Origin of the sequence: Burkholderia sp. BCC1985 (assembly GCF_905339915.1) — a bacterium.
Lineage (GTDB): Bacteria > Pseudomonadota > Gammaproteobacteria > Burkholderiales > Burkholderiaceae > Burkholderia.
On record NZ_CAJPGY010000037.1, the window covers coordinates 1 to 54,722 of the forward strand.

Genomic DNA, 54,722 nt, shown 5'->3' on the forward strand with positions numbered 1-54,722 from the left:
AAGGATCAGCTCGCGTCCATCAAGCGCCCACACTTATCGGCTGTTAATTTTTAAAGAGCATGTCTGCGAGGACCCGGAGGTTTTCTCAGCAGCGCTGCGTTTTCAGCAGCAGAGAAGCGAGATTATCAACCGTTTTTTAAAACTCGTCAACAACTTTTTTAACTACTTCGTTGCGACGACTGCGGTTTAATTTCGTATGCACTGGAGTCGATAAAACAGACTTCAACAGCACCGCTTCCCTTCTTCCCCCGCGCCGCGTTTCCGTTAGCGCGAAAGAGGCGTGATTCTAAGCACCTGCCCCGGTCTCCGCAACCCCTTTTGTGAAATATTTTTGACGTGCTAGGCCGGGAGCCGCTGAGCCGCCCTAGTGGTCATATATAAGCGGCACGGCAAGAGCAGCCTCGGTCGCCCGTGAACCGCCCCGCCGCAGCGAACTCAATCTTCTGTCGATTACCGCCCAACCATCGCCCTCACCACGCCGTCCCGTCGAATCAGTCCGTGATACAGCGCCGCCGCGAAGTGCGCGAGGAACGTCAAGAAGAACAGATAGGCCAGCACGCGATGCGCGACCCTGAGCCAGGCGAACGCAACCGGATCAGCCGCAACGATCGCCGGCAACTGCACGCCGCCGCCCAAGGTCACCGGATACCCGCCAGCCGACAGCATCGCCCACCCGATCAGCGGCATCGCCAGCATCAGCGCATACAGCACCAGATGCGACCCATGCGCGGCAATCTTCTGCCACCAAGGCAAATCCTCAGGCAACGCCGGCGGCTTCGACGACAGCCGCACCACGATCCGCACACACACCAGAACCAGCACGGCAATCCCCAGCGGCTTGTGCAACGCCACCAGGAAATCGTGCCGCCCGGAAACCGACGCCACCATTCCTACCCCGATGAACAGCATCGCGAGGATCATCGCGGCCATCACCCAATGCAGCAGCCTCGCCGGCAAGCCAAACGTCGTAGCAGCCTTCATCATCGTCCCTCCGCACTCAATCGCGCCGCGCCAGCCACGCCGGCCTCTTCACTCGTCCTGCGCAGATACGAATCTGCATACGCCGCCGACCGCGCCGCCAGCAACGGATCCCCCGACACCTGAATCCCCTGCGGCAGCACCGTCGGGTCGTAATTCACGTCCCGGCACGGGCCGCTGTCCTGCGGCTCCACGCGATCGAGCACGAGCGTGCCCGCGTCGATCGTCATCCGCTGCGCGGGCCAGGTCTTCGTCGCGTCGTCGACCGGGTCGCCGGGTTCCGCCAGCGTGACCAGCAACTTCCACTTCTGCGCGCCGTCCGCGATGCGCCGCGTCAGGTCCTGCTGCAACACGTTCGGATCCGCGGCCGTCGCGACGTCGCCGGCGCCCGACGTCTGCTCCGGCACGACGCGCCACCGCACCGCCTGGCGCTTGCCGGCCGCGTCGACGAAGTAGAACGCGTTCAGCCCGTAATAGCTTTCGGTGACGTAGCTCGCGCTCGGCTTCGCTCCCTTCACCCAGGCGCGGAACGCAGCCGTCTCCGGATGTGCGCCGAAAAACGCCTTCACCTTCTCCGGATCGGGCTTGCCCGTCGCCGGATCCGGCCGGGTCGCGAGCAGTTGCGCGTAGAACGCCTTCGGCGTCGCCACCGGAAACACCGGCATCGCGTTCATCCCGGTCCGCCATTGCTGGCCGTCCGGTGCGGTGAGCTTCAGCGCGAGGCTGCGGATCGGCACGCTGCTGTCGGGCGCATACGGATTCCCGCCCGGCAGCGCAAAGCGGCCGACCACCGGCGTGCGCACCGCCTTGAAGAACGGCGCGACCGAATACGCGCTCGCGGCGCCGTTGCCTTCGAAATAGCCGGTCACGCACACGCCCTTCGCGTGATTGCGCCGGAAACCCGGATGCTCGCCGCCGGCCGTCTGCAGCGCGTCGACGAGCCGGTGCGGGGTCAGACGCGCCGGCGCGAGCCAGCCGCCGACATACCCGAACGCCACGGCCACGCCGGCCACCGCGCCGCCGATCACGGCCCAGCGCCACCATCCGCGCCCAGGCTCGCGCGGCGGTGAAGAAGAGGATGATTGCTTCATGGATGCACTCCCGATCGTCAGATCATTGTCGAACGCGTGTAGGACGCCACCCGCGCCGCTTTATTCCATGAAGAAATTTTTCGTATGCTGACGGAATAAGCGGCGCCGACCGGCGTCCTACGCGGCATCTCCACGCTTATCGGCTCGCGCCCCCGGCCATGCCCTCAAACGCCCCCGACGACGACGCATTACGCGAACTCATCCCCAGGCTGCGACGCTTCGCGCTCTGGCTGGCACGTGATGTCCATGCGGCCGACGATCTCGTCCAGTCGACGCTCGAGCGTGCGCTGTCGCGCTGGGCGAGCCGCCGCGACGACGCGTCGCTGCGCAGCTGGCTCTTCACGATCCTTTACCGGCAGTTTCTCGACGGCAAACGCAGCGCGAAGCGCTATGCGTGGCTGCTCGGGCGCATTCGCGACGACGACGAAGCGCACTGGCCGTCCGCCGAACGCGAGGTGGCCGCGCGCGCGACGCTCGAAGCGTTCGGCCGTTTGTCCGACGAGCAGCGCAGCCTGCTGCTGCTCGTCGCGGTCGAGGGCTTCACGTATCGGGAAGTCGCCGACCTGCTCGACGTGCCGATCGGCACCGTGATGTCGCGACTCTCCCGCGCCCGCCAGGCGCTGCGCCAGCTCAGCGACGGCGAGCTTCCCGCTCCTTCTCTCCGTTTGATGAAATGAATACGCTCCGTCCCGACGAACACGATCTCCAGGCCTATGTCGACGGCCAGCTCGACGACGATGCGCGCGCCGCGGTCGAGCGATATCTCGCGCTGCATCCGGAGAGTGCGGAACAGGTGAAGCAATGGCAGCAGGATGCGCAGCGGTTGCGGGCCTCGCTCGAAGGCGTGCGGATGCCTGGCGAGAATCCTGCGCTGGATCCGGCGGCAATTCGTGCGAAGCGTGCGGAGCGCTCGCGGGTGCGGTTCGCGATGGCGGCTTCGTTCGTGTTCTGTATCGGGCTCGGGACGTTCGGTGGGTGGCAAGCGCGCGGGTGGAACGCGGCGCCGCCGATTGCGCCGATGAGCGATGCGGTCGAGGCTTACCGGATGATGGTGGTCGATCAAACCGCGAAGGTGGATTTCCGGCCGAACGGTGCGGGCGATTTGCAGGGGTGGCTCACCCGCCGCGTCGGGGCATCGGCGAGGCTGCCGGATTTGAGTGCGGCGGGGTTCAGGCCGGTCGGCGGACGGTTGTTTACGACGGACAGTGGGGCCACGGCCGCGATGGTGCTCTATGAGGACGACGCCGGGCGGACACTGAGCTTCTATCTCCGGCCCGCGGAATCGAAACATCGGCTGCTGCCGGCCGGGCAACGCGTGGATGGGTCGTTGCTGGCGCGGTATGGGTCGGTGAATGGGCTCAACTTCGCGGTGGTCGGGCCTGTGGATAGTCTTGGTGAGCACGCGGTCGTGAGGGCGCTCGATCAGCAGATTTGAGCTGGACGATATGCTGTCCGTTGGTGGCCGTTGTGCGCTGACTGCGGTCCGTCCGATGCGGTTCGACAAGCCTGAAAGCACTCACGTTCACCGTTCGGGGCCACAGCGTTTAAATTCGCTTTCGTGGTGGTTGTCCACACCGCGAACCTCGTCGCGGTGCAATCCCGGATGGGTAGACCCTCTTCGATTCCGACGTCACAGGGTTTGGCATCTTCTGGACGCAGGATATCCACATCGGCCGCAGCGGCTCCGCATGCCGTCTCTGGTTGAATCACTCACCTTCGGACCGCACAGCATTTCGAGTGTCTTTGGGTCGCGATATCCACATCGCCCTCGCCGAGCTGGTACACAGGATTTCGATTCGGCCGCTCACGGGTTGTTCGCATGCGCGTGAGCGCTTCGAATCAATGTGTTCCCGAGGGGGGCACACAGCGTTCCTGATTGTTTTGCGTGCCGGTTGTCCACACGCGACAATCGGGCGCCACGGCCGCACGGACATCACTTGGGCGAGTAAGCCCCGAGAATCTCGCCGGTTTCCGGGGAGATCACGTACTTGATCGACGTCCCGAGCGGGCTTGCATTGCCGAGTCCACGCATGCCGGGAGGCATCTGCGCCACGAAGGTCATGCTGATTACGTGGTCCTCAGGCCCAGGATCCATTCTGGCCGCACTTTCGTCCGTGATGCAGATCCTGACGTTTTTCAGATCCTGCCCGGTCTTTGCAAACTCCTCATAGGCAGCCCTCAGACCGAGCAGCGCCGCGGTATCGAGATCGATGGAACACCGGCCGATGGTCCCGAAATTCAGCTTGGCCATCCGTCCTCCTGAGACATCCCGTTCACCTCACCCTTCTTTCTGCACGGCCATCAATTCCCTTAGGCAATCAGCACACGTTGCCGTCAGTAGTCCGATGGCTGCTTCCATCGACTCGTCGTCGTCAAAGCGGTAGACACCCCCTCCTTCACGCGTACCGCCCAGCTCACGCACTTTCGCCTCTTCGGATTCCAGCATGTAGCCGGGATACTCGATTTCGTGCCGCACGAGCAGCAGCGGGACGATCCGACGGCCGCCCTTCCAGTTGCTGCGGTCGTTGATGAGGTCGGATACGGTCCGCGTCACGAGCTCGCCGCCTACATGTCCGTGGGACGGGCAATTCATCAGCGGCATCGCGTCACCTGTTTCCCCGAATGAAATTGAGACGCACGCGTCAGTTGGTGAAGTGCATCGACCTTGGGCGGGTAAGGAGCTGCTTGGCCTGCGCACCATACGAAGCGCCGCCTCTTCCCGAGTTCGGCTACGCCCGTGTCGTAGTCGCTCAAGATTTCGAAAATCGTCCTGAGGTGGTCAGCTTCCATTACTTCCGGATCGTTAGCCGGCCATGTCTTGATAGCGACTTGGTACGCGTCCGCGAATATCTTGAAGGCATCGCATTTGGCTTTCCAGAGCGCAAGACTGGTCAGCCGTCGAAGCAGCCAGAACATCCTGCGCCGCGTCGTGTCGTCCGTCATGTCGTACGACGATGGCGTGTTCGTCATAAGGGATCCTCGTACAACCGCGCCACATCGGTCATGAGCGCTCGCAACGCGGCCAGCGATATTCGTTACCAGCGTCTCATCGACGGGTACCCTCATCGATCGGATCGAACCTGATGTTGAATCGTCGGCCTTTGAACCGACAACGATCCTGAACCCCGGCGATTCTACAGATACGAGCGTTCGAACTGGTCACCGGCTTCGACGTCGCTTGATCCATCCACCGCACGCAGTGCATATCCTGCCCGGATCACAGTCGACGGACTGTGCTTATCCAAAGGTGTTAACAGAGTTCGTATACATACGTAGTGATAGTTAACAAGCTCGGTGCCTCACAGTGGATAACCTCCGTAACGCCATGAATTTCCAAGACGAATCGGAACGCATAACCACAGGCGATGCACACGCAAAACTCTGTGAAGCACAGAACAACTTTTCGTCGATTCACAGCCGCGCCGACATATCCTCAATCGTTCCACTGTGAATCCAGAGGCTTGTCGGACGGTTATCCAGAGGGGAATGTGGATAACACCACAGCGCATCGACACGTTTTGCTGTGAGGCAAAGTGGTGAAGCCGACGTATCCCGCATCGCCAGGCACCATCGATCGTCGTCGTCCGCACGCCCCGATTCAAAAAATTTTCAAGAAGGGGCTTGCGCACCTCCAAAACCCTCTCTATAATTCGCGGCTTCTTAGGCTCGTAGCTCAGTTGGTTAGAGCACCACCTTGACATGGTGGGGGTCGTTGGTTCGAATCCAATCGAGCCTACCAACGAACAAAATGAAGGGGTCTGGCAGCTCGCATTGCCTACAGGCAATCCGGCTCGCCAACATACAAACGCCACGCGGCAACATCGCGTGGCGTTTTTCTTTTTGCGGTCGAAACTGCGCAGGCATGTGCAGATGCATCGTGTGCGATCCATGCACGACAGGCAGCCGGCAGTGGGTAAAAGCAGGGCGCAGAGCACGAAAAGCGGTCGCAAAGCCCCCGCTCGTTACGCATCAATGCAGATGCTTCAACTTGTCAGGATTCCGCACGACATAGATCGCGACGACCTTCCCGCCCTCGATCTCGAGAGCCGTCGTCTGCAGCTCGCCATCCGCTTCCAGTGTGACGAACCCCGGCAGCCCGTTGATGAACCCCGCGCGCACGAGCTTCGACGCATGCGTGGCGAACAGCTCGGCGAGGTACGCGTGCACCTTCATCACGCGCTCGAAGCCGAACACCGGCTTGCCCGCGGCCGTGCGCTTGCCGCCGCCGTCCGAGTGCAGGCTCACGTCCTCGGCGAGCATCGCGCCGAGCGCGCGCATGTCGCCGCTGCGTGACGCCGCGAAAAACGCCTCGGCCAGTGCGATCCCGCGCTGCTTCTCGACATGAAACCTCGGCCGCGCCTCGCGCACATGCGTGCGCGCCCGCGCGGCGAGCTGCCGGCAGGCGGCCGGGTCACGCTGGATCGTCGTCGCGATCTCGTCGAACCCGAGGCCGAACACGTCGTGCAGCAGGAACGCCGCACGTTCGAGCGGCGACAACCGTTCGAGCGCGAGCATCAGCGGCAGCGTGACGTCCTCCTGTTCATCTTCCTCGACGACCGGCTCGGGCAGCCACGGGCCGATGTAGGTCTCGCGCTGGTGCCGCGCGGACTTCAGCTGGTCGAGGCACATGCGCATCACCATGCGGCGCAGGAACGCCTCGGGCACGCGCACCTCGGTGCGATCGACGTCCATCCAGCGGATGAACGCCTCCTGCACGATGTCCTCGGCGTCCGCGACGGAACCGAGCATCCGGTACGCGACGCGCATCAGCGTCCGACGCAGCGGGTCGAAGCTCGACGCTGCGTCGGCCCGGTCTGCGGCGCTGCCGGCGGCCGGATCGAGGTGGGGCATCACGCCACCATCTTCGCGGCAGCGGCCTTCGCCTCGGCCGGATCGATCCACAGCCCGAAGCCGACGGCCAGCCGGTTCCAGCCGTTGATCACGTTGATCATCACCGTGAGTTTCACCTGTTCCTCCTGGCTGAAGTGGTCGTTCAGCGCCGCATACGCGGCCTCGTGCGCGCCATGGCCTTCTGAAAGCCGCGTGAGCGCGTCGGTCCAGCCGAGCGCCGCGCGTTCGCGGTCGGTGTAGCAGGGCGCTTCACGCCATGCGGCCAGCAGGTTGATGCGTTGCTCGGTCTCGCCTTGCTCGTGCGCCTCGACGGTGTGCATGTTAAGGCAGTTCGCGCACGCGTTGATTTGCGACGCGCGGATCTTGACCAACTCGATCAGTGTCGGCTCGAGGCTCCCGGCAGCGGCGACCGAGACGGCCATCCAGTTCTTCATCAATGCGGGCGCGGCGGCAAACGGATTGAGTTTCGCAGTCATGGTTCCTTCTCCTTTCGTGTGGGTTCCGGCGATATGACGAGCGAGCCCTGCGCCCCTGTGACATCGACGCAAAAAAATTTTCAAAAACGGGGAAGCGCGCGGAGGGCAGAGCGGTTGAACGGCGGTGTCGTGGTCCGCGACACCGACGCGCGGACCCGTGCCGATTTCAATTCCATGGCGCCGCTCCCATGGCGAACCCGTGTCATCCGATCTTTCATGACGCCGGCGTGGATGTCATGAGGCGTCGGCATGGAGAACCCGCGGGCATACACATTGCGTTCACCCTCCGAGCCGCCGTCATGACGGGCATCGACGGTTCGTCACGCCGCCGCCCCGCGCATGATCGATGCTTTCATTTTTCTTTCGCGCTCGTTTCACCCGAAATCCGATTCGCGACCTTCACATTTCTGGCCCATACTGTTCTGCACGGGCAGATGAAGTCACGCCGTACCAGCGGCCCGGCGCGCGCGCCGGCTGCCCGACGACGCAGCAATGAAGGTCGCACGTCAGCCGCGCGCATCCGAGCGCAAGGCTTTCCTTTTTCCGGCAACGCAACGCAGCGAATCGCGACGTGAACGGTAAACCGATGAGCCTCCTTGCATCCCAGCTTCAGCGCCGTTACCAGGACGTGCGCGCCCATAGCATCGCGTTGACCGCGACGCTGTCCGCCGAAGACCAAGCCGTGCAGTCGATGCCCGACGCGAGTCCGGTGAAATGGCATCTCGCGCATACGACCTGGTTTTTCGAAACCGTCGTACTGATGCGTCGCGTGCGCGGCTACGCGCCGTTCGACGACGCGTTCCAGTTCCTCTTCAATTCCTATTACGAAGCACTCGGCCCGCGCCATCCGCGGCCGCAGCGCGGGCTGCTCATGCGTCCGTCGCTCGATGAGGTGCACGCGTACCGGCAGTACGTCGACGATGCGATGCTGCGCGCGCTCGACGGTGCCGATCCGGCGTTGCTCGCCACGATCGCGCCCGAGATCGAGCTCGGCCTGCATCACGAACAGCAGCATCAGGAACTGATCGTCACGGACATGCTGCATGCGTTCTCGTGCAACCCGCTGAAGCCCGCGTTCCGGCCGCGCAGCGGCGCCGATGTGCACGCCGGGCACGCCGCCCTGTCCGCGGGCGACGCCGGCCCGTTGCGCTGGCTGCATCAGCCGGGCGGGCTCGTCGAGATCGGCCACGATGGCGCCGCGTTCTCGTTCGACAACGAACGGCCGCGCCATACCGCGCTCGTGCGTCCGTGCGAGATCGCGAACCGTCTCGTGACGAATGCTGAATTCGCGGCCTTCATCGCGGACGGCGGCTATGCACGCCCCGAATACTGGCTGTCCGACGGCTGGGCGACGGTGCAGCGGGAAGGGTGGCAAGGGCCCGCGTACTGGATTCCCGGCGACGACGGTGATCCGGCAGCCGCACACGCCTGGCGCGCGTTCGGCCTGCACGGCGTCGAGCCACTCGCGCCCGATGCGCCCGTGTGTCACGTGAGCTTCTACGAGGCGGCGGCGTATGCAGAATGGGCCGGCGCACGCCTGCCGACCGAATTCGAATGGGAGGCCGCGTTCGGCGCGGATGGCATCGCGCAGATGCTCGGGCACGTATGGCAGTGGACGCGTTCGTCCTACGAGCCGTATCCGGGCTTTCGGCCGCTCGCGGGCGTCGCTGCGGAATACAACGGCAAGTTCATGGTCGGCCAGCAAGTCCTGCGCGGCAGCAGCATCGCGACCCCGCCGGGGCACGAACGGCCGACGTACCGCAATTTCTTTCCGCCGGCCGCGCGCTGGCAATTCACGGGAGTGCGACTTGCGCGAGACGTCTGATCTGACGGCCACGAGCGGTGGCCTGCAACCCGCCCGCGATGCGCGGCCGAGCGCGTTCGAGCGCGACCTGATCGACGGGCTGTCGCGCACGCCGCGCAGCATTCCGCCGAAATACTTCTACGATGCGGCCGGCTCCGCGCTGTTCGATCGCATCTGCGAACTGCCGGAGTATTACCCGACGCGGACCGAACTCGGGATCCTGCGCGATCGCGCGGCCGAGATCGTGCGGCGCGTCGGCCCGCATGCGGACATCGTCGAATTCGGCGCGGGCTCGCTCGAGAAGATCCGCGTGCTGCTCGACGCGTGCGCGGACAACTATGCGAACGCGCCGGCGCGCTACGTGCCGATCGACATCTCGGCCGACTACCTGCACGGCGCGGCCGCGCGACTGCGTGCCGCGTATCCGTGGCTCGACGTCGCGCCGCTCGCGGCCGACTACACGAAGGCCGAGCAGCTCGCCGAGCTGACCGGCACGCCACGCCGGCGCATCGGCTTCTTTCCCGGCTCGACGATCGGCAACTTCTCGCCGGAGGAAGCCGATACGTTCCTGCGCGACGCCGCGCGGCTGTTGCGCGGCGGCGGCCTGCTGGTCGGTGCGGATCTCGTGAAGGACGAACGCACGCTGCATCACGCGTACAACGACGCGCAGGGCGTGACCGCCCAGTTCAACCTGAACCTGCTCGCCCGCGCGAACGCGGAGCTCGGCGCGGATTTCGATCTCGACGCGTTCTCGCATTGCGCGTTCTACGACCGTGAGCGGCAGCGCATCGAGATGCATCTCGTCAGCGATATCGCGCAGACGGTGCACGTGCGCGGCCACGCGTTCCGCTTCGAGGCCGGCGAACGCATCCACACGGAAAACTCGCACAAGTTCACGATAGACGGCTTCCAGGCGATCGCGCGGCGGGCGGGCTTCGAGCCCGACACCGTGTGGACCGACGCGGACCACCTGTTCAGCGTGCACTGGTTGCGCAGCGTCGACGATATCCGCGCGTAACGTCGTCGCGAGTCGTCGCGATCCGCTCACGCGGCGTGCGCGCGGGACGCGTGCGATTTGCGTCGCCGGCCCGCGCGCCGGCAAGATTTCCCGACTTTCCCGATTCGATGCGTCGTTGCAACGGCGTGTCGAATCGCTCGTCACCCTTGTCCCGCAAGGCTTCGCGCCCCTCCGTAAACGTCCGTTACCGGTCTCGCACACCGGTTTCACCTGTGTCCGCCCGTGGTGCCTAGACTCCGAACCGTAGTCACATGACGCACGACACGTGCAGGGAGTCGCGAAATGAGCAAGAAACTTATCCTCGGTGCAGTTCTCGGCGTAGCGGCGCTGGCAGCTTCGGGCGTCGCATCGGCCCACGTCGACCTGTCGGTCGGCATCGGTGTGCCGGGCGTCTATGCGGCGCCGGCGCCGGTCTACGTCGCGCCGCCGCCGGTGACGTACGCGCCGGTTGGCTACTATCGCGATGACGACTGGCGTGAGCGTCAATGGCGCGAACACGAATGGCGCCGTCGCGAATGGCGCGAGCACGAGTGGCGCGAGCGCGGCTGGCGTGACGGCGACGGCTGGCGCGGCCGCTGGAACTGAACCGGGCAACCGTTTCACGAGGACACTGAGCACGACGACGAGAGGAGCGTGATCGCATGATGCGCATTCGACACATCAGGTATAGCGCGGCGGCTGCCGTCGTCGCGCTTGCAACGATCGGCAGCGCGCACGCGGCGGGCTGCATGAAGGGCGCGGTGGTGGGCGGCGTCGCCGGCCACTACGCGGGACATCACGCCGTGGTCGGCGCGGTCGGCGGCTGTATCGTGGGCCGCCACATGGCGAAGAAACACGAGCAGGAACTGGCCGCGCAGCGCAAGGCCGCAGCGCAGGGCGTGCAGCCGGCGCAGTAAGCGTAGCCGCCGGCGGAACGGTGCGATCGCGCCGTCTCCGCCTTTCATTTTCCTTGTTGGGTGGCGGCCGGCCGGCCGGTTCATCAAGCGTGCCGAACGGCGGCGAACGAATCTGACGAAAACGCGCCGCGCGCGCCGTTACGATCATTTACAACGCCGCGCCGCACGAAGCGCGCGCGTACCTAGAATGCAGTCACTCGAACGCGCTCCAGGGAGCAAACAATGAAAACGCAACGATATCTGTCCGTGCTCGCAGCTGCGCTGCTCGCACTCGGCGCCGTTTCCGCGCAGGCGGCGGGCGGCGGCAATGGGGGTGGTGGCGGTGGTGGCAACGGCGGCGGCCATGGTGCCGGCGGGATGGGCGGCATGGGTGCCAATGCGGGCGGCATGTCCGCCGGCCACATGAGCGGTGAAGCGCTGAGCAACTCGAACGGCATGCACGCGGGCGACCGCGACAAGGGCCTGTCGCGCGCAGCCGATCGCTCCGATTCGATCGCCGATCGTGCCGGCGCGCAGCCGGGCAGCGGTCACGGGCGCTCGCACGGGCACACCGCGCATGCATCGAAGTCCACGCGCCACGCGCATCGGAACGCATTCGGCCACACGCTGTAAGCGCGGCGCACGCATGCGGAACAAGGGCGTTTCGGCGCCCTTTTTCATTGCCAGCGGACCAAGGGGCGCCGCGGTGTGTCGCGTTGCTCGTCGCGCATCGACCCCGATTTGCAACCAGCCGTAACCGCACGCACGAACGCGCCAGAATACGAACCGCTTTCACGCGAATGACAGGTGGATTCGCTCTCCCATACGCGAGCATCGCAGCAGCGCCGCGGCCCGCGCCATGAAAAAAGGGCGGCTCGTCGCCGCCCTTCGTTTCAGCGTCCCGCGCTCGCCAGCGGCGCGACGGCTGCAACAGGCCCGAACAACGCGTCGGCCTGCCTGACGCGCACGAACCGCGCGGCCGCTCCGCCGTCCACCAGCGCCCGGAAATGTGCTTCGCCGCACGCGAGCTTCGCGCGCTCGTGCTCGCTCGTCACGTCGCCGTCGGCATTCGGCGTATCGACGACGAAGTACAGCCGCTCGCCGCCATCCTGCTCCGCGAGCACCGCCCAGTCGGGGTGATAGCTGCCGAGCGGCGTCGGCACGCGGAACCATGCGGGCAGCTTCGCGTACAGCTTCACGCCGTCGTGCGCTTCCAGCGCATCGGCGAACGCGCGCTCGGCGTCGGTCTCGCACACGACGGCCTCGTGGATCGACTTCCGCGCATCCGGCCGCAGGTTGCGCAGATAACCAGTCAGCGCCTCGCTCTCGAACGACTCGAGCGCATGCACGTGGCGCTCGCCGAGCTTCCGGTACGCGATGCCGGCAACCAGCGCGAGCCGCTTGCAGCGGTTGATCGCATCGGCGGCCAGCGCGATGAACTGCTGCGGATTCACGCGGAAATCGTCGAGCCGGCCGCTGTCGGCCAGGATCGTCGCGAGCGAGCGGCGCGTGAGCTGCGTGCGGTCCTGCAGTTCGGTGAGCAGGTCGGGTAGCGGCAGCTCGCCTTCGTCGATCAGCACCGTGCCGGCGCCGGCCACCTCGATCGCCTCGATGCCGGCCTTGCCGATGTCGATCTCGGCCTTGCGCCACTGCAGCCGCGCGCGCGCGATGTCCGGCGCGTCGCGCAGCGCAGCCGTGCAGTCGCGCACGAGCTTCGCGTTGTCGAACTCGACGCTGTACACGGTGCGATGGCGGATACGGTCCCACAACGCGCGGAAGTCGTCGCCGAACACGACGGCCTTGCCCGACGCGTCGCGCCGCAACGCGATCGCGCGCCGCTCGTCCGCGTTGCGCACCGCGAAGCGGCCCGACAGCTTGCGCAGCGTCGCGACGATCGGCGCGCGCAGCGTCTCGAACGCCGCGGGCAGCACGAGCGCGCTCTGTCGCAGCGCGTCCTTCAGCCGGTCGAGCACCTTGCCCTGCGCGTCGACGTAGCCCTGCTCGTGCAGATGGGTCCACAGCACGCGCGACAGCTCGATGCCGAGCGCATGCGCGGGCCCGTCGCCTTCCTGCACCGGCAGCGCCGCGAACTGGTGTTCCTCGACGATCCCGAAACGGATGCCCGTATCGGCCTCGATTTCCTTCTGCAGGTTCTCCGCGAACGACTCGTAGCGCTCGGTCGCGATCACGGTGAGCGTGTTCACGCCCGGATCGCGCACGCGTTCGCCGTCCTGGTCGACGGCGAGGCGCAGCCCGCGGCCGAGCGTCTGGCGACGCTCGCGTTCGGTCTGGATGTCGCGCAGCGTGCAGATCTGGAACACGTTCGGGTTGTCCCAGCCTTCCTTCAGCGCCGAGTGCGAGAAGATGAACTTCAGCGGCGTGTCGAACGACAGCAGCGCTTCCTTCTCGCGCATGATGAGGCCGTACGCGCGCTCCGCGTTCTCGCGGGCCGCGGCGCTGCTTTCGCTCGTGTCGGTCCAGCCGCCCTTGCGGTCGATCGAGAAGTAGCCGTTGTGCGCGCGCTCGACTTCGAGCGCGACGTCGACGCCGTCGAACAGCGCACGGTAGGCCGGCACGCGCGCCGCGCGCGCATATTCCTCTTCGAAGATCAGCGCGTAGTCGCCCTTCACCGGCATCCCGTGCTCGTCGTAGCGGCGATAGCGTTCGACCGAATCGACGAAGAACAGCGACAGCACCTTCACGCCGCGCTCGGCCAGGCGCAATTCCTTGTCGAGATGCTCGCGGATCGTGCGGCGGATCATCTCGCGCTGCACGGCGAGCGTGTCGATGTCGCCGAACGCCTCGCCGAGCGACAGGAACGCCTCGCCTTCCGGATGGCGCAGCTCGACGTACTCGGCGCCCTTCACCGCATGCACTTCGCCGATCCGCAGCCCCGCGTACAGCGCGCGCCTGGTCAGGCGTTCGAGGTCGTCGCCGTCGGTCGCCGTCACGATCTGGCGCTTCACGCCGGCCGCCGTCGCGACGTCGAGCTCGACGCGCGCGCTGATCGCGCCGCGCCGGTTCGACACGCCGACGAGCCGCACGTAAGGCTTGTTGTGCGCATCCTCGACGATCGCCGACGCGATCTCGATCTGCTTGACGAGCTTGCGTTCGTACGCGTCGACCGCATCGAGCCGGTACACCATGTGGTGACGATCGACGTGCGTGGCCGAATAGCGCAGCGTGCAGAGCGGCGCCATCGCGGCGAGCGCTTCGCGCCCGCGCCCCTCGAGCCCGCCGTCGACGCTCTGCGGCTCGTCGACGATCACGATCGGCCGCGTCGCGCGGATCAGGTCGATCGGCTTCTCGCCGCCGGTCTTCTCGCTGTCTTTATAGAGGTTGTTGATCTCTTTCTTGTTGATCGCGGCGACCGTCATCACCATGATCTGGATCGCCGCGCTCGCCGCGAAGTGGCGCACCTGGCCGAGCTTCGCGGAGTCGTACAGGAAGTAGTCGTACGGCACGCCCGCGTACAGCGCGCGGAAATGATCCTCGGTGATCGAGAGCGTCTTGTGCACGCCTTCCTTGATCGCGATCGACGGCACGACGATCACGAACTTCGTGAAGCCGTAGCGGCGGTTCAGCTCGAAGATCGTGCGCAGGTACACATAGGTCTTGCCGGTGCCGGTTTCCATCTCGACGGTGAAGTCGCGCGAGCCGGGCTGGCCGGACGGCGGCAGCCCGCCGCGCAACTGGACGTCGGCGAGGTTGCGCGCGAGCGCGTCGTCGGTCAGCGACAGCCGGTTGCCGACGCCTTGCTCCGACACCGCGAAACCGAGCGAGCCTTGCGCCGCGGCCGTCGTGCCGGGCGCGGCGTTCGCGAGCACGCTGAAGTCGCCGCGATACGATTCCTGGCCGCGAAACAGGTCGCAGACGGCGTCGATCGCCTCGCGCTGGTAGTCGAGATCCGCTTCGAAATGCAGCCGCATCACAGGCTCCGCACGCGCTTCACGCCGTGCTGTTCGAGCAGCGCGGCGAGATTGAGCTTCGCGACGTCGTCGACGAAGCCGCTGTCGCGGAACAGGCACGTGACGTCGCGCGTGGCACCCGTCGCGTCGAGCAGCTCGACGATGCCGTCGGCGAGCGGGCCCGCGTCGTCGCGCGCGATGCGCGCGTCGAAGCACGCGACGATCGAGCGGCCGATCAGGTGCACCGTCTTGCCCGCGACCGGGTGATGCTCGACCGGCGTGCACAGATCGAGGCCGAGCTTCAACGTGAGTTCGGCGAGCAGGTCGTCCTCGCTGCGGCCGGTCTTCACGTGCTCGACGGACGCGAACAGCGCGTGGTCGAAGTCGTCGCGGCGCGGATCCCATTCGATCACGTTGGTCGTATCGAGCCGGTACGCGCGGAAACCGAGGTCGCCATAGCTTTCCGGGTAGTCGCGCGCGACCTGCTGCGCGGCGCGGCGCAGGCGTTCCTTCGTGATTTCCGCGAGCGTCAGCGGCTTCTTCAGCTTCGCGCAGAAATCGGCGGCTGCGAGCTGCGTCTTGTCGCGGCGGTCGAGCGCCTCGGGCAACTGCACGAGGATGTAGCGGCGCGCGCCGCCGTCGGTCGCGTTCACCTGCATCACCGCGTGGCCGGTCGAGCCGGAGCCGGCGAAGCAGTCGAGCACGATGTCGTCGCCGCGCGTGCACCAGCCGATCACGGCCGCCGCGAAATCGACCGGCTTCGGCTGGTCGAACGGGATGCCGAGCGTCTTCAGCAGCGCGTCGTCGGAGCCGGCGAACGGCAGCACCGACGGCACGTTCTCGTACATGTTCTCGTCGAGGTAGTAGATCCGCTGCGGCTGCGTGGTTTCATCCGGACCGAATTCGATCTGGCCGCGCTCGATCAGCGCCTGCATCGTCGCGGGCGGGTTGCGCCAGCCGCGCGCCGGCATCGCGCACGGCTTGCCGGTGACCGGGTGGATCAGCGGCGTGAAATACTCGTCCGGCGCCTTCTTCTTGTTCGGCCACGCCATCGACACGAGGCGATACACGCGCCCGTCGGCCGACAGCCGGTCGTACATCACCTCGCCGCCGGACAGGTTGGTCTGCGCCTTCATCCACGCGCGGTAGGCCTTCTGCGCGTCCTTCGCGTTGCCGCTGCGGTACACCGCGTCGTGCGCGGCATCCAGCATGCGCTGCGCGTTGCGCTTCGGGCGCTTCAGCGGCGCCTGCTCGAGCAGCGTCTCGGCGTTGCGCGCGAACAGCACCAGCGATTCGTGCTGGTACGCGACGCCGCGCGCATCGCCCTTCGGGTTGCGCTTGTCCCACACGGCGACGCCGAGCTCGTTCTCCTCGCCGAAGATCTCGCGCAGCATCAGCACGAGCGCATGCACCTCGTGCTCGTCGATGTGCACGGCGATCAGCCCTTCGTCGGACAGCAGCGCGTGCGCGAGCTTCAGGCGCGGATACATCATGTTCAGCCAGTCGGTGTGGAACCGGCCGTTCGCCTCGGTGTTGGTGCTGCGCTTCACGCCGCCTTCGGTCTGGCCCGTCATCGCCAGGTAGTGGCGGATGCTGTCGCTGAAGTCGTCCGGATAGACGAAATCGCTGCCGGTGTTGTACGGCGGGTCGATGTAGACGAGCTTTACCTTGCCCGCGTAGCTCTTGTGCAGCAGCTTCATCACGTCGAGGTTGTCGCCCTCGATCACGAGGTGGCGCGTGTCGTCCCATGCGACGCTGTCGGCAGGGCACGGACGCAGCGTGCCCGTCGACGGCGTGAGCGCGGCCTGGCGCGCGCTGCGCTTGCCGTGCCAGTGGAAGCCGTAGCGCTCGTCGGCGTCGCCGACGGTGCGCTCGCCGACCAGCGCCTTGAGCACGTCGACGTCGACCGACGCGCCGTTCGGGCCTTCGGTCACGAGTTCGGGGAACAGCGCCTTCAGGCGCGCGACGTTGTCGGCGGTGAAATCCGTCGACATCGCCTGCGGGCTCGCCGCATCGAGTTTCTGCATCGTTTTTTCCATCGGAGCCCGGCCGCGTGCGCCAGGACGTCGGGCGCACTCACGGCTCCGGCGGCAATGGCCACCCGGGCAAACCCGAAACGCTAGCGAGTCGGTCGGCGCAGGTCAAGCACCGATGTGAGGGCATCGTGCGCGCATCGGCCGCGATCGCCCGTCCGACGGGCCGCAAGCGGCTTCGGGCCGGTCGTCGCGGCGGCGGCCGACCGGCGTTCCCCGGGGGCGCTGCGCGGGCCAAAAGCGACGAAAAAACGGCGAAAAAAAGGGCACGGTCAGCGCGATGCGCCGCCGTGCCAGCATGGAGAATCCCGGATGGAGGGTGTGGCGGAGCCCGGCGGGCCCCGCCCGGATGACCGGCCCTCGGGTCAGAAGCGCGTGCGGATGCCCGACGTCAGTTCGAGCTGGTTCTTCGCGCCGAACGTCGACGACACCTTGTAGCCGCCATGCAGCTTCATGTAGTCGCCGGCCAGATACACCTCGGTGCGCTTGCTCAGGTGGTAGAACACCGACCCGTAGATCGTCTCCTTGAAGCCGTTGCCGACGCCGTTGGTCAGGCTGAACGCGCCGAGGTTCGCGTTCGGCGTGAAGCCGTCGGCGTTGTACGCGGCGTTCTTGATGCGCATCTGCTGATAACCGAGCTCGTAGTCGAGCGCGCCCTTCGGCGCGATCTTCATCGACACGGTCCACGAATCGTCGTGGCGCTGGCCGAGCGCGCCCTGGTCGCCGTTGTAGCGGAAGTAGCCGGCATTCAGGCGCACGATGCTGAACGAGTAGTCGCCGCCGACCGAGAACGTCTGGTTCCTGAAGCCGTTGTGGTTCACGTGGTTGTAGAAGCCCGACACGGCGAACGGCCCGCCGTTGTAGCCGAGCGCGACCTGGTATGCGGAGCCGGTCGCGAACGAGGTCGAGTTGCTGAACTGGTAGCCGGCGCTCGCGAAGATGCCGTTGCTGAACAGCTTCTTCCACGCGACGCCGTTGTTGTAGCGCGTGCCGGTCGGCCCGGCCGCGTAGAAGATCATCTGCTTGAAGTTGTTCGAGTTGGTCCAGCCGCCTTCCTCGGTCGTCAGCTTCGCGGAGCCGTACGCGTCGCCGTAGATCGCCGACGCGTCGCGCGCGATCGTGTTCTGGAAGCCGGCCGTCAGCTTGCCGAAGCGCTCGTCCTCGACGCCGACCCACGCGTCACGGTCGAAGATCTGGCCTTCGTCTTCCATCTGGCCGTTCGCGACCACGAATTCGCTTTCGAGGCGGAAGATGATCTTCGTGCCGCCACCGATGTCCTCGGCGCCTTTCAGGCCCCAGCGGCTGCCGCTGAACCACGGCTCGCCTTCGTTGCCCATGCCGATCACATGGTTGCCGTTGGCGTCGGCGTGGGTCCGGTAGGTCGGAAAGCTCAGGTCCATCAGGCCGTAAAGCTGCACGCTCGACTGCGCCTGCGCCTGGGTGCCGGCGCACAGGCCTGCCGCCGCGATGGAAAGGGCAAGGGTTTTTCGTTTCAAGATCGTCTCCTCCGAGCTGCCGCATTGAAATCTGTTTGTTGGCAGTACGTAATGTATGCCGATTGTTGCCGACCACAGCGAGAGGGCCGACGCATAGCATCGTAGAGGGGGCAATCCTTCACGCCGCTTTCCCGGAGGAAAGAATCGGATCGGTGAAAACACCGAAATCGCAATAATCGGGAATCGGGCAAGCCGGCAGCCCGCGGGCTGCCAAAACAACATTACGTGCTGCGAATCGATGCCGCGGGCCGTGCCGTCAGTCCTGCGCGGTCTTCGCGCGCAGGATATAGCCGAGCCCGCGCAGCGTGATGATCTCGGCCGTGCTGAGCGCGAGATGCTTGCGCAGCCGGTGGATGTAGATGTCGATCGCATCCGCGCTCGGCTCGTCGTCGAGCGCGAACACGCTGTCCATCAGCCGCGCCTTCGATACCGTCTTGTTCTGCTGCAGCATCAGCGTTTCGAGAATCGCATGCTCGCGGCGGCGCAGCGCGAGCACCGTGTCGCCGCAGCGGAATTCACGCGTGCCGAACGCATAGACGAGATCGCCGCACACGAGCTGCGTCGTGCCGACGCCGGCCTGCCGGCGGATCAGCGCGCGGATCCGCGCGACCAGCTCGCGCGATTCGAACGGCTTGACCACGTAGTCGTCGGCGCCCGCGCCGAAGCAGTCGACCTTGTCGTCGACCGAGCCGTGCGCGGTCAGCATCAGCACCGGCACGTTGTCGTTGCGGCGCCGCAATCGCGCGAGCACCTCCTTGCCGCTGATGCCAGGCAGCCGCATGTCGAGCAGCACCGCGTCGTAGCGCTCCGTTTTCAGCACCGTATCCGCGCGCTCGCCGTCGCCGACGCAGTCGACCGCGAAATCCTCGCCGCGCAGCAGGTTCACGATCCAGTGCGCGAGTTCGGCGTTGTCTTCGACCAGCAGGAGTTTCATGGCGACTTCATCTCTTCAAGGAAACGTCGGGCCGCCCCAAGTTTCCCGCCCGGCAGGAAGTCCCCTTCGGGGGCCTGGCGCGCAGCGACCGGTTTGGGGGCACTCTTCAATCGTACGCGGGCAGCCGCACGGTCACGACGATACCGCGATTGCCGGGGCCCGGCGCGAGCGACGCGCTGCCGCCGTGCGCCTGCGCGATCTCGCGGACGATCGCGAGGCCCAGGCCCGAGCCTTCGGTGTCGGCCGACACGCGGTAGAACCGCTTGAACACGTGCGGCCGCGCTTCGGCCGGAATGCCGGGGCCGTTGTCGACCACCTCCAGCACGACCGCGGCGCCGTCGCGCCGTGCCGCGACCGTCACGCAGCCACCCGGCTGCGTATAGCGCACGGCGTTGTCGACGAGGTTCATCACCAGCGCGGTCAGCAGGCTGTCGCTGCCCGCGACGTCGAGCCGTTCGCCGAGATCGGCGCCGAGGTCAATGTTGCGCTGCTGCGCGAGCACGATCGTTTCCTCGAGCACGCTCGACACGACGGCCGCGAGATCGACGCGATGCGTGAGCAGCGTCGACGGCGTCGCTTCCGCGTGCGCGAGCAGCAGCAGCTTGTCGGTCACGTCGGCCATCTTGCGGCTGCTGCGCTGCATGCTGTCGAGCACCGACGCCAGCTCGCGATCGTCGTGGTCGCGCTGCTGCGCGTACTGGATCTGCGTGTCGAGCACTGCGATCGGCGTGCGCAGCTGGTGCGCGGCGTCGGCGATGAAGCGACGCTGCGTGGCCGTGTGCGTATTGAGCCGCGCGATGCACTGGTTGATCGCGTCGACGATCGGCCGCAGCTCGTGCTGCAGCCGCTCCGGGCGGATCGGCTCCAGTTCCATCGGCCCGCGGTCGGCGACGTCGTCCTTCAGCTTCATCAGCGGGCGCAGCTCGAGCGTGAGGCCGAGATAGACGAGCACGATCGCGAGCACCAGCATCAGCGACAGGCGCACGAGCTGCGGCCGCCAGATCGTCGCGACCATCGCGTCGTACGAGCGCGTCGTCTTCGCGACGATCACCGTGACCGTCTCGATCTGCCCCTCGTCGTACAGCTGGCGATCGTAGGCGGCCGCGCGCAGCCGCACGCCGTCGAGCGACGTGTCGTACAGCGTCGGCTCGACCCCGTGCCGCCCGGGCACCGCGAGCGCCGGGTTGCCTGCGAGCAGCCGGTCGTGGCCGTCGATCACCTTGTAGAACACCGAATCGCCCGACGGCGATTCGAAGATCTCCAGCGCGGCCGGCGGCACGTCGGCCGCCGGCCGCCCGTTGCGCCATTCGACGTCCTCGCCGATCGTGCGCGCGGACGCGACGAGCGCGCTGTCCTGCACGAGCCCGGCCGTGCGCCGCGCGGTGTCGTACGACATCGCGCCCGCGATCAGCACGAAAGCCGCGAGCGGCAGCAGCAGCCACCACAAGAGCCGCCCGCGCAGGCTGTGCGCCATTCCGTCTCCTCAATGCCGAACCGCGCCGGGGCAACCGGCGCGGTTCGGGCGTGTCATTCGATGATGCGTGCGTTGCTCAGAACGCGGCGGGGCGCCACTTGAGCAAGCGCTTCTCGAGCCAGGTCAGCAGGTAGTCGGCGGCCAGCGCGACCACGGCCAGCACGATCATCGCCGCGAACACGCCGCTCGCGTTGAACGCGCCCTGGGCGGTGGAGATTAGCAGCCCGATGCCCTGCTTGGAACCCAGGAATTCGCCGACGACCGCACCGACCAGCGCGAAGCCGAAGCTCACGTGCAGGCTCGCGAGAATCCACGACAGCGCGGACGGAATCACGACCGACGTGGTGATCTGCCGGCGCGACGCGCCGAGGATCTGCGCGTTCGCGATCAGGTAGCGGTCGGCTTCGCGCACGCCCTGGAACGCGTTGCCGAACACCACGAAGAACACCATCACGACAGCCAGCGCGATCTTCGACGCCATGCCGAGGCCCAGCGCGATCACGAAAATCGAGCCGAGCACGACGCGCGGGATCGAGTTCGCGATCTGGATATAGAGGCCGAACACGTCGGACATCAGCTTGTTGCGGCCGAGCACGATCCCACAGAGCACGCCGGCGACCGAGCCGATCAGGAAGCCGATCGTGGTTTCCTCGAGCGTCACCCAGACCTGCGTAAGCAGCGGCCCTTGCGACGTGCCGTTCGCGAACCAGTCCTGGAGCTGCGCGAAGATCAGCGTCGGCTGCGAGAAGAAGAACGGATCGATCCACTTCAGGCGCGCGGCGAGTTCCCAGCCGCCCAGCACGACGACGAGCACGGCGATCCGCAGGCCGATGATCAGTTGCCGGCGGCGGCGCAGCCGGGTTTGAGCGGCACGCGACTCGTCCTCGAGCGACGTTGCCGGAATGGCGGTGGGGGGAAGCGTCATGTCGGTCATGCTCCTGTCCTATCCTGTCCTGTCCTTGCTGCTGTCAGCCGATCTGCACTTCTTCGCGCAGGTCGTGCCAGATGTCCTTGGAAATTTCGATGAAGCGCGTGTCGTAGCGAATCTCCGACGTGACGCGCGGGCGCGGCAGGTCGATCTCGTACACGCGCTTGAGCGTCGCGGGGCGCGCGGTCAGCACGAACACGCGGTCGGCGAGCGCGATCGCTTCTTCGAGATCGTGCGTGACGAACACGACCGAGCCCTTGTTTGCGGACCACAGCTGCAGCAGCTCGTCCTGCATCAGCGTGCGCGTCTGCATGTCGAGCGCGGAGAACGGCTCGTCCATCAGCAGGATTTCCGGCTGGTTGATGAAGGTCTGCGCGAGCGCGACGCGCTTCCGCATCCCGCCGGAGAGCTGGTGCGGGTAGTGTTTCGTGAACTTGTCGAGGCCGACCTTGCGGATCCATTCCTCGGCCTGCGCGTAGGCGACGTCCTTCGAGCGGCCGCGAAACAGCGGGCCTGCCGCGACGTTGTCGATCACGTTGCGCCACGGGAACACCGCGTCGGCCTGGAACACGAAGCCGATGCGCGGATCGATCCCGTCGACCGGGCGGCCCATCACGCGCACCTCGCCGGAAGCCGGCTTCAACAGCCCGGTGATCAGGTTCAGCGTGGTCGACTTGCCGCAGCCGGTCGGCCCGACGATCGCGATGAACTCGCCGCGCGCGACGCTCATGCTGAAGTCGCGCAGCGCGACGGTGGCCTTGCCTTCCGGCGAAATGAAGCGGCACGACACATTGCGAAACTCGATCGCCGGTGTGCTCGGAGAAACTGCCTGGGTCATCGCATTCGTCCTGCGGGTGAGGAGGGCGCCGCATCGTGGCGGCGCCGGGCCGGTCAGCCGGGCCGGAACGGGGAACGCGCGGCGGCGGGATCGCCGCCGCCGGCGCCGAGATCGATTACTTCGCGTTCACGAAATCGTTGGTGTAGGTGCGCGCCAGGTCGATGTGCTTGCCCTTCACCGACGGGTTGAACGCCGACAGCACCTTCAGCACGGTCGCCGGGCCGTCGGCCGGCATCTTCGCGTCGGCGGTGTACATCGGCAGCGATGCCTTCAGTGCGGACACGTAAAGCGCCTTGTCCTTCTGGTAGTCGGCTGGCATCTTCGCGGCGATCTCCTCGGCGCTGTGCGTGTGGATGAACTGCATCGTCTTCGCGAACGCGTGCGCGAGCTTGGTGGCTTCGGCCTTGTGCGAATCGGCCCACGCCGACTGCACGTACAGGCTCGCCGCCGGATAGGTGCCGCCGAGCGCGGCGCGCGTGCCTTCCAGCGTGCGCAGGTCGACCAGGACCTTCGCGTCGCCCATCTTCTCGAGCGCGGACACCGTCGGCTCGGTCGTCATCCCGGCGTCGATGCGGCCCTGCTTGATCGCGGCGATGAAGCTCGCGTCGGCGCCGACCGGCAGCATCGTGTACTGCGTCGACGGCACGCCGTGCTGCAGCGCGAGATATTGCGTGAGGAAGCTCGTCGACGAGCCGAGGCCGGTCACGCCGAGCGTCTTGCCCTTCGCGTCGGCCATCGACTTGAAGGTGGGTGCCGCCTTCGTCGACACCATCTCGACCTCGCCCGGCACCTGGCCGAACACGGCGATTGCCTTTACGTCCTTGCCCTTGCTCTGCAGGTCGATCGTGTGGTCGTAGAAGCCGACGACGCCCTGCACGGCGCCCGCCAGCAGCTCGTTCTCGGCGTCGACGCCGGCCGGCTGCGACAGCAGCTCGACGTCGAGCCCTTCGGCCTTGAAGTTGCCGAGCTCCTGCGTGAGCCGCGCGGGCAGGTAGATCAGCTTCGCGATCCCGCCGACCATGATCGTGATCTTGCCGCCGTCGTCGGCGAAAGCGGGGTGAGCGGCGAGCGCGCAGCTCAGGCTGGCTGCCACGGCGAGGGTGCGCAGGATGGGTCGCATCGGGGTCGTCTCCTTCGTTGTATTCGTATGGCGCGATGCTTGCTGCATCGTCCTGACGAGTATAGGGAGGCGAAACCTTCCGGTACCTTTCGCGGGCGGGCGATTCCTTTAGGGGTTTTCCAGCAATCGGCGGCTCAAGCGGCCTGGCGCCACCCGATCAACACCCGCCCCATTGCATCCAGCCCCATGTCGAACAGATGCGACACGAACGGCACGAGGTTCGGGATCATCAGTTGCACGAGCAACAGCCCGACCAGCATCGTGACCGGAAAGCCGATCTGGAAGATGCCGATCTGCGGCGCCGCGCGGTTCAGGATCCCGAGCGCGAGGTTCGCGATCAGCAGCGCCGCGACGACCGGCAGCGCGAGCAGCAGCCCCATCTCGAACACGGTCGCGCCGAACGCGGCGAGCGTGCGCCAGCCGGGCGCGTGCAGCAGGTCGGCCGACACCGGTAGCGTCTGGAACGACGCGGCCAGCGCCGCGAACACCTGCAGGTGGCCGTCCACCGCGAGAAACGCGAGCATCGCGATCGCGTTCAGGAAGCGGCCCATCGCCGGCGTCGCGCCGTTCGAATGCGGGTCGAAGAAGGTCGCGAAACCGAGCCCCATCGACAGGCCGATGAAGTCGCCGGCCGCCTCGACGGCCGCGAACACGATCTGCATCGTGAAGCCCATCGCGACGCCGATCAGGAACTGCGTGACGACGATCCAGATGCCGTGCGCGGAGAACACCGTGACGCCCGGCATCGCGCCGAGCGTCGGCGCGACGACCAGCGCCAGGAACGCGGCGATGCCGATCTTCACGCGCACCGGCACGGCCGCATGGCCGACCACGGGTGCCGTCGCGACGAGCGCGAGCATCCGCACGAACGGCCACAGGAAGGCCGTCAGCCAGCCGTTGAGCTGCGCGTAGGTAACCGAGAACATCGGCGGGGAACGAAAGCCGGACGCGCCGCTCAGCCGGCGCCGAGCGTCGCGACGTGCAGCAGCGTCTGCCGCAGGTAGTCGAGCATCGTCGTCAGCATCCACGGGCCTGCGATCACGAGCGTCGCGGCCACCGCGAGCAGCTTCGGGATGAACGACAGCGTCGATTCGTTGATCTGCGTCGCGGCCTGGAACAGGCTCACGACGAGGCCGACCGCGAGCGCGACCAGCAGCAGCGGGGCGGCCAGCAGCAGGCCGACCATCATCGCCTGGTGCGCCAGCGTCATCACCTGTTCGGGTGTCATCGTGCGCGTCCTCCGCTTACGTGAAGCTCTGCGCGAGCGAGCCGATCAGCAGCTGCCAGCCGTCGACCAGCACGAACAGCATCAGCTTGAACGGCAGCGACACGGTGGACGGCGACACCATCATCATCCCCATCGACATCAGCACGCTCGCGACGACCATGTCGATGATCAGGAACGGGATGAAGATCGTGAAGCCGATCTGGAAGCCGGTCTTCAGCTCGCTCGTGACGAACGCGGGCACCAGCAGCGACAGCGGCACGTCTTCCGGGCCCTGCATCGGCGCGGCCTTCGAGATCTTCGCGAACAGCGCGAGATCGGTCTCGCGGGTCTGCTTCAGCATGAAGGTCTTGAACGGCGCGACGCCGCGCTGCACGGCCTGCTCCATCGGCATCGAGCCGTCGGAAAACGGCTTGTAGCCGTCGGCGTACGCGCGGTCGAGCACCGGCGACATCACGAAGAAGGTGAGGAACATCGCGAGGCCGACCAGCACCTGGTTCGGCGGCGTCGTCGCGGTGCCGAGCGCCTGGCGCAGCAGCGACAGCACGATGATGATGCGCGTGAAGCTCGTCATCATCAGCAGCATCGCCGGCAGGAACGACAGCATCGTGAGCAGCAGCATCGTCTGCACGCTCAGCGAATAGGTGGTGCCGCCGTTCGGGCCCGGGCTCGTGTTGAACGCGGGCAGGCCGGCCGCCTGCGCGCACGCGAGCGCCGGGGCGACGCAGAGGATCAGCACGGGCGCGAAGCGCGCCGCGCGACGCAGGAATTCGTGTTTCATCGGAATGCGAGTACGGAAAGAGGGCGCGACGCCATGTCAGCGGTCCTTGCCGCGTCCGAAGCGCTTCGCGGCTTCGCCCGCGAGCGCGTCGCGAAACCGCGCGCCGAACGTGCCGGGCTGGCCGCCGCCGGATGCGGGGCCGCCGGCAGGTGCCTCGACCGTCGCGGTGGCCGCCGCCGAGCCGGCCGGCAGCGTATGCAGCAGCCGCACGTTGCCCGGCGCGACGCCGAGCACGAGCCAGGTGTCGCCGATCTCGACGATCGTCGCGCTTTCCTTCGCGCCGAGCGCGACGCTCGACACGACCTTCAGCGGGCCGCCGCGCCGCGCGGGCTGGAACCCGAAGCGGCGCGCGAGCCACGCGCAGCCGAACACGAGGCCGATCACGACCGCGAGCCCGACGAGCGTCTGCAGCACCGCGCCGACGCCGAGCGACGGCACGGCCGAGCCGACCGTCACGCTCGATGCGATGGCGCCGGCGTTGTTCACCGCGTTCATGTCGGCGGCACCGGCGGGCGCGCACGCAAGCGACGCGGCAACGGCAGCCGCCGCCGCGATCGCGAACAGGCGCGCGCGGCGGCCGGACGTCACGACTTTCATCGATTCAGCTTCCGGATCCGTTCGGCCGGCGTGATGATGTCGGTCAGCCGGATGCCGAACTTGTCGTTGACCACCACGACCTCGCCCTGCGCGATCAGGCAGCCGTTCACGAGCACGTCCATCGGCTCGCCGGCGAGGCCGTCGAGCTCGACGACCGACCCCTGCGCGAGCTGCAGCAGGTTGCGGATCGCGATCTTCGTGCGGCCGAGCTCCACGGTCATCTTGACCGGGATGTCGAGAATCATCTCGATGTCGTTGTGCGTCGAGCTGGCCGCGGCCTTCGACAGCGGCTGGAACACGCCGGCGCCGGTCGCGCCCGCCTGCACCGGCTGCTGGTTCTGCTCGGCGAGCGCGGCAGCCCAGTCGTCAATGCCCGAATCCTCTTCCGCGGCGGCGGGCGCTGCCTGCACGGCCGCGGCCGATTCCGCGAGGGCCGCGTCGGCGAGTGCCTGCGGGTCGAGTTCGGTCGTCGGGTTCAGCTCACTCATATCCACCTTCCTTCATCGTGTCGCCCGCGCTGATCATCTTCTGTACGCGCAACGCATATTGACCATTGAAAATGCCGTAGCCGCACTCCATCACCGGCACGCCGTCGACCTTCGCGGTGATCGTGTCCGCGATCTCCAGCGGCAGCACGTCGCCCGCGCGCAGGTTCAGGATCTTCTCGAACGTCGACGGGATCTCGGCGAGATCCGCGCTCAGCTCGACCTCGGCCGACTGCACCTGCTGCGACAGCACGCGCACCCAGCGGCGGTCGACTTCGAGCGCCTCGCCCTGGATCGGCGACGCGAGCACGTCGCGGATCGGCTCGACCATCGAATACGGCATGCAGATGTGCAGCGTGCCGCCGGTCGGTCCGAACTCGATCGAGAACTGCGTGACGATCACGATCTCGTTCGGCGTCGCGACGTTCGCGAACTGCGTGTGCATCTCCGAGCGCACGAATTCGAACTGCAGCGGCCGCACGCTCTTCCACGCGGTCGTGTAGTGCTCGAACACGAGGTTCAGCAGCTTGCCGATGATCCGCTGCTCGGTGGCCGTGAAGTCGCGGCCCTCGACGCGCGTGTGGAAACGCCCGTCGCCGCCGAACAGGTTGTCGACGACGAAGAACACGAGGTTCGGGTCGAACACGAACAGCGACGTGCCGCGCAGCGGCTTCACGTGCACCAGGTTCAGGTTCGTCGGGATCGGCAGGTTGCGGGTGAACTCGCTGTACTTCTGTACCTTCACCTGGCTCACGGAGATTTCCGCCGTGCGCCGCATGAAGTTGAAGATGCCGATCCGCAAGAGGCGCGCGAAGCGGTCGTTGATGATCTCGAGGCCGGGCATCCGGCCGCGGACGATCCGCTCCTGCGTCGCGATGTTGTAGGGGCGGACGCCCGACGTATCGCGCTGCTCGTCGATTGCGTCGGTTTCGCCCGTGACGCCCTTGAGGAGGGCATCGACCTCCTCCTGGGACATGAACTCCTGGTGGCCCATGCGCGCTCCTTTTCCGGCCGCGTTACTGGACGACGAATTCGGTGAACAGCACGTCGTCGACCTTCGCGCGCTGGTTGCCCGGCTGCGTCGGCTGTTCGATCAGCTCGCGCAGCTCCTTCGCGAGCGAACGCTTGCCGTCCGGCGTCGCGAGATCCTCGGGATGCTTGTTCGACAGCGCGAGCAGGATCCGGCTGCGGGTCTCCGGCATGCGCGCGGTCAGCTGCTCCTGCGCCTTCGGGTCGGTGAGCTTCAGCGACAGGCCGACGCGCAGGTAGTGCTGCACGCCGTCGTCCGACTGCAGGTTGACAGTCAGCGGGTCGAGCGGGAAGAACACCGGAGCGGCCAGCGGCGCCGGTTCGGCGGGCGCGCTCGCATGGCCGACGCCGGTCTTGCTCAGGAACACGTACATGCCGCCCGCGGCGGCGGCCGCTGCGCCCAGCGCGATGACGGCGATGAGCGCGATGCGCTTGAACTTGCCGGACGAGGCCGGCTTGTCGGCAGTCGGGTTTGCGGTCGTGGAGGCCATGTGAATGCGTGCGTGATGTCTCGTAGCATGCATTGTTCGGCATCCGGGCCGAGCCCGATGGGCGGAAAAGAGGGGGGAATTGCGGCTATCTCAGCCGATTGTCGGCCGGGTGTCGGCTCGATGCAGGGTACGAGCGGCGGGAAAACCGCGTCTGCGAGCGGTGAGGCAGGCGACCGGCGGGCATCCGGGCCTTCGGGCGGGAAGGGCGGGCGGCGGCACCCGCCCGCGCATCGTCAGATCGGCAGCAGCGACAGCAGCGGCGCGATCAGCACCATCGCCACGCCCGCGATCATCATCGTGAGGCTCGACACGACGCCTTCCTCGCTGCCGATCTCGCGCGCCTTCGCCGTGCCCACGCCGTGGGCGGCCGCGCCGAACAGCGCGCCGCGCGCGAGCCGCGTGCGCATCGGCACAAGCGCGAGCACGATCTCGCCGAGCAGCATCCCGCAGATGCCGGTCGCGATCACGAACAGCGCGGTGAGGTCCTTCGGCGCATGGATCTTGTCGGACACGGCGAGCGCGAACGGGGTCGACACCGAGCGCGTCATCAGCGAGCGCTGCAGCTCAGGCGACAGGTGCAGCAGCTTCGCGAGCAGCAGCGATCCGCATACGCCGGCACCGATCCCGACCGCGACGCCGACCGACAGCGACAGCCAGTGGCGCCGGATCAGGTCGCGATACTCGTAGATCGGCACCGCGAACGCGATCGTCGCCGGGCCGAGCAGCCACATCAGCCAGCGCGTGTCGCGGAAGTAGACCGAATACGGGATGCCGGTCAGCACGACGAGCAGCGCCAGCACGCCCGGCACGAACACGAGCGGCGAGAACAGCAGCGTCTTCCTGTATGCGTAGAGCCGCTTCGACACGAAATACAGGACGACCGTCAGCACGAAGCAGCCGACGGAGATCGCGGTATTCACGCGGTCGGCGGACAGGTTCGACAGCAGCGCAAGCATCGCAGGCTCCGGCTCAGTGGGCCGACGCGGTCGCGAGGCGCGCACGGCGGCGCTCGGCGAACACGCGCTGCGCGGCGAGCCGGCGCTCGAGCTTCGCGGCGAGGTCGACCGCCACCGCCACCGCGACCATCACGAACGCGGTGCCGGCGAGCATGACCAGCGCGATGCGCCAGCCGTCCTCGCGGAACAGCCCGCCATACTGGACGGCCGCGACAGCGGCCGGCACGAAGAACAGCAGCATGTCGGACAGGAGCCAGTTCGCGCCGTCCTTCACCCACGCGGGCGCGACCCGGCCCGAGAACAGCAGCGCGAGCAGCACCGCGAGGCCGACCACGCCGGACGGCACCGGCAGCCCGACCGCGCGCACGGCCCAGTCGACCGCCATCCACAGTACGCCGAGCGCAGTGGCCTGCAGCACGATCCGGCCCGTACGCGCAACGTTGCCCGCGGCGGCGGGGCGGGCGGCGGCAGTGGCGGTCGGCTTGGTCATGGCGGGCTCCATACAGATATTGCGTTGATGGTGTGAGTATAGGGTTTCCCCTAACCATAAATAAAATGACTTGTCTCTATCCTTGTCATTCCAATTCGGAATTCAGCTTGGTTCGTTGCACCAACTTGGGGAGTCATCGATGGAATTGCGCGCGCTGCGGTACTTCGTCGAGGTGGTCCGTCAGCAGAGCTTCACGGCGGCCGCCGACCGGTTGTTCGTCACGCAGCCGACCATCAGCAAGATGGTGAAGGCGCTCGAGGACGAGATCGGCTCGCCGCTGTTGCTGCGCGACGGCCGGCAGATGGTGCTGACCGACGCGGGGCGGATCGTGTTCCAGCGCGGCCAGGACGTGCTCGCCGCGCAGGCGCAGCTGCAGTCGGAGCTGAAGGATCTGGGCACGCTCGGGCGCGGCGAGCTGACGATCGGCATTCCGCCGCTCGGCGGGTCGCTGTTCACGCCGATCATCGCCGCGTACAAGCAGCGTTATCCGAACATCGAGCTGAAGCTGTTCGAGCAGGGCGCGCGGATGATCGAGGCCGCGCTGATGTCGGGCGAGCTCGAGCTCGGCGGGCTGCTGGAGCCGGTCGATCCGGCCACGTTCGAGCGACTGCCGATGGTGCGCGCGCCGCTGTGGCTGGTCGCACCGCGCGAGTCGCGCTGGGAGGATCACACGGCCGTGCCGCTCGCCGATCTGGCGCGCGAGTCGTTCGTGTTCTACGCGGAGAGCCTCGCGCTGCACGACGCGGTGCTCGACGCGTGCCGGCAGGCCGGCTTCACGCCGTCGATCGTGAGCCGCAGCGGTCATTGGGATTTCATGGCCGCGCTGGTGCACGCGGGCGTCGGCATCGCGCTGTTGCCGGAGCCGTATTGCCGGCGGCTCGATGCGCGGCAGTTCACGTGCCGGCCGATCGTCGAGCCGGAGATCACCTGGGCGATCGCGCTCGGCTGGCTGAAGAAGGGTTACCTGTCGCACGCGGCGCGGGCGTGGCTCGACGTCGCGCGGGCGACGCTGCCGATCGCGTCGGGCGACGATCTGGCCTTCGGCGGGTTGCGGGCGCGGGAGTGAGGCGCGCGGCGCGGGCAGAATTCAGACGTGCTGAATCGGGCCCGCGTACCGCGCAACGGTGTGGTCGTGCGTGAGCAGCGATACACCTTCCGAAATTGCCTGCGCGATCAACAGCCGATCGAACGGATCGCGATGGACCGCCGGCAACTGCTCGACGCAGAGAACGTGCGCGCTCGTGATCGGCAATTCCACGTAGCCGACATCGAGCAGGTTGCGACGGAGCAGATGGGGATCGACCTGGAAATCGTCCCGATCCAGTCCGCGCTTGATCACGATTTCCCAGAGACTCACGACACTGAAAAGCAGGGTGTAAGCCGGATCCTGAATGATCGACCGGGCGCTGCTCGGTAGTTCCGCAGCGTCGGCCGCCGCCCAAAGGAGCAGATGGGTGTCGAGCAGGACTTTCACGCGTCGCCCTCGAACAGCCTCCGAATGGCCTCGTCACCCATCGTGTCGAAATCGTCGGGAACCTGAATCTGTCCCTTCATGAAGCCGATCCGAGCCGGGGGAACGGCTTCAGGCGCATTGATCGGCACCACCTTGACGAGCGGCTTGCCGGCTTTCGCGATCACGAACGGTTCGCCCGCGTGGACGGCTTCGTCAATCAAACGCGATAGATTCGTCTTCGCGTCATGCATGTTGTAGGTTTGCATTACCTCATCCCATGTGAACTAAGTTCAGTAATCTACTTAGCTTAGTCCGAACGGAAGGGGCTTGCAAGACGAACAAGGTGCAGCGAAAACGGTCCAGCCTCCGCGTTCAATGCCCCATCGCCGGCCCCGCGCCTTTCCTCGGCTTCGTGATCCACACGAGCGCCGCGAGCGCGATGAACACGCCCGCCGACAGATGGAAGAAGTCGTTGGTCGCCATCATGAAGCCCTGCTGCGTGACGAGCTGGTTGAGCTGCGCGTTGGCCGTCTGCCCGACGATCCCGAGCTGCGCGAGCGCGCCCTGGTAGTCGGTCGTGCTCTGCGCGTAGATGCTCACCGATTCCGACAGCCGCGCGTGGTGATAGATCGCATCGTTCTCCCAGAACGTCGAGCTGGCCGCGGTGCCGATCGCGCCGGACAGCGTGCGCAGGAAGTTCGACAGCCCGGACGCGCTCGCGAGCCGCTCGTCGGAGATGCTCGACAGCGTGATCGTCGTCATCGGCACGAAGAAGCACGCGACGCCGATCCCCTGCACGAGCCGCGGCAGGATCACGTGGTTGAACGGCACGTCGAGCGTGAACGTCGAATTCCAGACCGATACACCCGCGAACACGATGAACGCGAAGCTCGCGACCATCCGCAGGTCGAGCCGGTGCATGTTGCGCCCGATCAGCGGCGACAGCACCAGCGCGAGCAGCCCGACCGGCGCGGTCGCGAGGCCGGCCTTGCCGGCCGTGTAGCCCATCACCGTCTGCAGCCACAGCGGGAAGATCACGACCGAGCCGAAGAACGCCATGAAGCCGAACGAGATGATCAGCGCGCCGAGCGCGAAGTTGCGGTCCTTGAACAGCGACAGGTCGACCACCGGTTCCTTCTCGGTCGCCTCCCACACGAGCATGAACGCGAGCGACACGACCGCGATCAGCGCGAGCGCGACGATGAAGCTCGAGTTGAACCAGTCGCGGTCCTTGCCGAGGTCCAGCATCATCTGCAGGCACGATACGCCGATCACGAGCAGCGCGAGGCCGATCGCGTCGATCCGCTGCTTCGTCGTCTTCGTCTCGCGGCCGCGCAGCAGGAAGTATGCGCAGGCCGCGGAGAAGATGCCGATCGGCAGGTTGATGTAGAAGATCCACGGCCACGTGTAGTTGTCGCTGATCCAGCCGCCCAGCAACGGGCCGAAGATCGGCGCGACGATCACCGTCATCGCCCATAACCCTAGCGCGAGCCCGCGCTTCGCGGGCGGATAGCTGCGCATCAGGATCGTCTGCGACAGCGGCACCATCGGCCCGGACACGAGGCCCTGCAACAGCCGGAACGCGATCAGCGTCTCGAAGTTCGACGCGAGGCCGCACAGCGCCGACGCGATCGTGAAGGCGAGCACCGACAGCGTGAACAGGCGCACCTCGCCGACCCGCCGTGCGAGCCAGCCGGTCAGCGGCACCGCGATCGCGGACGCGACCGAATACGACGAGATCACCCACGTGCCTTCGCTCGTCGCGACGCCGAGGCTGCCCGAGATGGTCGGCACCGCGACGTTCGCGATCGACGTGTCGAGCACTTCCATGAAGGTGCCGAGCGCGAGCCCGACGGTGAGGAGCGCGAGCGCGCCGCCGGTAAGCGGCGCGGGTTGGGCGGCAGGTGGCGCGGCGGATGCCGTGGTGGCGGACATCGGAATCTCCTAGACGCGGCACGCGCAGCGCGCCGGCACAACACACGGGCGCACCCTATCGCGCGGCCCGGACGGGTGGAACGGGTGAGGGGAGAGATGGAGCACGTGCCTCGTCATCTTCTGCCCAGACAGAGAAATAAGCGAATGCTTAACCTAGACATCGGGCCTCCCGCGCTCAGCAATCCGGTTCGTCGGGCTTCGGGCAGCCGGCATCGCCGGGCCCGTTGGCGATGAACCGCTGCAGCAGGCCGGTGAGCAGCGCGAGTTCGTCGGCCGAGAAACCGGCGAGCTGCGCGTTCAACGCGGTCGCGATCAGCGACGGCAGCGCGCGGGCCGCGTCGGCGCCGCGCTCGGTCAGCGTCAGCTCGATCACGCGGCGGTCCTGTTCGCTGCGCGAGCGCGCGATCAGGCCCTTGCGCTCGAGGCGGTCGAGCATCCGGGTCATCGAACCGCTGTCGTACGACATCTTGCGCGACAGCTCGAACGGCGTGCGCGCATAACCGCGCGACAGCAGCAGGATCACGCCGATCTGCTGCGCGGTGAGGTCGTACGGCTCGAGTGCGCGGTCCATTCGCTCGACGAGCGCCTGCCGGGCCTTGGTCAGGTAATAACCGAGGCTCGTTTCCAGTGCGATGGTGTCGGGATCGTAGAGGCCGCCGTTCATGCGAATTGCGCGCGCAGCAACAGTGCGTTTCAGGTCAAAACGCGCCCAGTATCTTGAAAAATGATTGCTTAGTCAATATTATTTCAGGCAACCAGTTACGACGTGCATGCTGCACTGCCGGAGACGATGTTCTGACCGCTCAGCCCGCGCTGCCGGGCACCCGAGGATGTTCGCAATGCTGTTCCTGAAAAATGCCGCCGGCGCGCTGCGCCGCAACCTGACCGATACCGCTCATCATGTGTTCTCCGGGCCGCACCGCGGCTGGAAGATCGCGCTGTACGTGACGATGCTGGTGGTGCCGGGCGGGTCGCTCGCGGCGCTCGGGTTTGCCTGGTTCGATCACCGCCGGCAGCGCAACGCGAAGGGCGCCGCCCGCCGCACGAGCCGGCCGGCGGCCACGGAGCCGTCGACATGGCGGTCCGCTGCCGATCCCGTCCCGGTGCCCGCGCGCTGCCACTGACACCGCTCGCTCCCGTCATCCCGACCGAATGCCGGCCGCACCCCGCGGCCCGGCTTCGTCTGCGCCGCATTCGTCGCCTGCCTCGAGCGCAAGCGATCCGTAATGACCGGTAAACCGGCCGGCCGCGCCGGTAACACATTCGCGTCGCCGCGCACCGTACCCTTAGGGCTGCGCGGCTTTCCCGCCGTCAGTTACCATTTGTCCGCCAGCGGCACGACGACCGCATCGCGCGACGCCGCTCGCCGGCCGCAGCATCCCGACAGGAAAACCACCATGCCGTACGCTCCCCTCCCGCGCGCCCTTCGCCCGCTGAGCGCCGCCGTCGCCGTCGCGACGGCCGTGCTGCTCGCCGGCTGCGCCGTCGGGCCCGACTATCACCGGCCCGACACGTCGATCCCCGCCGCCTTCAAGGAAGCGCCGGCCGGCTGGAAAGTCGCGCAGCCCGCCGACCGCGCCGACCGCGGTCCGTGGTGGAGCGTCTACAACGACCCGCAGCTCGACGCACTGGTCGGCAAGCTCAACGCATCGAACCAGACCATCGCGCAATCGGCCGCCGCGTACCGGCAGGCCCGCGCGCTCGTCGCCGAAGCGCGTGCCGCGTACTTCCCGACCGTCGGGCTGACCGCCTCGGGCTCGCGCTCCCGGACGGGGCGTACGTCGTCTTCGTCGAGCTTCGGCAGCAGTTCGTCGATCAGCAACAGCTACAGCGTCGGCCTCGACGCGAGCTGGGAACCCGACCTGTGGGGCAAGGTGAGCCGCACCGTCAGCGCGCAGCGCGCCGGCGAAGCGGCCGCCGCGGCCGATCTCGCGAACGCGCGGCTCTCGCAGCAGGCGCTGCTCGCGCAGACCTACTTCCAGCTGCGCACGTCCGACGCGCTGCAGAAGCTGCTCGACGACACCGTGAAGTCGTACGGCGAATCGCTGAAGCTCACGCAGAACCAGTACGCGCAGGGCGTCGCCGCGCGCGCGGACGTGATCCAGGCGCAGACGCAGCTGCAGAGCGCGCAGGCCGCGTCGATCGACAACGGCGTCGCGCGCGCGCAGTACGAGCATGCGATCGCGACACTGATCGGCGAACCGGCATCGACGTTCTCGCTGGCGCCGAACCCGCTCGCGGCGGAGCCGCCGATCACGCCGGTCGACGTGCCGTCCGCGCTGCTCGAGCGCCGGCCCGACATCGCGGCGGCCGAGCGCCGCGCGGCGGCCGCGAACGAGCAGATCGGCGTCGCGATCGCCGCGTTCTTCCCGACACTCACCCTGTCAGCCACCGGCGGCTTCCAGAGCTCGGTGTGGTCGCAACTGTTTACGCTGCCGGCGCGGTTCTGGACGGTCGGCCCGCAGCTCGCGGCGACGCTGTTCGACGCCGGCCTGCGCGCCGCGCAAACGGATGCCGCGCGCGCGACCTACGACCAGGACGTCGCCGCGTACCGCCTCGCGGTGCTCACCGCGTTCCAGGACGTCGAGGACAACCTCGCGTCGCAGCGCATCCTTGCGCAGGAAGTCGACGTGCAGCGGCAGGCCGTCGACAGCGCCCAGCATGCGCTCGCGATCGTCACGAACCAGTACAAGGCCGGCACGGTCGCCTACCTGAACGTGCTGACCGCGCAGACCACCGCGTTCACCGCGCAGCAGAAGCTCGCGACGATCGCCGGCCAGCGGATGGTGTCGTCGGTCGGGCTCGTGAAGGCGCTCGGCGGCGGCTGGGATGCGTCGGACCTCGCGCGCGAAACGGGTGACATGGCGGCACCGGCGCCGGCATCCGGTGCGGCGGCGCCGGCCGCGACCGCGCCGTCGGCCGCCGTGCCGCTCGCGCAGAAGTAAGACGGAAAGGAGAGGGTGGCGCGCGTCAGCGCGTCGCGTCGCCGAAGATCAGCGACACTTCGTTGTTGCCGATCGGATGGCCGAGCAGGTTCAGCAGCCCCGCGAGGTTCGCCTGCTGCTCGGGCGCCGCATGCGCGGTGCCGCGAAACGAACCCTGGCCGGGGCCGAAGCTGCCGTGTCCGTCGAGGAACAGCGGGCCCTGCGTCGTCGACAGGTCGAGATCGGCGCCCGAGCCCTTCGCCTGCAGCACTGCGCGATACGACCCGAGCGGCTTCACGCGCGACACGCGCGAACTCATCGAATCGATCGTCACCGTCAGCTGGCCGAACGCGCTGTTGCCGATCATCCGCCAGTCGGTCCAGCCGAGCCGCACGTCGCCCTGCAGGTCGAGCGTGTTGAACGGCGTGCCGAGCCCGGCAAGCAGCGACGCGGGCACGGCCATCGTGCCCGCCGACAGCACGGCGCCGCGCCACGTCGCGTCGAGCGTGACGGCGTCGGGCATCGCCTCGGTCTGCCGCATGCGCATCCGCACGCGCCCGGTCAGGAGCGGCCAGAAGCCCGTGGTCCATTCGACCCGCCCCGGCAGCAGCGTTGCCGCGCTCTGGTCCGCGCCCGGTGCGAGCATCAGCGTGCCCGAGCCGTGCCACAGCGATCCGTCCGGATCGACGAGGTTCACGTGGCCGCCGCTCGCGCGCGCGAACTGCGGCGCGATCCACGCGGCCGGCGCGAGCGCGACGAGCGTCAGCGCCGTCGCGAACCCGCCCGCCACCACCCACGGCAATGCGGCCACGAGCCGCCTGATCCCTGGCCTCATCGGCCGGCCGTCGCTGGTTTCATCCACTGCGTCATTTCTGCGTCGAGGGTTGCATCACGGCCGTCAGGTCGACCTGGCCGTCTTCCTTCAGTCCGGTCACGTGCGCTTCGCCGACCTGCACCTTGAACTGCCGGCGCGCGTCGTCGAGCCACTGCGTCCACACCGGAAACGAGGCGTTCTTCATCTGGATCTGCACGCCGTTGCCGACGACCTGCACCTGCGCGCCCTGCAGCCCGTGATCGGACAGCGACGCGGTGAGCGCGTCCTTCAGCGCAAGACCGGTCGGCGCGACGCCTTGCGCGGCGGCCGTCAACGACTTCGCCTCGTTGGCCTGCGCGGTCATCTGCGCGAGCTCCTGGCGCATCGTCGGCAGCGCGCGCCGGATCCGCGCGCGGCCTTCCTCCGCGGGCGACCACAGCACCGAATACGCGATCGCGACGGCCAGCACGGCGCCGCCCCAGCCGAGCAGCGTCCGCTCGCGCGGCGTGCGCTCGCCCCAGAACTGGGCCAGCGCCTGGGTCAGTTGTTCCGTCTTCATGAGCGGCTCCGGATCGTCCATTTGCCGGTGCTGCTGTCGACTTCGCCGGTCAGCCCGTTGCGCGCGAGACGCTGCGGGAAATCGGGGTCGACCTTGACCTCCGGCTTGAAGCCGACGTCGAGCCGCCGGTCGTGATAATCGAGCGACGCGATACCGTTCAGCGGCAGCGCGCCCATCGAACGCGACAGCCCGCTCGACAGCGCGAGGAAATCGTTCGGCGACAGCTCGCCCGCCGCGAGGCGCAGCTGGTCGAGCTGACGCTGCATCTGCGCGGGCGGATCGAGCACCGTCGTCGTCTTCGGGAAGGCAGACAGCAGCGTCTCGGTGATCTGCGCGGACAGCGCGTCGCGCTCGCGCGACAGCTTCCACCAGTGCAGGTTCATCCCGATCACCGCGACGCCGAGCGTGGCCGCGGCGAGTGCGATCGGCACGCGCAGGCGCTTCAGCGTCGCGCGGTCGAAGCGCCACGGCTGCGATTCGAATTCGAACTGGCACAGATCGAAGCGCTCGGTCAGCGCACGCCGCGCGAACGCATCGAACGGCAGCGGCTGCGCGCCCGGCAGCAGCGGGCCGTCGGCGCGTCCGACCGACGCGAGGCGCGGCTCCGCGCCCGGTTCGCCGAGTTCGTACAGTTCGACGTCGCCGCCGCCCGCGAGCGCGGCGAGCGTGCCGGCCGCGCGCGACGCGGGCGCCGCGAACCCTTCGCCGAGCGCGCCGCGCGCGACCGCGAATTCGAGACGCGGCGCACCGGCCGCGGCCGGCTGCGCGCCGGCTTCCACGAGCACCGGCTCGATCGCCGTCGTGAGGCCGAGCACCGCGGCGACCGCGGTCGGGCGCGCAGGCGGCTCGACCGCATCCGTGAGCGCGTCGGCTTGGGTGGCCTCACCGTCGGCATGCGCATCCGGTGCAGCTTCCGCCGCCGGCGCGCGCGGTGCGGGCAGGCAGCGCGTCGCGGGCACCGCGCTCAGGTGCCGGTGGCCGGCCGCGGTGAAGGCATCACAGATCGCGCGGAACCACGCGCGGTCGACGACGGCCAGCACGCGGCGGCCGTCGGGCAGCGCGACCGGATCGAGCGCGACATGGCAGCCGAGCGGATCCTGGATCAGCTGATCCTCGACGATGTTCGGCAGCGCCTGGCGCAGCTTCGGCCCCTTGAGCGGCGGCACGGTCGCGGCCAGCAGCAGCACGTCGCGCGCGGCGATGATCAGCACCGTCGCGTTCGCGCGCGGCAGCAGCGCGAGCGCGGCGCGGCCCGCGCGCTGCACCTGGCCGGCCTTGTCCACGAGCGTGAACGGCAGCTCGGGCCACTGCCATTCCTGCAACGGCACGGCCGGCTCGCGCGGCGGCAAAGAAACAATCAGCGTGCTCAAGAGCTCCTCTCCCGGATGGCGTCGTTATAGCTGGTCGCGGATGCGCACGACCCGCGTCGAGTGCGTGGTCGGATCACGATACACGAGCGAGGTGCGATCGACCTCCGCGCGATCGTGCTGAATCCGGCCATGCACGATGAAGTAACTCGAATTGACGTCGACGAGGCTCGAGTCGATCGTCACGTTCGGCGCGCCGGCACCGCGCAGCGCGAGCTGCACGTCGCCGACGTTGCGGAAAAACACGGTCTCGCGCCGCGCTACGAGCGCCTGCGCGGACGACACGCTCATCCCCGGCATCAGCGCCGCGATCACCTCGGCCGGCGCGGTGTTCATGTTCACCGGCGTCGTGGTCGGCAGCACGGTGACGAACGGGCGCAGCCGCGCGATCATTTCGGGCGTGACGCCGTCGACGTCGAGCAGGCTGTCGACGCCGGTCATCACGAGCGGCGCGGGCCCGCGGTCGCCGTCGGACATCCCCGGCTCGTCGGTGAAGTTGCCGGCCGTGTCGCCGCCGGGCACCGGCGCGGTCGCGGCCGTTCCGGCGCCGGGCAGCGTCGGCGTCTGGAAACGCGTCGCCGAGTGCATCAGGCCCGCGCGCATCTGCAGCGCGATCCGCTTCGCGAGCGCGCCGTCGTAGCCGAGGGTCGTCAACAGCCGCTGGAACGCCTGGAGCTGCATTGCGTTGAGCTGCAGTACGCCGGGCGCCGGCGACGACACGAGGTTGCGCAGGTTGTACTTCGCCTGCGCGTCCTCGATCGATCCGGAGATGTAGGTATCTTCGCCGCCGTTGTCGTTCGGCGCGCCGATCCGGCCGAGGAAATCCGACAGCTTCGTCTTCGCGATCGGCACGGCCCAGATCCCGCCGAGATAGGTGATGCCGGGCGCCGTGTCGCCCTCGGAGCGCAGGATCATGCGCGTCCAGTCGAGCGCGCCGCGCGCGACCCACTGCGCCTGCGCGATCACGCGCTGGTTCTCGATGCGGCGAATCTGCACCTGCTGGCGCCACAGCATCCCCGACACGAGGATCGCCGACAGCGCGACGACGAGCAGCGCGGTGATGATCGCCGCGCCGCGCTCGCGGCGGCCGCGTACGGCGCCACGCGCGGCGAACCGGGTACGGTGAGGGCGCGCGCGCATCGTCATTCCCCGACGAGGAAGATGCGCGTGACGGGCACGCGCAGCGACGTCGCGCCGATGCTGACCTGCAGCCCCGTCACGGCCCGCGCCGGCGGCGCGTTGCCGATCTGCGGCACCTTCAGCGCATCGTTGTTCTGCGTGAGCGCGTCGTTGGCCGTCTGCAGGTTGGTGGTCCAGCCGACGCGCGGCACGTACAGCTTCGCGTCGATCGCACCGACGCCGCTCATCAGCGCGACCCAGCTCCAGCCGTCGACGCTGCTGTCCTTCAGCACGTCGCGCAGGCGGTTCGCGCCGTCGAGCGGCGGCGATGCATAGCGCACGACGCGCCCGCCGGCGATCCGGTAGCGGACCACCTGCAGCCGCGGCGCGGCGCCCGGCACGTCGAGCTCGCGGACGATCTGCAGCGTGTTGCCGGCGACGCCGATCGCCGGCTGGCCGGCTTCGTCGTCGGTCGCGGCGAGCCGCGCGTCGATGCGCATCTGGTCGAACATCTGCGCGAACACGCGCTCGTCTTCCATCGCGGCCGCGACCTTGTCGCGGCCGCGCATGATCTGGTCGAGCCCGCGCCACGACAGGATCGCGACCACCGCGAGGATCGCGATCGCGATCATCAGTTCGATCAGCGTGAAGCCGCGTACGCGGCGCGAGCCGGCGGCGCGCAGGGGCCGGCGCGGCATCGGCGCGTCAGAGCGGACGGCTGGTTTCATTCGCGACCACCGTCACCATTTGCGCGAGCACGCCGGCGCGCCCCGGCATGCTCACCGACATCTGCACGCGCCGGAACACCGGGTTCGGCGTCGTGCTCACGCGCTGCGTGCAGACCAGCTGCAGGTTGCCCTGCGAACAGTCGAAGCTCTGTTCGCCGACCTCCGGCCACGCATGCGTGAGGCGCAGTTGCGCGAGCGCGTTGTCGGCACTCCAGCCGGCGAGCAGCCGGCGGTGGAGATCGGATGCATTGGTCGCCATCGTGCCGACCGCGCGGATCGACGCGGCGAGCGCGACCGCGATGATCGCGAGCGCGACCAGCACCTCGATCATCGTGAAGCCGCGCGCCCCGACGAGGCCGGCCGCGGGCCGGTCTCCGGAGGAAGCACGCCTGGGGTGCCCCGAAGGGAGTCCCCTTGGGGGGCGGGAAGCGGCCGGAAAGGGCAGGCGACGACGCATCGTCATTGCACCTCGTAGCGGCCGTTGCCGGTGCCGACGATCGTCGCGCTGCCGACCGCCGAATGCAGCGTCACGCGCACCGGCGTGTCGATGCTTTCCGTGCCGAACACGACGCGGCTCGCGCGCGTGTCGGCCCCGGGATAGTCGATATCGGCGCCCGTGACGCCGCCGTCCCAGTCGCGCGGGCGCAGCACGTCGTCGCGCAGCGTGTGCCAGCCGTCGGGCGAGCTCACGTCGAAGCGGAAACCGTGCGCGGTCGGCTGCCACGCGATCGGGCGCGCGCGTACCTGCGCTTCGTCGCCGGCCGTCTCGAACAGCAGCGCGATGCGCTGCGCTTCCTCGCGCAGGTCGGTGCGGGGATTGCGCGTCAACGACAGCGACGCGAGCGACACCAGCAGGCCCGCGATCACGAGCACGACCAGCATCTCGAGCAGCGTGAAGCCGCGTGCGCGTGCGGTCACGGCCGCGCCGCGCCGCACGCGGCCGTCGCGGGCATCGCGGCGAGCGCGAGCGGAGCGCAAGGGCGTGCGAGGGGCGAGCATGGAGTGAAGAACGGGGAGAACGTCGGGACGGTCAGCGCAGGCTTACTGCCACGAACCGATGTCGGAATCGTTGCTCTCGCCGCCTTCCTTGCCGTCGGCGCCGTAGCTGAACACGTCGATCTCGCCGTGTACGCCCGGGTTCAGGTACTTGTACCCGTTGCCCCACGGATCGTTCGGCAGGCGCTCGAGATAGCCGCCGTCCTTCCAGTTGTTCGGGATCGGATCGGTGGTCGGCTTCTGGATCAGCGCGTTCAGGCCCTGTTCCTGGGTCGGATAGCGGCCGTTGTCGAGCCGGTACAGCTTGAGCGCCTGCATGATCGTGCCGATGTCCTGCTTCGCGGCGATACGGCGCGCCTCGTCGGGACGGCTCATGATCTTCGGCACGATCAGTGCCGCCAGGATCCCGAGGATCGCGACCACCACCATGATCTCGATCAGCGTGAAACCGCGCTGACGGCGCACGGCCGCATTACGGCGAGTGATCCACGTTTGCATGACTGACTACCTCTTCCAAAAAATGTCGTCGATTAAGTGACGCACCCGGCGCATTCCGGACGTTTGCCTGACGGCCAGCTTCCGTTTCCCCCGGGCGCGGAGCACGCATTGTAAGGCGCGCACTGCCGAGGGCTTTCACCCAACGCAAATTTCATATACATCCGTACAATAGCGCGCATGAACGCGCTCTCGATCCGGATCCTCTCCCTAGCCCTCTTCGCGGGTTTGTGCGCGACGGCCACCTACTGGGTCGTCACGCTGTCGGCCCGCGAAGCGCCGCTGCCCGCCGCCGCCGCGCGGTTGCCGATCCGCACCGAGGACGCCGCCGCGCTCTTCGGCGGCCAGCTCGACAAGAATCCCGTGCAGGACATCCACCTGTTCGGCATTCTCGCGCTCGATCATGGCGGCGCCGCGATCGTCGGCATCGGCGGCGAGCCGCCGCGCGCCGTGTCGCTCGGCGCGGAGCTCGCGCCCGGCGCGAAGCTCGCCGAAGTGCGCAACCGCTCGATCATCGTCGACCGCAACGGCGCGCGCGCCGAAGTCCAGCTCCCCGCGAACACGCCGTCCCCCGCGATCTACATGCGTTGATCGGCGGTGGCCTGACCGGCGGTCAGGCCGTCACTGCACCATGTTGTTCAGCTCGATGATCGGCAGCATCACGGCCAGCACGATCACGAGCACGATCCCGCCCATCGCCAGGATCAAGAGCGGCTCGAGCAGGCTCGTCAGGAACATCGTGCGGCGCTCGAGCTCGCGCGCTTCACCTTCCGCCGCGCGATCCAGCATCGTCGTCACGTCGCCCGTCGCCTCGCCCGAACGGATCAGGTGCACGAGCACCGGCGGAAACGTCTTCACGTTGTTCAGCGCGCGCGACAGCGCGGAGCCTTCGCGCACGCGCACGATCGCGTCGTCGATGTTCGCGCGCATCGCGCGGTTCGACAGCGTCTCGCCGGCCGCCTGCAGCGCGCGCAGGATCGGCACGCCGGCCGCGGTCAGGATGCCGAGCGTGCTCGCGAAGCGCACCGTGTTGTAGCCCCGCACGAGCTTGCCCGCGAGCGGCGCGGTCAGCACCCAGCGGTCGAACGCGAGCCTGGGCCCGTCGCGCGACAGCGTCGCCTTCACCACCCACACGACGAGCGCGGCCGCGATCAGGATCGCCCACCACCAGTGCCGCACGAAATCCGACAGCGCCATCATCACGACCGTGAGGATCGGCAACTGCTGCTTCGTGCTCGCGAACACGTTGACGACCTGCGGCACGACGTAGCTCAGCAGGAACGTGACGATGCCGAATGCGATCAGCGTGACGATCCCCGGATACGTGAACGCGAGCAGGATCTTCTGCTTCAGCGCGTTGCTCTGTTCGATGTAGTCGGCCAGGCGCGACAGCACGATGCCGAGCTTGCCGGTGTGCTCGCCCGCCGCGACGAGCGCGCGATAGATTTCGGGGAAATCGCGCGGATGCTGGCCCAGCGCATTCGCGAGCGAGTGGCCGCCGAGCACTTCCGCGCGGATCGAGGCCATCAGTTCGCGGATATAGTCGCGCTCGGCCTGCTCGGTGAGCACGCCGAGCGCCTCGTCGAGCGGCAGCCCCGCGATCAGCAGGCTCGCGAGCTGGCGCGTGAGGATCGCCTGCTCGCGCTGCGACAGCTTGCGGCCGAACGCGAGGCGCTGCGAGCGCGCGCCGCGGCTCGCGCTGGCGGCCGGCTCGACCACCAGCGGCGTGAGCCCCTGCGTGCGCAGCTGGCCGCGCGCGGCGCGCGCGCTGTCGGCATCGATCACGCCCTTCTGCGCGCGCCCGGCCGCATCGATTGCTTCGAAACGGAATGCCGACATCGCGCTATGCGCCTCCCGTCACGCGCAGCACTTCCTCGAGCGACGTCGCACCGGCCGCGAGCCAGCGCTCGGCGTCGTCGCGCAGCGTGCGCATCCCTTCCGCGCGGCCCGCGGCGAGAATCTCCGCATCGGCCGCGTTGCGGTGGATCAGCGTGCGGATCGAATCGTCGACCACCAGCAGTTCGTATACGCCGCGCCGGCCCGTGTAGCCCGAATGCCCGCACTTGTCGCAGCCGACCGGATGCCACACGGTGCGGCCTTCCTCCTGCCGCTCTTCCTTGCAGACCGGGCACAGCTGCCGCACCAGGCGCTGCGCGAGCACGCCGAGCAGCGACGACGCGAGCAGGTACGGCTCGACGCCCATGTCGGTCAGGCGCGTGACGGCGGACGCCGCATCGTTGGTGTGCAGCGTCGCGAGCACGAGGTGGCCCGTGAGCGACGCCTGCACCGCGATCTGCGCGGTTTCGAGGTCGCGGATTTCGCCGATCATGATCACGTCCGGATCCTGGCGCAGGATCGAACGCAGCGCGCGGGCGAAGGTCATCCCGATCCGCTCGTTCACCTGCGTCTGGCCGATGCCGGACAGGTCGTATTCGATCGGATCCTCGACGGTCATGATGTTGGTCGTCGCCGTTTCGAGCCGCGACATCGACGCATACAGCGTCGTCGTCTTGCCCGAACCGGTCGGGCCCGTGACGAGCACAATGCCGTGCGGTCGCGCGATCAGCTTGTCGAACTGGACGAGCGTGTCGCGGCCCATCCCGAGCGCTTCGAGGTTCAGGCGCTGCGCATCCTTTTCCAGCAGACGCAGCACCGCGCGCTCGCCGTGCCCGGTCGGCAGAGTCGACACGCGCACGTCGACCGGCCGGCCGCCGACGCGCAGCGTGATGCGGCCGTCCTGCGGCAGGCGTTTCTCGGCGATGTCGAGCTGCGCCATGATCTTGATCCGCGAGATCAGCGCGCCGTGCAGCGCCTTCTTCGGGCGCACGACGTCGCGCAGCGTGCCGTCGACGCGAAACCGCACGACCGATGCATTCTCGAACGGCTCGATGTGAATGTCCGATGCCTGTTCGCGCGCCGCTTGCGTGAGCAGCGCGTTGATCATCCGGATGATCGGCGCATCGTCTTCCGATTCGAGCAGATCCTCGACTTCGGGGATGTCCTGCATCAGCCGCGACAGGTCGACTTCGCCTTCGACCTCGCCGACGATCTGCGCCGCGCTGCCGTCCTGGCGCGCGTAGGCCTGGTTGATCGCCTGCGCGAGCTCGTCGGCCGGCACGCGATGCACGGAGATCGAGCCGAAGTTGCGCGCGATTTCGGCGAGCGCCGCATCGTTCGTGCGTTCGCTGATCCACACCTCGAGCGTGTCGTCGAGCTGGTGCGCGATCAGCACCTGGCCGCTCTTCGCGAAGCCGTACGGCAACAGGCGCGCGGCGAGCGGCGACGGCGGCTGCCGTTCGCCGGGCGTGCCGTCGTGAGCGGAGGACGCGCGCACGTCGCTCACTGCGAGGCTCCCGGCGTGGCGGTCAGCGGCTGTTGCGGCACGGCCTGCTGCGGTACGCTCCGCGGCTGCGCGGGCGTTGCCTCCGGCAGCGGCTGGGCCGGCACCGGCGCCACCTGGCGTTGCAGCTGCTGACGGCGCATCTTGTCGAGATCGAACAGGTTCCCGGCCGGCGTGCCGCCCTGGCTCGGGCCGAGCGGCATCGGCGGGACGATCGGATCGTCCTTGTCGCGGATCACGTTGTTGTCCGACTTGTACGCGCCCGTCACGCCCTGGATGTAGTCGTAGCGGTTGGCCGTGACTTCCTGCGCGGTGCCGCGATCGGAAATGATCACGGGGCGCAGGAACACCATCAGGTTGGTTTTCGCACGCACCTTCGATTCCGAACGGAACAGCTGGCCGATCCACGGAATGTCGCCGAGCAGCGGGACCTTGCTGTTCGATACCTGGTAGTTGTCCTGCATCAAGCCGCCGAGCACGATGATCTCGCCGTTGTCGGCCAGGATCGTCGACTGGATCGACCGTTTCGTGAAGGTCGGGCCGGTCTGCGCGCTGGTCGTGCCGGCGACGACCGCCGAATCCTCTGTATAGAGCTGCAGCTTCAGGATCCCGCCGTCGGTGATCTGCGGCTTCACGTGCAGCGTCAGGCCGACGTCGCGACGGTCGTAGGTGTTGAACGCGTTGCTCGTCGTGCCGCTCGTCAGGTTCGAATACGAGCCGGTTGCAATCGGCACGTTCTGGCCGACCACGATCTTCGCTTCCTCGTTGTCGAGCGTGATCAGGTTCGGCGTCGACAGCACGTTCGCGTCGCTCACGCCCGCAAAGTATTGCAGCAGCGCGCCGAGCCCCTGCACGCCGAACATGTTGTGCAGCCAGCCGATGTTGAGCCCCTGGGACAGCTGCCCGAGGTTGGAGGCCAGCCCGCCTCCGGTGATCCCGCCGGCCGCGTTGGCCACACCGCCGGCCGTCAGGTTGATGATGCTGTTGCCGAGGCCCAGCCCGGGGTTCAGGTTCGTGCCGCCGAGAAACTGGCCGCTCGCCACCTGCCACTGGATGCCGAGGTTGCCCTGCGTCGTCGAGTTCAGCTCGACGATCAGCGCTTCGATATAGACCTGCGCGCGCCGTGCGTCGAGCTGGTCGATCACCGAGCGCAGGTTGCGGTAGACCGGGTCGGACGCGGTGATGATCAGCGAGTTGGTCGCCGAGTCGGCCTGGATCATCCCGCCCGGCTGGTTGTCGTCGCCCTTTTCCTTGTCGCCGCCGAGCAGGCCGCCCGTGCCGAGGCCGCCGCCGGACGAGCCGCTGCCGCCGTAGGCCGACGAAGAAGACGAACCGCCCAAGCCGCCCGACGGCAGCGGCGGGGTACCCGACGTGCCGGTCGAGAAGTTGCCGCTCTGCGACGAGCCGCCGCCCTGGTTGAAGCTGTTCGCGTCGTTGGACGACGCCGACGAACCGCTGTCGCCGCTGCTCTTGCCGAGCATCCCGCGCAGCGTCTTCGCGAGCTTCACCGCGTCGGCGTTGCGCAGCGGCACGACGTGCATGTTGCCGGGCACCGCGCTCGGCGCGTCGAGCTGCTGCACGAGGCGCTTCGCGGCCGCGAGGCGCGACGCGCTCGACGCGCGCAGCATCAGCGAGTTGGTGCGCGGGTCGGCCGTGACCGACACCTTCAGCGTCGCGTCGCTGTTGCCGATCGCGCCCGGGTCGAGCATCTTCTGCAGCTGCGCGGCGAGGTCGATCGCGTTCGCATTGCGCAGCGGCACGACCTGGACCTGCGCGCCCGCGGCGCTGTCGACGCCCGAGATGATCTGCGCGATGCGGCGCACGTTGTCCGCGTAGTCGGTGACGACGATCGTGTTGTTCGCCGGGTAGGCGGTGACCGTGTTGTTCGGCGAGATCAGCGGCCGCAGCACCGGCAGCAGGTTGTTCGCCGATTCGTTGCGCAGCTCGAACACCTGCGTGATGACCTGGTCGCCGCGCGCCTGCGGCGCATTGCCGACATAGGTCGGCACGCCCTGCAGCTTCGCGTCGGCTTCCGGCACGACCTTCAGCACCCCGTGATCCTGCACGAGCGCGAAGCCCTGCATGCGCAGCGCCGACTGCAGCGTCTTCAGCGCCTGGTCTTCCGGCACCGGACGTTCGGCCACGAGATTGAGCTGCCCCTTCACGCGGGGGTCGACGATGATGGTCTTGCCGGTTGCGGCACCGATCGCCTTGGCGACCTGGTCGATGTCCGCATTCACGAAATTGAGCGTGACCTGAGCGTAGGCGGCCTGCGAGACGATGATGCCGGCGACGATCAGGGTCGTCGCGATGCGCCGCATAACGAAGCGATTTCTTGTCATGGATGAATGGGTCGATGCCGGCTCAGGCCACTTCCGGCGGTAGTGCTGGGATCCAGGTCCGAAAGAGGCGACATTAGCAGCTTTTCATGTCCGGAATATCACATTGAGCCGAGGACTGTCTCACATACGACATGTATCCGGCGCACCGTATGCAATATGTAAGATTTCGGCGCCGACCCGGGCTGCCGTCCATCGCCGTCGTTTTTGCGATGAATCGACACGAAAATGCGGTATAAACGGGCAGCCGTCGTTCGCATGTCGCCACGTGACGGACTCTCGGTATGATACGGGCGGCACGTTTCCAGTCGCACGAATAACGGACACGGGTTTTCCCGATCCTTGCGCCCATTTCTTTCGTTTTCCGCACCATGAACAGACGGTTCGCTTCGATCGCGTTGATCGCCGCCGGCGTGTGGTTCGCCTGCGGAAGCGCACGCGCGGATTGTTTCGACGAGGCCGCCCGCTACCAGAAGGTCAATCCGCTGATCCTGCGCGCGATCGCGTGGCAGGAGTCGCACAACCGGCCCGACGCGCTGAACAAGAATACGAACGGCTCGGTCGACTACGGCCTGATGCAGATCAATTCGATCCACCTGCCGACGCTGTCGCGCTACGGCATCGGCCGCGACACGCTGATGCAGCCGTGCAAGAACGTCTACATCGCCGCTTGGCACCTGCGCCAGAAGATGAATCGCTACGGCAACACATGGCAGGCCGTCGGCGCCTATCATTCGGAAACGCCGTCGCTGCGCGACAAGTATGCGCGGCAGATCGCCGGGATCCTGACGCAGTGGAAGCTGATGCCGCCCGAGCAGTGACGCCGCGCCGCGGCGCTTGCCGACGCCGTGCCGCTCGGCCGGCGCGCGTTTGATGCACAATGCGGATCTCACGCCGCGGTTTCGACCGGCCCGGGCGACCGGCTCCGGGCCGATCGCGCCCCGTCAGGACGCCGCGGCCGCTTTTCCCTCTTTTCCGTTGGTGCAAATCGTTATGAATCCGGCAATGAACCAGCCGTTGCCCGTCACCGTGCTGTCCGGTTTCCTCGGCGCCGGCAAGACCACGCTGCTCAATCACATCCTCGCGAACCGCGCGGGCCTGAAAGTCGCCGTGATCGTCAACGATCTCGCGGCGGTCAACATCGACGCGTCGCTCGTACGCGATGCGCAGGCGCTGTCGCATGTCGAGGAACGCCTGGTCGAGATGTCGAACGGCTGCATCTGCTGCACGCTGCGCGACGACCTGCTCGTCGAGATCCGCAATCTCGCGGCGGATGGCCGCTTCGACGCGATCGTGATCGAATCGACCGGCATCGCGGAGCCGATGCCGATCGCCGAAACCTTCACGTTCGTCGACGACGACGGCGCATCGCTGTCGAACGTCGCGCGGCTCGACACGCTCGTCACCGTGGTCGACGCCTACAATTTCCTGCGCGACTACGGTTCCGACGACGCGCTCGCGACGCGCGGCATCGCCGCATCGGACGAAGACGATCGCACGCTCGTCGAGCTGCTGATCGAGCAGATCGAGTTCTGCGACGTGCTCGTGATCAACAAGACCGACCTCGTCGGCGCGGAAGAACTCGCGCGTCTGCAGCACATCCTCGCGCGGCTCAACCCGCGCGCGCACCAGGTCGTGTCGACGTTCGGCAACGTGCCGCTCGAGGAAGTGCTGAACACCGGCCGCTTCGATTTCGACGAGGCCGCGAACGCGCCGGGCTGGCTCGCGTCGCTCGACCACGATCACACGCATTGCGACGATCCCGAGTGCCACGATCCGCATCATGCGCACGTGCATGGCGAAGCCGACGAATTCGGCATCGGCAATTTTGTTTACCGCGCGCGCCGGCCGTTTCATCCGGCACGGCTCTGGGCGCTGCTGCATCAGGAGTGGCCGGGCGTGCTGCGCAGCAAGGGCTTCTTCTGGCTCGCGACGCGCAACGACATCGCGGGCTCGCTGTCGCAGGCGGGCGGCGTGTGCCGGCATGGCCCGGCGGGCCTCTGGTGGGCCGCGCAGGATCGCGCGGAATGGCCGGACGACGACGAGTTGCTCGCCGAAATTCGCACGGAGTGGCAGGGCGACCTCGACGACCGCTCGGTCGGCGATCGCCGTCAGGAACTGGTGCTGATCGGCATCGCGCTCGATGCCGACGCATGGCGCGCGAAACTCGACGCATGCCTGCTCACCGATGCGGAATTCGCGCTCGGTGCGGCGCAATGGACCGCGTTCGACGATCCGTTTCCGGTGTGGGATGTCGATGCGCACGACGACGACGATCCCGGCGACACGCAGATCGTGCACGCGTAATACGCGGTAAAAACGGCCTGCGAAAGACAACCGTTAAATCTTGCAAGAGTGGCGCGAACTGTGGCAAAAATGCTGCGCGCGCCCAACAAAAAACCCGCCGAAAGGCGGGTTTTTTTCCTGGAACAGGCGCTGGATTAACGCTTGTTGACGGCGTCCTTGAACGCCTTGCCAGCCGTGAACTTGACCGTCTTGGCTGCCGGGATCTTGATGGTTTCGCCGGTCTTCGGGTTGCGGCCCGTACGTGCTGCGCGCTTGCCCGAACCGAAGCTGCCGAAGCCGATCAGCTGAACCGCATCACCCTTCGACACGGCCTTCTTGATGACTTCGAGCAGCGTGTCCAGCGTTTCGCCGGTTTGAGCCTTGCTGGCGCCCGTTTGGGCGGCGACGGCGTCGATCAGTTCCTGTTTGTTCATTAAGGTTCCTTTTTCAGGTTAGGTTTGACACGAACAGCGCGAACGCGCCGATTATACGTGCGCGAACCGTGCCGTCGAGAGTCAGACTTCGACGGCACAGCGCCGAATCCTGGCCCGCGCGACGTGCCGTCCGGTTTGCCGGAAGGCCACCCCGCGGTACGGCGTTGCTATGATAGCGCAGCGCAAACCCAATAACGACAAGGGTTTCAAAGATTTTCATCGGTATTTCGCCGAATGAATCGTCGATTGCCCGTTTTTTGACCTGCGCCAACCGGACGGGATACGCAGCCGGGTCCGCCGCCGCGCAACGCCGTTGGTTTTTGCCAACGACCCGCCGGACGCCTCCGCGCAATCCCTTGCCAGGCTTGGCTGCCACGTTTTTTGTTTCGCATGCCCGACCGACTCGTTCCCGCCACGCTCGCGTTCCGCGACGACGGCACCCTCATCTCGCCCGCGTACGGCGACATCTATCACAACGTCGCGGGCGCGCTCGCGCAGGCGAACTACGTGTTCATCGCGGGCAACGCGCTGCCCGGGCGCTGGCAAGGCCGGCGCACGTTCACGATCGTCGAGACGGGGTTCGGCGCGGGCGTCAACTTCCTCGCGACCTGGGCCGCCTGGCGCGACGATCCCGCGCGCTGCGAACGGCTGCATTTCGTGTCGTTCGAGAAGCATCCGTTTTCGCGCGATGACCTGCGCCGGGCACTGTCCCATATGGTTGCTAACACAACGATATCGACGGAAGCGGAAATGCTCGCCGATGCGTGGCCGATGCTCGTTCCCGGTTTTCATCGCCTCGAATTCGACGCTGGCCGGGTCGTGCTGACGCTCGCGCTGGGCGACGCGTGCGAGATGCTGCCGAAACTGGTCGCCCGCGCCGATGCGTTCTATCTGGACGGTTTCGCGCCCGCGAAAAACCCGGATCTCTGGTCGGCCGACGTGTTCCGCGCGCTCGCACGTATCGCCGCCGAGAAGGCGACCTTTGCGACCTATTCGAGCGCGGGCGTGGTGAAACAAGCGCTCCTCGAAGCGGGTTTCACGTATCGCAAGATGGCCGGCCTGGCCGGCAAGTTCGCGATGCTCGCGGGCGAATACGCACCGCGCTGGCGGATGCGCCGGCACGAACCGCCGCGCGCGTTGCCGGTTGCCGCGCGCGACGCGATCGTGATCGGCGCGGGGCTGGCCGGCTGCGCGGTCGTCGAACGGCTCGCCGCGCGCGGCTGGAACGTCACGCTGATCGAGCGACACGCGCGAATCGCGAGCGACGCATCGGGCAATCCGGCCGGCGTATTCCATCCACTGATGACGCGCGACGACAACGTCGCGAGCCGCCTCACGCGCAGCGGTTTCCTGCATGCGCTGGCGCGCTGGCGCGCGCTCGAGCATGCGGGCCATGCGTTCGCGCGCAGCACGCGCGGGATGATCCATCTCGCGGAATCGGCCGACGATTTCGTGCGGATGCGCGATGCGTTCGACGCGCTCAGCGCACCGTCCGACTACGTGTCGCTGCTCGACACGGACGCCGCGCGCGCGCATCTGAACCTGCCGGTCGCACATGGCGGCCTGCTGTTTCCGCACGGCGGCGCCGTCTGGCCGGCCGGGGTCTGCGCCGCACAAGTCGCGGCGGCCGGTGAACGCGTGACACTGCTCGCCGGCACCGAAGTCGCGCGACTCGAGCGCGATGGCGACACGTGGCGCGCCGTCGACGCGGCAGGCGCGACGCTCGCCGAGGCGCCGGTCGTCGTGCTCGCGAACGCGGGCGACGCCGTGCGTCTCGCGGGCCTGCGGCACGTCGCGCTGCAGCCGGTGCGCGGCCAGCTCACGCTGCTGCCGCCCGGCAGCACGGCACCGCTGCCGTGCCCCGCGATCGGCGACGGCTATGCGGTACCGCTCGGCGACGGCACGCTGCTGATCGGCGCGACGTTCGAACCCGACGACCTCGATCCGGCGATGCGCGGCGCCGGGCATATCGAAAATATCGAGCGCGTCCGGCATCTGCTGCCCGGCCTGATCGGCGAGCTGCCGGACGTCGATACGCTGCGCGGGCGCGTCGCGTTTCGCTGGGTCGTCGCCGATCGCGTGCCGGTGATCGGCCCGCTCGCCGACGAAGCGCAGGCCGTCGCGAACGCACGCGCGCTGAGCGGTGCGAGGGCGCGCGACCTGCCGCGTACCGCGGGCCTGTACGGCGCATTCGGCTACGGTTCCCGCGGCCTCGTGTGGGCCGCGCTCGGCGCGGAACTGATCGCGTCGCAACTGGAAGGCGAGCCGCTGCCGCTCGAGCGCGAACTCGCCGATGCCGTCGACCCGGCCCGGTTCCTGATCCGCGCGCTGCGCGGCCGCCAGATCGGCTGATCTCGTCAGCCGAATCCTCACAGTCCTTCGATTTTTTCGCGCAAGGTTATCCACGCGACGCTGTGGATAACCGCGCGGAATCCGCACGCACTTCGTGTGCAATCACAGTGGACGTAAACTGGGCAACTCGGCACAGCTGTGAAACGGCCCGAAAGTTACCCAACTCAAACCTCTGTGAGCAAACAGCCTGTGCAACGACTTATGGCCGCGCCAACACCTTGATCTTGTTGCGTAAACCGAAGTTATCCACAGAACTGTGAGCGCCTTGTTAACTTCTACTACGTATATATACAAGTAAACCATTGAAACCAAAGACCTGTGGCGCCTCACAGCGCCGCGAGTCGATTCAATCGGTTCCGGAGCGAAAAAGCTGTGGCACAATCGGTTTCCTTCGCGTTCGTTCGGCCAAGCGCCGGACATGCTTCAATGGAACGGTCGGCTCGATTTCGAATCTGAATCATCGAGACTGCGCAGTCCGTTCACACACCAGGCCGACAATCCAGATCGGCAGCCTGAACGACAGTTCCGCCGGATGGCGGAAAGAGGCGGATCCCATGTCCCGCCGTCGTCGACCACAACATTCACACTCGGGGCGATACCCAGCCGGCGCGCATCTCATTTCTGACGCTTGACCCCGCGCCGCTGGCGATTGCTTCCAAAGGAGAAGTCACCACGATGAAGTCGGCGTTCTCATTCCTGCCCAATTGGCCGCTCGCGCCGGATGCCGTGTTCTGGGCCGGGCTCGCGTTGTTCGCGGCCGGTCTGTGTGGCGAGCTGTGCTATCGCGCATGGCGGCTGCCGCGCATCACCGGGTATGCGGTGATCGGTCTCATCGCCGGTTCGTTCGGATTCGGCGTGATCGACGCGAGCACCGACGAAACCTCGCGGCTGCTGATCGACGTCGCGCTCGGCCTGCTGCTGTTCGAGCTCGGCAGCCGTCTCGACCTGAAATGGATCCGCCGCAATCCGTGGCTCATTGCGTCGAGCCTGGCCGAGGCGACGCTGACGTTCGTGCTCGTGCTGTTCGTGATGCTCGCGCTCGGCGTGTCGGGCATGGTCGCGCTCGTGCTGTCGGCGATCGCGATCGCGACGTCGCCGTCGATGGTGATCCAGCTCAAGACCGAGCTGCGCGCGGAAGGGCAGGTGTCGCAGCGCCTCATCACGCTGACCGCGCTGAACAGCGTGTACGCGATCGTGCTGACCAAGCTCGTCACGAGCTGGCTCCACCAGGAAGCGTACGGGAACGTTTTCGCGACGATCCTGCAACCCGCCTACCTGATCGCCGGTTCGTTCATCGTCGCGTACCTGGTCGCGCGGGCGTGCAATTACCTGTTCCGTCACATGACCGCGACGATGCGCGACGAGCATTCGTTCGTCGCGCTGTTCGGGCTCGTGATGCTCGCGATCGCGGTCGCGCAGGCGCTGAAGCTGTCGACGCTGCTCACGCTGCTACTCGCCGGCATCATCGTGAAGAACCTCGAAGCGCGGCCGCAGCTGTGGCCCGAGCATTTCGGCACGGCCGGCTGGCTGCTGACGGTGATCCTGTTCGTGCTGACGCTCACGTCGTTCACGTGGGGCGACATCGCGCTCGGCGGCCTGCTCGCAATCGCGCTGATCGTCACGCGGCTCGCCGCCAAGCTCGCCGGCGTCGTCGCGTTCGCGAAGCCGAGCGGGCTCGGGATGAAGCAGGGCGTCGCGCTCGG

The 54,722-nt window shown here is 67.4% G+C and carries 57 protein-coding genes, 1 tRNA gene and 1 pseudogene (1 of these 59 running past the window's edge); 18 read left to right on the forward strand and 41 right to left on the reverse strand.

Going from position 1 to position 54,722, the window contains the following annotated elements; translation table 11 throughout:
- The coding region (locus U4Z31_RS28365; RefSeq protein WP_321812067.1) for a hypothetical protein at positions 1-190 on the forward strand (190 nt) is incomplete at its 5' end.
- A 260-nt stretch (positions 191-450) separates the two neighbouring features.
- Here the strand turns inward: U4Z31_RS28365 and U4Z31_RS28370 are convergent.
- The gene (locus tag U4Z31_RS28370) at positions 451-984 is read right to left on the reverse strand and encodes a cytochrome b (protein WP_321807217.1); all 534 of its coding nucleotides are present in this window, start codon (positions 982-984) and stop codon (positions 451-453) included.
- A complete protein-coding gene (locus U4Z31_RS28375) occupies positions 981-2,069 on the reverse strand; it encodes a catalase family peroxidase (RefSeq protein ID WP_321812068.1) in 1,089 nt (362 codons plus the stop codon). The genes U4Z31_RS28370 and U4Z31_RS28375 overlap by 4 nt, the downstream gene beginning before the upstream one ends.
- A 158-nt stretch (positions 2,070-2,227) precedes the next feature.
- Between U4Z31_RS28375 and U4Z31_RS28380 the strand changes: the two genes are divergently transcribed.
- The gene (locus U4Z31_RS28380) at positions 2,228-2,746 is read left to right on the forward strand and encodes a sigma-70 family RNA polymerase sigma factor (RefSeq protein ID WP_124520413.1); all 519 of its coding nucleotides are present in this window, start codon (positions 2,228-2,230) and stop codon (positions 2,744-2,746) included.
- A complete protein-coding gene (locus U4Z31_RS28385) occupies positions 2,743-3,504 on the forward strand; it encodes an anti-sigma factor (RefSeq protein ID WP_321812069.1) in 762 nt (253 codons plus the stop codon). Before U4Z31_RS28380 ends, U4Z31_RS28385 begins: the two co-directional genes overlap by 4 nt.
- A 498-nt stretch (positions 3,505-4,002) precedes the next feature.
- Here the strand turns inward: U4Z31_RS28385 and U4Z31_RS28390 are convergent, their stop codons facing one another.
- The 3 genes and pseudogenes from U4Z31_RS28390 to U4Z31_RS28400 all read right to left on the reverse strand — a co-directional run.
- A complete protein-coding gene (locus tag U4Z31_RS28390; RefSeq protein ID WP_321812070.1) occupies positions 4,003-4,320 on the reverse strand; it encodes a hypothetical protein in 318 nt (105 codons plus the stop codon).
- 27 nt (positions 4,321-4,347) lie between these two features.
- A complete protein-coding gene (locus U4Z31_RS28395; RefSeq protein ID WP_321812071.1) occupies positions 4,348-4,671 on the reverse strand; it encodes a hypothetical protein in 324 nt (107 codons plus the stop codon).
- Between the two features lie 23 nt (positions 4,672-4,694).
- Positions 4,695-5,039: pseudogene (locus tag U4Z31_RS28400) on the reverse strand (Imm71 family immunity protein); the annotation flags it as partial.
- Positions 5,040-5,731: 692 nt separating this feature from the next.
- Between U4Z31_RS28400 and U4Z31_RS28405 the strand changes: the two are divergent.
- Positions 5,732-5,808 (forward strand) — tRNA-Val (locus U4Z31_RS28405).
- Positions 5,809-6,038: 230 nt separating this feature from the next.
- Here U4Z31_RS28405 and U4Z31_RS28410 read toward each other — a convergent pair.
- Both U4Z31_RS28410 and U4Z31_RS28415 read right to left on the reverse strand, forming a co-directional pair.
- Positions 6,039-6,920 (reverse strand): sigma-70 family RNA polymerase sigma factor, encoded by an 882-nt coding sequence (locus tag U4Z31_RS28410; protein ID WP_321812072.1) that lies wholly within the window; start codon positions 6,918-6,920, stop codon positions 6,039-6,041.
- On the reverse strand, positions 6,920-7,396 hold the full coding sequence (locus U4Z31_RS28415) for a carboxymuconolactone decarboxylase family protein (protein WP_321812073.1): 477 nt from the start codon (positions 7,394-7,396) through the stop codon (positions 6,920-6,922). The genes U4Z31_RS28410 and U4Z31_RS28415 overlap by 1 nt, the downstream gene beginning before the upstream one ends.
- A gap of 299 nt (positions 7,397-7,695) precedes the next feature.
- Between U4Z31_RS28415 and U4Z31_RS28420 the strand changes: the two genes are divergently transcribed.
- From U4Z31_RS28420 to U4Z31_RS28445, 6 genes are all read left to right on the forward strand, one after another.
- Positions 7,696-7,971, forward strand: a complete 276-nt coding sequence (locus tag U4Z31_RS28420) for a hypothetical protein (RefSeq protein WP_321812074.1) — start codon at positions 7,696-7,698, stop codon at positions 7,969-7,971.
- Between the two features lie 11 nt (positions 7,972-7,982).
- A complete protein-coding gene (gene egtB / locus U4Z31_RS28425) occupies positions 7,983-9,221 on the forward strand; it encodes an ergothioneine biosynthesis protein EgtB (RefSeq protein ID WP_321812075.1) in 1,239 nt (412 codons plus the stop codon).
- Entirely contained in the window at positions 9,205-10,218 is a 1,014-nt protein-coding gene (egtD, locus tag U4Z31_RS28430) for an L-histidine N(alpha)-methyltransferase (RefSeq protein WP_321812076.1), read from the forward strand. The genes egtB and egtD overlap by 17 nt, the downstream gene beginning before the upstream one ends.
- 282 nt (positions 10,219-10,500) lie before the next feature.
- Positions 10,501-10,803 (forward strand): hypothetical protein, encoded by a 303-nt coding sequence (locus tag U4Z31_RS28435; RefSeq protein WP_044845179.1) that lies wholly within the window; start codon positions 10,501-10,503, stop codon positions 10,801-10,803.
- 56 nt (positions 10,804-10,859) lie between these two features.
- Positions 10,860-11,114, forward strand: coding sequence for a hypothetical protein (locus U4Z31_RS28440; protein ID WP_321812077.1), 255 nt, complete (start codon positions 10,860-10,862; stop codon positions 11,112-11,114).
- A 222-nt stretch (positions 11,115-11,336) separates the two neighbouring features.
- Positions 11,337-11,726, forward strand: a complete 390-nt coding sequence (locus U4Z31_RS28445) for a hypothetical protein (protein WP_124667511.1) — start codon at positions 11,337-11,339, stop codon at positions 11,724-11,726.
- Between the two features lie 260 nt (positions 11,727-11,986).
- Here the strand turns inward: U4Z31_RS28445 and U4Z31_RS28450 are convergent, their stop codons facing one another.
- The 17 genes from U4Z31_RS28450 to U4Z31_RS28530 form a co-directional block, all read right to left on the reverse strand.
- Positions 11,987-15,022 (reverse strand): type III restriction-modification system endonuclease, encoded by a 3,036-nt coding sequence (locus U4Z31_RS28450; protein ID WP_321812078.1) that lies wholly within the window; start codon positions 15,020-15,022, stop codon positions 11,987-11,989.
- Positions 15,022-17,040, reverse strand: a complete 2,019-nt coding sequence (locus U4Z31_RS28455; RefSeq protein WP_321812079.1) for a site-specific DNA-methyltransferase — start codon at positions 17,038-17,040, stop codon at positions 15,022-15,024. Before U4Z31_RS28455 ends, U4Z31_RS28450 begins: the two co-directional genes overlap by 1 nt.
- Before the next feature lie 359 nt (positions 17,041-17,399).
- Positions 17,400-18,530: a porin gene (locus U4Z31_RS28460; RefSeq protein WP_321812080.1), complete on the reverse strand. Its 1,131-nt coding sequence runs from the start codon at positions 18,528-18,530 to the stop codon at positions 17,400-17,402.
- A gap of 256 nt (positions 18,531-18,786) precedes the next feature.
- Positions 18,787-19,464 carry a response regulator gene (locus U4Z31_RS28465; RefSeq protein ID WP_044845185.1) on the reverse strand — a complete coding sequence of 226 codons (678 nt, stop codon included), beginning with the start codon at positions 19,462-19,464 and terminating at the stop codon, positions 18,787-18,789.
- Positions 19,465-19,570: 106 nt separating this feature from the next.
- Positions 19,571-20,938: a sensor histidine kinase gene (locus U4Z31_RS28470; protein ID WP_321812081.1), complete on the reverse strand. Its 1,368-nt coding sequence runs from the start codon at positions 20,936-20,938 to the stop codon at positions 19,571-19,573.
- A gap of 76 nt (positions 20,939-21,014) precedes the next feature.
- On the reverse strand, positions 21,015-21,872 hold the full coding sequence (locus U4Z31_RS28475) for an ABC transporter permease (protein ID WP_124520428.1): 858 nt from the start codon (positions 21,870-21,872) through the stop codon (positions 21,015-21,017).
- A gap of 34 nt (positions 21,873-21,906) precedes the next feature.
- The gene (locus tag U4Z31_RS28480) at positions 21,907-22,704 is read right to left on the reverse strand and encodes an ABC transporter ATP-binding protein (protein WP_044845187.1); all 798 of its coding nucleotides are present in this window, start codon (positions 22,702-22,704) and stop codon (positions 21,907-21,909) included.
- Between the two features lie 115 nt (positions 22,705-22,819).
- The gene (locus U4Z31_RS28485; protein ID WP_044845245.1) at positions 22,820-23,824 is read right to left on the reverse strand and encodes an ABC transporter substrate-binding protein; all 1,005 of its coding nucleotides are present in this window, start codon (positions 23,822-23,824) and stop codon (positions 22,820-22,822) included.
- Between the two features lie 134 nt (positions 23,825-23,958).
- Entirely contained in the window at positions 23,959-24,750 is a 792-nt protein-coding gene (fliR, locus tag U4Z31_RS28490; protein ID WP_321812082.1) for a flagellar biosynthetic protein FliR, read from the reverse strand.
- Between the two features lie 29 nt (positions 24,751-24,779).
- Complete coding sequence (gene fliQ / locus U4Z31_RS28495) at positions 24,780-25,052, reverse strand: flagellar biosynthesis protein FliQ (protein ID WP_006750427.1); 273 nt, start codon at positions 25,050-25,052, stop codon at positions 24,780-24,782.
- A 16-nt stretch (positions 25,053-25,068) separates the two neighbouring features.
- Positions 25,069-25,830 (reverse strand): flagellar type III secretion system pore protein FliP, encoded by a 762-nt coding sequence (fliP, locus tag U4Z31_RS28500; protein ID WP_044845189.1) that lies wholly within the window; start codon positions 25,828-25,830, stop codon positions 25,069-25,071.
- 36 nt (positions 25,831-25,866) lie between these two features.
- Positions 25,867-26,427: a flagellar biosynthetic protein FliO gene (gene fliO, locus U4Z31_RS28505; protein WP_321812083.1), complete on the reverse strand. Its 561-nt coding sequence runs from the start codon at positions 26,425-26,427 to the stop codon at positions 25,867-25,869.
- Entirely contained in the window at positions 26,424-26,915 is a 492-nt protein-coding gene (gene fliN / locus U4Z31_RS28510) for a flagellar motor switch protein FliN (RefSeq protein WP_124486791.1), read from the reverse strand. Before fliN ends, fliO begins: the two co-directional genes overlap by 4 nt.
- Entirely contained in the window at positions 26,908-27,906 is a 999-nt protein-coding gene (gene fliM, locus U4Z31_RS28515; protein WP_124486792.1) for a flagellar motor switch protein FliM, read from the reverse strand. The genes fliN and fliM overlap by 8 nt, the downstream gene beginning before the upstream one ends.
- Before the next feature lie 22 nt (positions 27,907-27,928).
- Positions 27,929-28,465, reverse strand: coding sequence for a flagellar basal body-associated protein FliL (gene fliL / locus U4Z31_RS28520; protein WP_124486793.1), 537 nt, complete (start codon positions 28,463-28,465; stop codon positions 27,929-27,931).
- A gap of 200 nt (positions 28,466-28,665) precedes the next feature.
- Positions 28,666-29,388: an LrgB family protein gene (locus U4Z31_RS28525; RefSeq protein WP_044845194.1), complete on the reverse strand. Its 723-nt coding sequence runs from the start codon at positions 29,386-29,388 to the stop codon at positions 28,666-28,668.
- A 13-nt stretch (positions 29,389-29,401) separates the two neighbouring features.
- Complete coding sequence (locus U4Z31_RS28530; protein WP_044845195.1) at positions 29,402-29,878, reverse strand: CidA/LrgA family protein; 477 nt, start codon at positions 29,876-29,878, stop codon at positions 29,402-29,404.
- 139 nt (positions 29,879-30,017) lie between these two features.
- Here U4Z31_RS28530 and U4Z31_RS28535 point away from each other — a divergent pair, with 139 nt between their 5' ends.
- Complete coding sequence (locus tag U4Z31_RS28535) at positions 30,018-30,944, forward strand: LysR family transcriptional regulator (RefSeq protein ID WP_044845196.1); 927 nt, start codon at positions 30,018-30,020, stop codon at positions 30,942-30,944.
- 21 nt (positions 30,945-30,965) lie between these two features.
- Here the strand turns inward: U4Z31_RS28535 and U4Z31_RS28540 are convergent, their stop codons facing one another.
- The 4 genes from U4Z31_RS28540 to U4Z31_RS28555 form a co-directional block, all read right to left on the reverse strand.
- A complete protein-coding gene (locus U4Z31_RS28540) occupies positions 30,966-31,352 on the reverse strand; it encodes a type II toxin-antitoxin system VapC family toxin (protein WP_257775091.1) in 387 nt (128 codons plus the stop codon).
- Positions 31,349-31,597: a type II toxin-antitoxin system Phd/YefM family antitoxin gene (locus U4Z31_RS28545; protein ID WP_044845198.1), complete on the reverse strand. Its 249-nt coding sequence runs from the start codon at positions 31,595-31,597 to the stop codon at positions 31,349-31,351. Before U4Z31_RS28545 ends, U4Z31_RS28540 begins: the two co-directional genes overlap by 4 nt.
- A 106-nt stretch (positions 31,598-31,703) precedes the next feature.
- Positions 31,704-33,266 (reverse strand): DHA2 family efflux MFS transporter permease subunit, encoded by a 1,563-nt coding sequence (locus U4Z31_RS28550; protein ID WP_321812084.1) that lies wholly within the window; start codon positions 33,264-33,266, stop codon positions 31,704-31,706.
- A 175-nt stretch (positions 33,267-33,441) separates the two neighbouring features.
- Positions 33,442-33,930: a MarR family winged helix-turn-helix transcriptional regulator gene (locus U4Z31_RS28555; RefSeq protein WP_044845200.1), complete on the reverse strand. Its 489-nt coding sequence runs from the start codon at positions 33,928-33,930 to the stop codon at positions 33,442-33,444.
- Positions 33,931-34,105: 175 nt separating this feature from the next.
- On the opposite strand from U4Z31_RS28555, the gene U4Z31_RS28560 reads away from it, so the two are divergent.
- Together U4Z31_RS28560 and U4Z31_RS28565 are read left to right on the forward strand one after the other, a co-directional pair.
- Positions 34,106-34,390, forward strand: coding sequence for a multidrug ABC transporter ATPase (locus U4Z31_RS28560; protein ID WP_082088525.1), 285 nt, complete (start codon positions 34,106-34,108; stop codon positions 34,388-34,390).
- Positions 34,391-34,663: 273 nt separating this feature from the next.
- Positions 34,664-36,211: an efflux transporter outer membrane subunit gene (locus U4Z31_RS28565; protein ID WP_321812085.1), complete on the forward strand. Its 1,548-nt coding sequence runs from the start codon at positions 34,664-34,666 to the stop codon at positions 36,209-36,211.
- Positions 36,212-36,236: 25 nt separating this feature from the next.
- On the opposite strand, the gene U4Z31_RS28570 is transcribed toward U4Z31_RS28565, so the two are convergent.
- From U4Z31_RS28570 to gspG, 8 genes are read right to left on the reverse strand one after another with little or no spacing between them, the layout of a single operon-like run.
- A complete protein-coding gene (locus tag U4Z31_RS28570; RefSeq protein WP_044845203.1) occupies positions 36,237-37,025 on the reverse strand; it encodes a type II secretion system protein N in 789 nt (262 codons plus the stop codon).
- A 31-nt stretch (positions 37,026-37,056) separates the two neighbouring features.
- Positions 37,057-37,563 carry a type II secretion system protein GspM gene (gene gspM, locus U4Z31_RS28575; RefSeq protein ID WP_044845246.1) on the reverse strand — a complete coding sequence of 169 codons (507 nt, stop codon included), beginning with the start codon at positions 37,561-37,563 and terminating at the stop codon, positions 37,057-37,059.
- Complete coding sequence (gspL, locus tag U4Z31_RS28580) at positions 37,560-38,933, reverse strand: type II secretion system protein GspL (RefSeq protein WP_321812086.1); 1,374 nt, start codon at positions 38,931-38,933, stop codon at positions 37,560-37,562. Before gspL ends, gspM begins: the two co-directional genes overlap by 4 nt.
- Before the next feature lie 24 nt (positions 38,934-38,957).
- Positions 38,958-40,070 (reverse strand): type II secretion system minor pseudopilin GspK, encoded by a 1,113-nt coding sequence (gene gspK / locus U4Z31_RS28585; protein ID WP_321812087.1) that lies wholly within the window; start codon positions 40,068-40,070, stop codon positions 38,958-38,960.
- A 2-nt stretch (positions 40,071-40,072) separates the two neighbouring features.
- Positions 40,073-40,777, reverse strand: a complete 705-nt coding sequence (locus tag U4Z31_RS28590) for a type II secretion system protein J (RefSeq protein ID WP_082088526.1) — start codon at positions 40,775-40,777, stop codon at positions 40,073-40,075.
- On the reverse strand, positions 40,755-41,234 hold the full coding sequence (gspI, locus tag U4Z31_RS28595) for a type II secretion system minor pseudopilin GspI (protein WP_374692776.1): 480 nt from the start codon (positions 41,232-41,234) through the stop codon (positions 40,755-40,757). Before gspI ends, U4Z31_RS28590 begins: the two co-directional genes overlap by 23 nt.
- Positions 41,235-41,236: 2 nt before the next feature.
- Positions 41,237-41,776 carry a GspH/FimT family pseudopilin gene (locus tag U4Z31_RS28600; RefSeq protein WP_321812088.1) on the reverse strand — a complete coding sequence of 180 codons (540 nt, stop codon included), beginning with the start codon at positions 41,774-41,776 and terminating at the stop codon, positions 41,237-41,239.
- A 42-nt stretch (positions 41,777-41,818) separates the two neighbouring features.
- A complete protein-coding gene (gene gspG, locus U4Z31_RS28605) occupies positions 41,819-42,271 on the reverse strand; it encodes a type II secretion system major pseudopilin GspG (RefSeq protein WP_027783126.1) in 453 nt (150 codons plus the stop codon).
- Positions 42,272-42,448: 177 nt separating this feature from the next.
- Here gspG and U4Z31_RS28610 point away from each other — a divergent pair, with 177 nt between their 5' ends.
- On the forward strand, positions 42,449-42,859 hold the full coding sequence (locus U4Z31_RS28610; RefSeq protein ID WP_044845208.1) for a hypothetical protein: 411 nt from the start codon (positions 42,449-42,451) through the stop codon (positions 42,857-42,859).
- A 30-nt stretch (positions 42,860-42,889) separates the two neighbouring features.
- Here U4Z31_RS28610 and gspF read toward each other — a convergent pair whose 3' ends face one another.
- The 3 genes from gspF to gspD are packed head-to-tail and all read right to left on the reverse strand — an operon-like array spanning position 42,890 to position 47,950.
- Positions 42,890-44,107, reverse strand: a complete 1,218-nt coding sequence (gene gspF / locus U4Z31_RS28615; protein ID WP_257775102.1) for a type II secretion system inner membrane protein GspF — start codon at positions 44,105-44,107, stop codon at positions 42,890-42,892.
- A gap of 4 nt (positions 44,108-44,111) precedes the next feature.
- Positions 44,112-45,611, reverse strand: a complete 1,500-nt coding sequence (gene gspE, locus U4Z31_RS28620) for a type II secretion system ATPase GspE (protein ID WP_321812089.1) — start codon at positions 45,609-45,611, stop codon at positions 44,112-44,114.
- Entirely contained in the window at positions 45,608-47,950 is a 2,343-nt protein-coding gene (gene gspD / locus U4Z31_RS28625; protein ID WP_044845211.1) for a type II secretion system secretin GspD, read from the reverse strand. Before gspD ends, gspE begins: the two co-directional genes overlap by 4 nt.
- A 368-nt stretch (positions 47,951-48,318) precedes the next feature.
- Between gspD and U4Z31_RS28630 the strand changes: the two genes are divergently transcribed.
- Together U4Z31_RS28630 and U4Z31_RS28635 are read left to right on the forward strand one after the other, a co-directional pair.
- The gene (locus tag U4Z31_RS28630; protein ID WP_321812090.1) at positions 48,319-48,768 is read left to right on the forward strand and encodes a lytic transglycosylase domain-containing protein; all 450 of its coding nucleotides are present in this window, start codon (positions 48,319-48,321) and stop codon (positions 48,766-48,768) included.
- A 172-nt stretch (positions 48,769-48,940) separates the two neighbouring features.
- Positions 48,941-50,254, forward strand: a complete 1,314-nt coding sequence (locus tag U4Z31_RS28635; RefSeq protein ID WP_321812091.1) for a GTP-binding protein — start codon at positions 48,941-48,943, stop codon at positions 50,252-50,254.
- 134 nt (positions 50,255-50,388) lie between these two features.
- On the opposite strand, the gene U4Z31_RS28640 is transcribed toward U4Z31_RS28635, so the two are convergent.
- Positions 50,389-50,667, reverse strand: coding sequence for an HU family DNA-binding protein (locus tag U4Z31_RS28640; RefSeq protein WP_006401505.1), 279 nt, complete (start codon positions 50,665-50,667; stop codon positions 50,389-50,391).
- Between the two features lie 13 nt (positions 50,668-50,680).
- Entirely contained in the window at positions 50,681-51,043 is a 363-nt protein-coding gene (locus tag U4Z31_RS28645) for a hypothetical protein (protein ID WP_124486807.1), read from the reverse strand.
- Between the two features lie 14 nt (positions 51,044-51,057).
- Between U4Z31_RS28645 and mnmC the strand changes: the two genes are divergently transcribed.
- On the forward strand, positions 51,058-53,019 hold the full coding sequence (mnmC, locus tag U4Z31_RS28650; protein ID WP_321812092.1) for a bifunctional tRNA (5-methylaminomethyl-2-thiouridine)(34)-methyltransferase MnmD/FAD-dependent 5-carboxymethylaminomethyl-2-thiouridine(34) oxidoreductase MnmC: 1,962 nt from the start codon (positions 51,058-51,060) through the stop codon (positions 53,017-53,019).
- Positions 53,020-53,694: 675 nt separating this feature from the next.
- A protein-coding gene (locus tag U4Z31_RS28655; protein WP_044845215.1) for a cation:proton antiporter crosses the window boundary here: on the forward strand, positions 53,695-54,722 show its 5' portion. 187 nt of this gene lie beyond the right edge of the window; 1,028 of the gene's 1,215 nt are visible here — the first part of the coding sequence; the start codon lies at positions 53,695-53,697; its stop codon lies off the right edge, out of view.

What these genes read in the sequence shown, in the direction of transcription:
- U4Z31_RS28560 (WP_082088525.1), top strand. Translation starts at nt 34,106, where the DNA reads ATGCTGTTCCTGAAAAATGCCGCCGGCGCGCTGCGCCGCAACCTGACC.
- U4Z31_RS28550 (WP_321812084.1), bottom strand. Translation starts at nt 33,266, where the DNA reads ATGTCCGCCACCACGGCATCCGCCGCGCCACCTGCCGCCCAACCCGCG.
- U4Z31_RS28590 (WP_082088526.1), bottom strand. Translation starts at nt 40,777, where the DNA reads ATGAAACCAGCCGTCCGCTCTGACGCGCCGATGCCGCGCCGGCCCCTG.
- fliM (WP_124486792.1), bottom strand. Translation starts at nt 27,906, where the DNA reads ATGGGCCACCAGGAGTTCATGTCCCAGGAGGAGGTCGATGCCCTCCTC.
- U4Z31_RS28630 (WP_321812090.1), top strand. Translation starts at nt 48,319, where the DNA reads ATGAACAGACGGTTCGCTTCGATCGCGTTGATCGCCGCCGGCGTGTGG.
- gspD (WP_044845211.1), bottom strand. Translation starts at nt 47,950, where the DNA reads ATGACAAGAAATCGCTTCGTTATGCGGCGCATCGCGACGACCCTGATC.
- fliL (WP_124486793.1), bottom strand. Translation starts at nt 28,465, where the DNA reads ATGCATGCTACGAGACATCACGCACGCATTCACATGGCCTCCACGACC.
- U4Z31_RS28470 (WP_321812081.1), bottom strand. Translation starts at nt 20,938, where the DNA reads ATGGCGCACAGCCTGCGCGGGCGGCTCTTGTGGTGGCTGCTGCTGCCG.
- fliN (WP_124486791.1), bottom strand. Translation starts at nt 26,915, where the DNA reads ATGAGTGAGCTGAACCCGACGACCGAACTCGACCCGCAGGCACTCGCC.
- gspK (WP_321812087.1), bottom strand. Translation starts at nt 40,070, where the DNA reads ATGCGCGCGCGCCCTCACCGTACCCGGTTCGCCGCGCGTGGCGCCGTA.
- U4Z31_RS28385 (WP_321812069.1), top strand. Translation starts at nt 2,743, where the DNA reads ATGAATACGCTCCGTCCCGACGAACACGATCTCCAGGCCTATGTCGAC.
- U4Z31_RS28435 (WP_044845179.1), top strand. Translation starts at nt 10,501, where the DNA reads ATGAGCAAGAAACTTATCCTCGGTGCAGTTCTCGGCGTAGCGGCGCTG.
- U4Z31_RS28475 (WP_124520428.1), bottom strand. Translation starts at nt 21,872, where the DNA reads ATGACCGACATGACGCTTCCCCCCACCGCCATTCCGGCAACGTCGCTC.
- U4Z31_RS28565 (WP_321812085.1), top strand. Translation starts at nt 34,664, where the DNA reads ATGCCGTACGCTCCCCTCCCGCGCGCCCTTCGCCCGCTGAGCGCCGCC.
- gspI (WP_374692776.1), bottom strand. Translation starts at nt 41,234, where the DNA reads ATGCGTCGTCGCCTGCCCTTTCCGGCCGCTTCCCGCCCCCCAAGGGGA.
- U4Z31_RS28465 (WP_044845185.1), bottom strand. Translation starts at nt 19,464, where the DNA reads ATGAAACTCCTGCTGGTCGAAGACAACGCCGAACTCGCGCACTGGATC.
- U4Z31_RS28525 (WP_044845194.1), bottom strand. Translation starts at nt 29,388, where the DNA reads ATGCTTGCGCTGCTGTCGAACCTGTCCGCCGACCGCGTGAATACCGCG.
- U4Z31_RS28640 (WP_006401505.1), bottom strand. Translation starts at nt 50,667, where the DNA reads ATGAACAAACAGGAACTGATCGACGCCGTCGCCGCCCAAACGGGCGCC.
- U4Z31_RS28535 (WP_044845196.1), top strand. Translation starts at nt 30,018, where the DNA reads ATGGAATTGCGCGCGCTGCGGTACTTCGTCGAGGTGGTCCGTCAGCAG.
- U4Z31_RS28635 (WP_321812091.1), top strand. Translation starts at nt 48,941, where the DNA reads ATGAATCCGGCAATGAACCAGCCGTTGCCCGTCACCGTGCTGTCCGGT.
- U4Z31_RS28485 (WP_044845245.1), bottom strand. Translation starts at nt 23,824, where the DNA reads ATGCGACCCATCCTGCGCACCCTCGCCGTGGCAGCCAGCCTGAGCTGC.
- U4Z31_RS28600 (WP_321812088.1), bottom strand. Translation starts at nt 41,776, where the DNA reads ATGCTCGCCCCTCGCACGCCCTTGCGCTCCGCTCGCGCTCGCCGCGAT.
- U4Z31_RS28420 (WP_321812074.1), top strand. Translation starts at nt 7,696, where the DNA reads ATGACGGGCATCGACGGTTCGTCACGCCGCCGCCCCGCGCATGATCGA.
- U4Z31_RS28415 (WP_321812073.1), bottom strand. Translation starts at nt 7,396, where the DNA reads ATGACTGCGAAACTCAATCCGTTTGCCGCCGCGCCCGCATTGATGAAG.
- U4Z31_RS28530 (WP_044845195.1), bottom strand. Translation starts at nt 29,878, where the DNA reads ATGACCAAGCCGACCGCCACTGCCGCCGCCCGCCCCGCCGCCGCGGGC.
- U4Z31_RS28410 (WP_321812072.1), bottom strand. Translation starts at nt 6,920, where the DNA reads ATGCCCCACCTCGATCCGGCCGCCGGCAGCGCCGCAGACCGGGCCGAC.
- gspM (WP_044845246.1), bottom strand. Translation starts at nt 37,563, where the DNA reads ATGAAGACGGAACAACTGACCCAGGCGCTGGCCCAGTTCTGGGGCGAG.
- fliP (WP_044845189.1), bottom strand. Translation starts at nt 25,830, where the DNA reads ATGAAACACGAATTCCTGCGTCGCGCGGCGCGCTTCGCGCCCGTGCTG.
- U4Z31_RS28570 (WP_044845203.1), bottom strand. Translation starts at nt 37,025, where the DNA reads ATGAGGCCAGGGATCAGGCGGCTCGTGGCCGCATTGCCGTGGGTGGTG.
- U4Z31_RS28555 (WP_044845200.1), bottom strand. Translation starts at nt 33,930, where the DNA reads ATGAACGGCGGCCTCTACGATCCCGACACCATCGCACTGGAAACGAGC.
- U4Z31_RS28480 (WP_044845187.1), bottom strand. Translation starts at nt 22,704, where the DNA reads ATGACCCAGGCAGTTTCTCCGAGCACACCGGCGATCGAGTTTCGCAAT.
- gspF (WP_257775102.1), bottom strand. Translation starts at nt 44,107, where the DNA reads ATGTCGGCATTCCGTTTCGAAGCAATCGATGCGGCCGGGCGCGCGCAG.
- U4Z31_RS28440 (WP_321812077.1), top strand. Translation starts at nt 10,860, where the DNA reads ATGATGCGCATTCGACACATCAGGTATAGCGCGGCGGCTGCCGTCGTC.
- fliO (WP_321812083.1), bottom strand. Translation starts at nt 26,427, where the DNA reads ATGAAAGTCGTGACGTCCGGCCGCCGCGCGCGCCTGTTCGCGATCGCG.
- gspG (WP_027783126.1), bottom strand. Translation starts at nt 42,271, where the DNA reads ATGCAAACGTGGATCACTCGCCGTAATGCGGCCGTGCGCCGTCAGCGC.
- U4Z31_RS28380 (WP_124520413.1), top strand. Translation starts at nt 2,228, where the DNA reads ATGCCCTCAAACGCCCCCGACGACGACGCATTACGCGAACTCATCCCC.
- U4Z31_RS28370 (WP_321807217.1), bottom strand. Translation starts at nt 984, where the DNA reads ATGATGAAGGCTGCTACGACGTTTGGCTTGCCGGCGAGGCTGCTGCAT.
- U4Z31_RS28545 (WP_044845198.1), bottom strand. Translation starts at nt 31,597, where the DNA reads ATGCAAACCTACAACATGCATGACGCGAAGACGAATCTATCGCGTTTG.
- fliR (WP_321812082.1), bottom strand. Translation starts at nt 24,750, where the DNA reads ATGTTCTCGGTTACCTACGCGCAGCTCAACGGCTGGCTGACGGCCTTC.
- mnmC (WP_321812092.1), top strand. Translation starts at nt 51,058, where the DNA reads ATGCCCGACCGACTCGTTCCCGCCACGCTCGCGTTCCGCGACGACGGC.
- egtB (WP_321812075.1), top strand. Translation starts at nt 7,983, where the DNA reads ATGAGCCTCCTTGCATCCCAGCTTCAGCGCCGTTACCAGGACGTGCGC.
- U4Z31_RS28395 (WP_321812071.1), bottom strand. Translation starts at nt 4,671, where the DNA reads ATGCCGCTGATGAATTGCCCGTCCCACGGACATGTAGGCGGCGAGCTC.
- U4Z31_RS28375 (WP_321812068.1), bottom strand. Translation starts at nt 2,069, where the DNA reads ATGAAGCAATCATCCTCTTCTTCACCGCCGCGCGAGCCTGGGCGCGGA.
- U4Z31_RS28390 (WP_321812070.1), bottom strand. Translation starts at nt 4,320, where the DNA reads ATGGCCAAGCTGAATTTCGGGACCATCGGCCGGTGTTCCATCGATCTC.
- U4Z31_RS28445 (WP_124667511.1), top strand. Translation starts at nt 11,337, where the DNA reads ATGAAAACGCAACGATATCTGTCCGTGCTCGCAGCTGCGCTGCTCGCA.
- U4Z31_RS28455 (WP_321812079.1), bottom strand. Translation starts at nt 17,040, where the DNA reads ATGGAAAAAACGATGCAGAAACTCGATGCGGCGAGCCCGCAGGCGATG.
- U4Z31_RS28450 (WP_321812078.1), bottom strand. Translation starts at nt 15,022, where the DNA reads ATGCGGCTGCATTTCGAAGCGGATCTCGACTACCAGCGCGAGGCGATC.
- U4Z31_RS28610 (WP_044845208.1), top strand. Translation starts at nt 42,449, where the DNA reads ATGAACGCGCTCTCGATCCGGATCCTCTCCCTAGCCCTCTTCGCGGGT.
- fliQ (WP_006750427.1), bottom strand. Translation starts at nt 25,052, where the DNA reads ATGACACCCGAACAGGTGATGACGCTGGCGCACCAGGCGATGATGGTC.